Source organism: Streptomyces sp. NPDC003042 (genome assembly GCF_053591315.1).
Window position 1 is genome coordinate 57,672 of sequence record NZ_JBSFTP010000015.1, and the last position, 56,088, is coordinate 113,759.

At 73.7% G+C, this 56,088-nt stretch carries 50 protein-coding genes, 1 tRNA gene and 2 pseudogenes (1 of these 53 cut by a window edge); 27 read left to right on the forward strand and 26 right to left on the reverse strand.

Translation table 11 applies throughout. The features are described 5' to 3' along the window. The 3 genes in view from ACWDYJ_RS11365 to ACWDYJ_RS11375 are tightly spaced (at most 5 nt apart) and all read left to right on the forward strand, a layout consistent with a single transcriptional unit that may run on beyond the window. Nucleotides 1-293, forward strand: partial view of an ABC transporter ATP-binding protein gene (locus ACWDYJ_RS11365; RefSeq protein ID WP_451565266.1) — the final stretch only. It extends 508 nt beyond the left edge of the window; only the last 293 of its 801 coding nucleotides appear in the window; the start codon falls outside the window, past its left edge; its stop codon occupies nt 291-293. After that, nucleotides 280-1,182, forward strand: coding sequence for an ABC transporter permease (locus ACWDYJ_RS11370; protein ID WP_451565267.1), 903 nt, complete (start codon nt 280-282; stop codon nt 1,180-1,182). Before ACWDYJ_RS11365 ends, ACWDYJ_RS11370 begins: the two co-directional genes overlap by 14 nt. Nucleotides 1,183-1,187: 5 nt before the next feature. Then, entirely contained in the window at nt 1,188-1,943 is a 756-nt protein-coding gene (locus ACWDYJ_RS11375) for a sirohydrochlorin chelatase (RefSeq protein WP_451565268.1), read from the forward strand. A 128-nt stretch (nt 1,944-2,071) separates the two neighbouring features. Here ACWDYJ_RS11375 and ACWDYJ_RS11380 read toward each other — a convergent pair whose 3' ends face one another. From ACWDYJ_RS11380 to mgt, 3 genes and pseudogenes are all read right to left on the reverse strand, one after another. Continuing rightward, nucleotides 2,072-3,073, reverse strand: a complete 1,002-nt coding sequence (locus ACWDYJ_RS11380) for a ketopantoate reductase family protein (protein WP_451565269.1) — start codon at nt 3,071-3,073, stop codon at nt 2,072-2,074. Between the two features lie 61 nt (nt 3,074-3,134). Next, nucleotides 3,135-3,698, reverse strand: coding sequence for a DUF1697 domain-containing protein (locus tag ACWDYJ_RS11385; protein ID WP_451565270.1), 564 nt, complete (start codon nt 3,696-3,698; stop codon nt 3,135-3,137). 20 nt (nt 3,699-3,718) lie between these two features. Then, nucleotides 3,719-4,995 (reverse strand): annotated as a pseudogene (gene mgt, locus ACWDYJ_RS11390) (macrolide-inactivating glycosyltransferase). Between the two features lie 305 nt (nt 4,996-5,300). Here mgt and ACWDYJ_RS11395 point away from each other — a divergent pair. Beyond that, nucleotides 5,301-6,152, forward strand: coding sequence for a phosphotransferase enzyme family protein (locus tag ACWDYJ_RS11395; RefSeq protein ID WP_451565271.1), 852 nt, complete (start codon nt 5,301-5,303; stop codon nt 6,150-6,152). A gap of 20 nt (nt 6,153-6,172) precedes the next feature. Next, entirely contained in the window at nt 6,173-6,796 is a 624-nt protein-coding gene (locus ACWDYJ_RS11400) for a hypothetical protein (protein ID WP_451565272.1), read from the forward strand. A gap of 14 nt (nt 6,797-6,810) precedes the next feature. On the opposite strand, the gene ACWDYJ_RS11405 is transcribed toward ACWDYJ_RS11400, so the two are convergent. Both ACWDYJ_RS11405 and ACWDYJ_RS11410 read right to left on the reverse strand, forming a co-directional pair. Beyond that, nucleotides 6,811-7,527, reverse strand: coding sequence for an exonuclease domain-containing protein (locus ACWDYJ_RS11405; protein WP_451565314.1), 717 nt, complete (start codon nt 7,525-7,527; stop codon nt 6,811-6,813). Nucleotides 7,528-7,637: 110 nt separating this feature from the next. Continuing rightward, complete coding sequence (locus tag ACWDYJ_RS11410) at nt 7,638-8,912, reverse strand: SAV2148 family HEPN domain-containing protein (protein WP_451565273.1); 1,275 nt, start codon at nt 8,910-8,912, stop codon at nt 7,638-7,640. Between the two features lie 286 nt (nt 8,913-9,198). Between ACWDYJ_RS11410 and glgX the strand changes: the two genes are divergently transcribed. After that, entirely contained in the window at nt 9,199-11,313 is a 2,115-nt protein-coding gene (gene glgX, locus ACWDYJ_RS11415; protein ID WP_451565274.1) for a glycogen debranching protein GlgX, read from the forward strand. On the opposite strand, the gene ACWDYJ_RS11420 is transcribed toward glgX, so the two are convergent. Further along, nucleotides 11,298-12,587, reverse strand: coding sequence for an MFS transporter (locus tag ACWDYJ_RS11420; protein ID WP_451565275.1), 1,290 nt, complete (start codon nt 12,585-12,587; stop codon nt 11,298-11,300). The two genes, glgX and ACWDYJ_RS11420, sit on opposite strands and share 16 nt — an antisense overlap. 82 nt (nt 12,588-12,669) lie before the next feature. Here ACWDYJ_RS11420 and treY point away from each other — a divergent pair, with 82 nt between their 5' ends. Beyond that, a complete protein-coding gene (treY, locus tag ACWDYJ_RS11425; protein ID WP_451565276.1) occupies nt 12,670-14,961 on the forward strand; it encodes a malto-oligosyltrehalose synthase in 2,292 nt (763 codons plus the stop codon). Nucleotides 14,962-14,991: 30 nt separating this feature from the next. Continuing rightward, a complete protein-coding gene (locus ACWDYJ_RS11430; protein ID WP_451565315.1) occupies nt 14,992-16,284 on the forward strand; it encodes a M14 family zinc carboxypeptidase in 1,293 nt (430 codons plus the stop codon). A gap of 59 nt (nt 16,285-16,343) precedes the next feature. Here the strand turns inward: ACWDYJ_RS11430 and ACWDYJ_RS11435 are convergent, their stop codons facing one another. Further along, on the reverse strand, nt 16,344-16,802 hold the full coding sequence (locus ACWDYJ_RS11435) for an N-acetyltransferase family protein (RefSeq protein ID WP_451565277.1): 459 nt from the start codon (nt 16,800-16,802) through the stop codon (nt 16,344-16,346). Nucleotides 16,803-16,871: 69 nt separating this feature from the next. Next, nucleotides 16,872-17,435: an FHA domain-containing protein gene (locus tag ACWDYJ_RS11440; RefSeq protein WP_451565278.1), complete on the reverse strand. Its 564-nt coding sequence runs from the start codon at nt 17,433-17,435 to the stop codon at nt 16,872-16,874. 110 nt (nt 17,436-17,545) lie between these two features. On the opposite strand from ACWDYJ_RS11440, the gene treZ reads away from it, so the two are divergent. Beyond that, a complete protein-coding gene (gene treZ, locus ACWDYJ_RS11445) occupies nt 17,546-19,297 on the forward strand; it encodes a malto-oligosyltrehalose trehalohydrolase (RefSeq protein ID WP_451565279.1) in 1,752 nt (583 codons plus the stop codon). 17 nt (nt 19,298-19,314) lie between these two features. Here treZ and ACWDYJ_RS11450 read toward each other — a convergent pair whose 3' ends face one another. Continuing rightward, on the reverse strand, nt 19,315-20,475 hold the full coding sequence (locus tag ACWDYJ_RS11450) for an aminopeptidase P family protein (RefSeq protein ID WP_451565280.1): 1,161 nt from the start codon (nt 20,473-20,475) through the stop codon (nt 19,315-19,317). Beyond that, nucleotides 20,465-21,315 (reverse strand): annotated as a pseudogene (locus ACWDYJ_RS11455) (LysR family transcriptional regulator). The gene ACWDYJ_RS11450 and the pseudogene ACWDYJ_RS11455 overlap by 11 nt, the downstream one beginning before the upstream one ends. 93 nt (nt 21,316-21,408) lie before the next feature. Between ACWDYJ_RS11455 and ACWDYJ_RS11460 the strand changes: the two are divergent. Beyond that, nucleotides 21,409-22,158, forward strand: coding sequence for a CTP synthase C-terminal region-related (seleno)protein (locus ACWDYJ_RS11460; RefSeq protein WP_451565281.1), 750 nt, complete (start codon nt 21,409-21,411; stop codon nt 22,156-22,158). A 74-nt stretch (nt 22,159-22,232) separates the two neighbouring features. Further along, nucleotides 22,233-22,305, forward strand: a tRNA-His gene (locus ACWDYJ_RS11465). A 78-nt stretch (nt 22,306-22,383) separates the two neighbouring features. Here ACWDYJ_RS11465 and ACWDYJ_RS11470 read toward each other — a convergent pair. Further along, complete coding sequence (locus ACWDYJ_RS11470; protein ID WP_451565282.1) at nt 22,384-23,139, reverse strand: alpha/beta fold hydrolase; 756 nt, start codon at nt 23,137-23,139, stop codon at nt 22,384-22,386. A 189-nt stretch (nt 23,140-23,328) separates the two neighbouring features. Beyond that, the gene (locus ACWDYJ_RS11475; RefSeq protein WP_451565283.1) at nt 23,329-25,392 is read right to left on the reverse strand and encodes a phosphocholine-specific phospholipase C; all 2,064 of its coding nucleotides are present in this window, start codon (nt 25,390-25,392) and stop codon (nt 23,329-23,331) included. Nucleotides 25,393-26,037: 645 nt separating this feature from the next. Between ACWDYJ_RS11475 and ACWDYJ_RS11480 the strand changes: the two genes are divergently transcribed. The 5 genes from ACWDYJ_RS11480 to ACWDYJ_RS11500 are packed head-to-tail and all read left to right on the forward strand — an operon-like array spanning nt 26,038 to nt 31,445. Beyond that, on the forward strand, nt 26,038-27,060 hold the full coding sequence (locus tag ACWDYJ_RS11480; RefSeq protein WP_451565284.1) for a 3-oxoacyl-ACP synthase III family protein: 1,023 nt from the start codon (nt 26,038-26,040) through the stop codon (nt 27,058-27,060). After that, a complete protein-coding gene (locus ACWDYJ_RS11485; RefSeq protein ID WP_451565285.1) occupies nt 27,057-27,806 on the forward strand; it encodes a glycosyltransferase family A protein in 750 nt (249 codons plus the stop codon). The genes ACWDYJ_RS11480 and ACWDYJ_RS11485 overlap by 4 nt, the downstream gene beginning before the upstream one ends. Next, nucleotides 27,806-29,338, forward strand: a complete 1,533-nt coding sequence (locus tag ACWDYJ_RS11490; RefSeq protein ID WP_451565286.1) for a class I adenylate-forming enzyme family protein — start codon at nt 27,806-27,808, stop codon at nt 29,336-29,338. Before ACWDYJ_RS11485 ends, ACWDYJ_RS11490 begins: the two co-directional genes overlap by 1 nt. Continuing rightward, complete coding sequence (locus ACWDYJ_RS11495; protein ID WP_451565287.1) at nt 29,335-30,504, forward strand: cytochrome P450; 1,170 nt, start codon at nt 29,335-29,337, stop codon at nt 30,502-30,504. Before ACWDYJ_RS11490 ends, ACWDYJ_RS11495 begins: the two co-directional genes overlap by 4 nt. Beyond that, the gene (locus ACWDYJ_RS11500) at nt 30,501-31,445 is read left to right on the forward strand and encodes an NAD-dependent epimerase/dehydratase family protein (RefSeq protein ID WP_451565288.1); all 945 of its coding nucleotides are present in this window, start codon (nt 30,501-30,503) and stop codon (nt 31,443-31,445) included. The genes ACWDYJ_RS11495 and ACWDYJ_RS11500 overlap by 4 nt, the downstream gene beginning before the upstream one ends. Here ACWDYJ_RS11500 and ACWDYJ_RS11505 read toward each other — a convergent pair. The 8 genes from ACWDYJ_RS11505 to ACWDYJ_RS11540 all read right to left on the reverse strand — a co-directional run bounded on the left by ACWDYJ_RS11505 (nt 31,399) and on the right by ACWDYJ_RS11540 (nt 38,714). Next, a complete protein-coding gene (locus ACWDYJ_RS11505) occupies nt 31,399-32,004 on the reverse strand; it encodes a GTP-binding protein (protein ID WP_451565289.1) in 606 nt (201 codons plus the stop codon). The genes ACWDYJ_RS11500 and ACWDYJ_RS11505 overlap by 47 nt on opposite strands. Beyond that, entirely contained in the window at nt 31,991-32,359 is a 369-nt protein-coding gene (locus ACWDYJ_RS11510; RefSeq protein WP_451565290.1) for a DUF742 domain-containing protein, read from the reverse strand. Before ACWDYJ_RS11510 ends, ACWDYJ_RS11505 begins: the two co-directional genes overlap by 14 nt. Further along, complete coding sequence (locus ACWDYJ_RS11515) at nt 32,359-32,772, reverse strand: roadblock/LC7 domain-containing protein (protein WP_451565291.1); 414 nt, start codon at nt 32,770-32,772, stop codon at nt 32,359-32,361. The genes ACWDYJ_RS11510 and ACWDYJ_RS11515 overlap by 1 nt, the downstream gene beginning before the upstream one ends. Next, nucleotides 32,769-35,012, reverse strand: a complete 2,244-nt coding sequence (locus ACWDYJ_RS11520; protein ID WP_451565292.1) for a sensor histidine kinase — start codon at nt 35,010-35,012, stop codon at nt 32,769-32,771. Before ACWDYJ_RS11520 ends, ACWDYJ_RS11515 begins: the two co-directional genes overlap by 4 nt. 410 nt (nt 35,013-35,422) lie before the next feature. Further along, the gene (msrB, locus tag ACWDYJ_RS11525) at nt 35,423-35,854 is read right to left on the reverse strand and encodes a peptide-methionine (R)-S-oxide reductase MsrB (protein WP_451565293.1); all 432 of its coding nucleotides are present in this window, start codon (nt 35,852-35,854) and stop codon (nt 35,423-35,425) included. 15 nt (nt 35,855-35,869) lie between these two features. After that, complete coding sequence (murC, locus tag ACWDYJ_RS11530) at nt 35,870-37,264, reverse strand: UDP-N-acetylmuramate--L-alanine ligase (RefSeq protein WP_451565294.1); 1,395 nt, start codon at nt 37,262-37,264, stop codon at nt 35,870-35,872. 51 nt (nt 37,265-37,315) lie between these two features. After that, entirely contained in the window at nt 37,316-37,783 is a 468-nt protein-coding gene (locus tag ACWDYJ_RS11535; protein WP_451565295.1) for an indole-3-glycerol phosphate synthase, read from the reverse strand. A 148-nt stretch (nt 37,784-37,931) separates the two neighbouring features. After that, nucleotides 37,932-38,714: a pyrimidine reductase family protein gene (locus tag ACWDYJ_RS11540; RefSeq protein ID WP_451565296.1), complete on the reverse strand. Its 783-nt coding sequence runs from the start codon at nt 38,712-38,714 to the stop codon at nt 37,932-37,934. A gap of 36 nt (nt 38,715-38,750) precedes the next feature. Here ACWDYJ_RS11540 and zapE point away from each other — a divergent pair, with 36 nt between their 5' ends. The 5 genes from zapE to ACWDYJ_RS11565 all read left to right on the forward strand — a co-directional run bounded on the left by zapE (nt 38,751) and on the right by ACWDYJ_RS11565 (nt 43,729). Continuing rightward, entirely contained in the window at nt 38,751-39,854 is a 1,104-nt protein-coding gene (zapE, locus tag ACWDYJ_RS11545) for a cell division protein ZapE (RefSeq protein ID WP_451565297.1), read from the forward strand. 61 nt (nt 39,855-39,915) lie between these two features. Then, nucleotides 39,916-40,344, forward strand: a complete 429-nt coding sequence (locus tag ACWDYJ_RS11550) for an OsmC family peroxiredoxin (RefSeq protein ID WP_451565298.1) — start codon at nt 39,916-39,918, stop codon at nt 40,342-40,344. Nucleotides 40,345-40,486: 142 nt separating this feature from the next. Further along, nucleotides 40,487-41,833, forward strand: coding sequence for an alkaline phosphatase PhoX (locus ACWDYJ_RS11555; protein WP_451565299.1), 1,347 nt, complete (start codon nt 40,487-40,489; stop codon nt 41,831-41,833). 58 nt (nt 41,834-41,891) lie between these two features. Then, complete coding sequence (locus tag ACWDYJ_RS11560; RefSeq protein ID WP_451565300.1) at nt 41,892-42,818, forward strand: PPK2 family polyphosphate kinase; 927 nt, start codon at nt 41,892-41,894, stop codon at nt 42,816-42,818. Nucleotides 42,819-42,856: 38 nt separating this feature from the next. Then, on the forward strand, nt 42,857-43,729 hold the full coding sequence (locus tag ACWDYJ_RS11565; RefSeq protein ID WP_451565316.1) for a polysaccharide deacetylase family protein: 873 nt from the start codon (nt 42,857-42,859) through the stop codon (nt 43,727-43,729). Between the two features lie 28 nt (nt 43,730-43,757). Here ACWDYJ_RS11565 and ACWDYJ_RS11570 read toward each other — a convergent pair whose 3' ends face one another. From ACWDYJ_RS11570 to ACWDYJ_RS11585, 4 genes are read right to left on the reverse strand one after another with little or no spacing between them, the layout of a single operon-like run. Then, nucleotides 43,758-43,961, reverse strand: a complete 204-nt coding sequence (locus ACWDYJ_RS11570) for a hypothetical protein (RefSeq protein ID WP_451565301.1) — start codon at nt 43,959-43,961, stop codon at nt 43,758-43,760. A gap of 14 nt (nt 43,962-43,975) precedes the next feature. After that, nucleotides 43,976-44,626: an ABC transporter gene (locus tag ACWDYJ_RS11575; protein WP_451565302.1), complete on the reverse strand. Its 651-nt coding sequence runs from the start codon at nt 44,624-44,626 to the stop codon at nt 43,976-43,978. Continuing rightward, nucleotides 44,623-45,432 (reverse strand): ATP-binding cassette domain-containing protein, encoded by an 810-nt coding sequence (locus ACWDYJ_RS11580; protein WP_451565317.1) that lies wholly within the window; start codon nt 45,430-45,432, stop codon nt 44,623-44,625. Before ACWDYJ_RS11580 ends, ACWDYJ_RS11575 begins: the two co-directional genes overlap by 4 nt. Then, nucleotides 45,429-46,103 carry an AIM24 family protein gene (locus tag ACWDYJ_RS11585; RefSeq protein ID WP_451565303.1) on the reverse strand — a complete coding sequence of 225 codons (675 nt, stop codon included), beginning with the start codon at nt 46,101-46,103 and terminating at the stop codon, nt 45,429-45,431. The genes ACWDYJ_RS11580 and ACWDYJ_RS11585 overlap by 4 nt, the downstream gene beginning before the upstream one ends. Nucleotides 46,104-46,172: 69 nt before the next feature. Between ACWDYJ_RS11585 and ACWDYJ_RS11590 the strand changes: the two genes are divergently transcribed. The 4 genes from ACWDYJ_RS11590 (at nt 46,173) to ACWDYJ_RS11605 (ending at nt 51,121) form a co-directional block, all read left to right on the forward strand. Next, entirely contained in the window at nt 46,173-46,922 is a 750-nt protein-coding gene (locus tag ACWDYJ_RS11590; RefSeq protein WP_451565304.1) for an aminoacyl-tRNA hydrolase, read from the forward strand. A gap of 121 nt (nt 46,923-47,043) precedes the next feature. Beyond that, a complete protein-coding gene (locus ACWDYJ_RS11595; protein ID WP_451565318.1) occupies nt 47,044-48,360 on the forward strand; it encodes a DUF692 domain-containing protein in 1,317 nt (438 codons plus the stop codon). Continuing rightward, nucleotides 48,357-49,340 (forward strand): TIGR04222 domain-containing membrane protein, encoded by a 984-nt coding sequence (locus ACWDYJ_RS11600; protein ID WP_451565305.1) that lies wholly within the window; start codon nt 48,357-48,359, stop codon nt 49,338-49,340. Before ACWDYJ_RS11595 ends, ACWDYJ_RS11600 begins: the two co-directional genes overlap by 4 nt. Nucleotides 49,341-49,447: 107 nt before the next feature. Then, nucleotides 49,448-51,121, forward strand: coding sequence for an alpha/beta fold hydrolase (locus ACWDYJ_RS11605; protein WP_451565306.1), 1,674 nt, complete (start codon nt 49,448-49,450; stop codon nt 51,119-51,121). 111 nt (nt 51,122-51,232) lie between these two features. Here the strand turns inward: ACWDYJ_RS11605 and hemQ are convergent, their stop codons facing one another. Together hemQ and hemG are read right to left on the reverse strand one after the other, a co-directional pair. Further along, nucleotides 51,233-51,946 carry a hydrogen peroxide-dependent heme synthase gene (gene hemQ, locus ACWDYJ_RS11610; protein ID WP_451565307.1) on the reverse strand — a complete coding sequence of 238 codons (714 nt, stop codon included), beginning with the start codon at nt 51,944-51,946 and terminating at the stop codon, nt 51,233-51,235. 23 nt (nt 51,947-51,969) lie between these two features. Beyond that, nucleotides 51,970-53,436, reverse strand: coding sequence for a protoporphyrinogen oxidase (gene hemG / locus ACWDYJ_RS11615; RefSeq protein ID WP_451565308.1), 1,467 nt, complete (start codon nt 53,434-53,436; stop codon nt 51,970-51,972). A 138-nt stretch (nt 53,437-53,574) separates the two neighbouring features. Between hemG and ACWDYJ_RS11620 the strand changes: the two genes are divergently transcribed. Beyond that, nucleotides 53,575-54,600, forward strand: coding sequence for a DUF4349 domain-containing protein (locus ACWDYJ_RS11620; protein ID WP_451565309.1), 1,026 nt, complete (start codon nt 53,575-53,577; stop codon nt 54,598-54,600). A gap of 62 nt (nt 54,601-54,662) precedes the next feature. Next, nucleotides 54,663-56,063, forward strand: a complete 1,401-nt coding sequence (locus ACWDYJ_RS11625; RefSeq protein ID WP_451565310.1) for an FAD-dependent oxidoreductase — start codon at nt 54,663-54,665, stop codon at nt 56,061-56,063. Nucleotides 56,064-56,088 lie beyond the last annotated feature (25 nt).

Sequence of the window (56,088 nt, forward strand, 5' to 3'; positions counted from 1 at the left end):
ACGAGCCGTTCGCGGCGCTGGACGCCATCACACGTGACGTGCTGCACGGCGAGCTCACCCGCATCTGGGAGGAGACGAGGCTGTCGGTCATCTTCGTCACGCACAACGTCCGCGAGGCCGTCCGCCTCGCCCAGCGCGTGGTGCTGCTCTCCTCCCGCCCCGGCCGGGTCGCGAAGGAATGGACCGTGGGCATCCCGCAGCCGCGCCGCATCGAGGACGCGGACGTCGCGGAGCTGTCCCTTGAGATCACTGAACACCTGCGTGGGGAGATCCGCCGCCATGGCCAGCACTGACACCACCGCGAAGGTCGCGGCCAAGGGCAAGACGGACGACCTGGCGGGCCTGGAGGCCGGCCTGGACGCACTCGACGCGGTCCAGACCCACCGCACCCCGGTCCGCGAGGTCCTGGTCAAGAAGGTCCTGCCCCCGCTCGTGGCCGTCGGCCTCGTGCTCCTGGTGTGGCAGATCCTCGTCTCGGCGAAGGTCACCGACGCGACCAAGCTGCCCGCGCCGTCCGACGTGTGGGGCGGCTTGTCCGACATGTGGCTGAAGGGGACGCTGCTGGAGGTCGTCTGGACCAGCGTCTCGCGCGGTCTGCTCGGCTTCCTGCTAGCCCTGGCCATCGGTACCCCGCTCGGCCTGCTGGTCGCCCGCGTGAAGTTCATCCGCGCCGCCATCGGCCCGATCCTGTCCGGACTGCAGTCCCTGCCGTCGGTGGCCTGGGTGCCGCCGGCCGTCATCTGGCTCGGCCTGAACGACTCGATGATGTACGCCGTCATCCTGCTCGGCGCGGTCCCCTCCATCGCCAACGGCCTCGTCTCCGGCGTCGACCAGGTCCCGCCGCTCTTCCTGCGGGCCGGGCGCACCATGGGCGCCACCGGGCTGCGGGGCACCTGGCACGTGGTCATGCCGGCCGCGCTGCCCGGCTACCTCGCCGGCCTGAAGCAGGGCTGGGCCTTCTCCTGGCGCTCCCTGATGGCCGCCGAGATCATCGCCAGCTCCCCCGAACTGGGCCTGGGACTCGGCCAGCTGCTGGAGAACGGCCGCAACAACATCGACATGCCCGGCGTGTTCCTCGCGATCCTCCTGATCCTGTTCGTCGGCATCGCCATCGACCTCCTGATCTTCAGCCCCGTCGAGCGGTGGGTGCTGCGCACCCGCGGCCTGATGGCCAAGAGCTGAGTCCCATGTCCCGCGCACTTCTGGTCATAGCCCACGGCAGCCGCGACCCGCGGCACGCGGCGACCGTGCACGCCCTGGTCGGGCGCGCGCGGGCGCTGCGGCCCGGGCTGCGGGTGGAGACGGCCTTCCTGGACTTCAACACCCCGACCGTCTCGCAGGCCCTCGCCACGCTCTACCTGTCCGGCGTACGGGAGGTCGTGGCCCTGCCGCTCCTGCTGACCCGGGCCTTCCACGCCAAGGCGGACATCCCGGCCGTGCTGGCGGAGGCCACGACCCGCCTGCCCGGCCTCTCGGTCCGGGTCGCGGACGTCCTCGGCCCGTCGCCGCTGCTCGTGGCGGCCCTGGAGCGCCGGCTCGCCGAGGCCGGCCTCACCCCGGCGGACCGCGCCACCACCGGCGTGGTGCTCGCGTCCGCCGGATCATCGGACCCGGAGGCGATCGCAGTGATCGCTGAAATCGCGCGGGAGTGGCGGCACACCGGTTGGTGCGCCGTGCGGCCTGCGTTCGCCTCCGCTGCCTTTCCCCGCACCGAGGACGCCGTACGGGCCCTGCGCGCCGAGGGCGTGCGCCGGGTGGCGGTTGCCCCGTACGTCATCGCGCCGGGCCGCCTCCCGGACCGCATCGCCGCCGGCGCCGAAGCCGCGGGCGCGGACGTGGTGGCCGACGTCCTGGGCGCGGCCCCGGAACTGGCCCGCCTCCTGCTGCGCCGCTACGACACCGCCGCCGCCACCCCGGCCCGGATCCCGGCCCTGACGGCGTAGACCGCAGCCCTGCCCAGTTGCGAGCGCGGCTCAGCCAGAACCAGCCCCGCCAGGGCGTATCCCCGCACGGAGTCTGGGGGGTTGAGGCGCGGGATCCGGGGCGGAGCCCCGGCAACGGCTCCGCGGGGCTACGCGCGGGCGGCGGCCTCGTCGGCCAGGGCCGTCAGGTCCGCGATCGACATCGCGCCCGGCGGGAGCCCTTCCCGCGCGAAGATGTTGGCGGCGTGCCGCAGGACGTCGTTCACCGGGGTCGGGACGGCGTGCAGCCGCCCCAGCAGGCAGATCTCCCCGTTGAGATAGTCGGCCTCCACCGACCCCGTCCCCCGCGCCAGGCTCTGCCATGACGATCCGCCCCGGACCCCGGCCGGCGGCTCGGCCTTGCCGTCGCGGGCCGCCGCCTCTTCGGCCTGCGAGGCGTACACGATGCCCGCCGCCTCGAAGGCGGCCCTGCCCTCACGGATCGCCCGCAGCAGCAGCGCCGCCTTCGCCGGGTCGGGTTCGGGGCCGGTCGTCGCCTGGATCGCGTTGCCGAGGTTCCCGAGGAGCTTCGCGTACTTCCACCGCATCACGTCCTCGACGACCGGCGCCTCGAAGCCCGCCCCCGCGAGGTCGGCCGCGATCGCCCGGATCCGCTGGTCCGCGCCCCCGGCCGCCCGGCCCATGTGCAGGATTCCGGTCAGCGGGGCGCACAGCGCCGAGACCACGCCGGGCTCCAGGAACGTCGCGGGCAGCCATACGCACACCCCGTACACGCGCGCGAAGCGCCGTAGGGCCAGCCGTTCGCTCTCCACGCCGTTCTGCGCGCACAGCAGCGGCAGCCGCTGCGCCGCCGTGCCGCCGCCCGCGACCTCCGCGTCTCCCCACGCGTCGAGCGCCGCGATGGCGTCCTGGGTCTTGACCGTCAGCAGCAGTACGTCGTCCGGCCGCAGTTCGCCGAGTTCGGCCGGTCCGCCGGCCACCGGCAGCCGGTGCACCCGTTCGCCGTCGGCGGTCGTGAGCCTCAGCCCGTTCTCGCGCAGCGCCTCGGCGTGCGCGCCGCGCGCGACGAGGACGACGTCGCGGCCGGCTTCCGCGAGCCGTCCGCCGATGGTCGCGCCGATCGCCCCGGCGCCGATGATGATGTAACGCATCCCCAGAGCCTGGCACACCGCCCGCCCCGGGTGACGGTCGGCCCGTGCGCGGGGGCCCGGGTCAGGTCCGGGTGAGTTCCACGAGCTTGCGGACGGTGTTCCAGTTGCGGCTGGTCACGCCCTGGCCCTTGAAGACGGCGGGCCTGGCGAGGGTCTCGCCCAGTTTGGAGCGGCCCAGGCCGTTCGGGGCGTAGAGGTACAGGACGCGGTCGCCGATCCGGTACTCCTCGGGGAGGTACGCCGCCGGGTCGATCGCTGCGAAGCGTTCGGGGTCCGGCCGCTCGGACAGGAAGAACACGTGGAGCTGCTTGCCCTCCAGTTCGGCGGCCGGGAAGGGGCAGGCGTCCGCGACGGCGCTCAGGTAGTCGCCGTCCACGACCAGGCACGGCACCCGGAAGCCGAAGTGGGCCTCGATGGCTGCCTCCAGCTCCCGGGCGAGTGCGGCCGGGTCCGGCTTCTCGCTGCTGAAGACGGCGTTGCCGCTCTGCAGGTACGTCTGTACGTCGCCGTGGCCGAGGCTCTCCAATACGGTGCGCAGCCGCGCCATCGGGACCTTCTTGGCCCCACCGACATTGATGCCGCGCAGCAGGGCCGCGTACGTCTTCCTGACAGGCTTCTTCGTCATGGGCGCACCCTATGACTCCCCTACGACAGTTCGGCCTCGATGAGGTCGGCCGCCTGCCGGGTGCCGCCTTCGGTGGCCATCTGAGCGCGGACGGCTTCGGCGCGGGCCGCGACCTCGGGATCGGCGAGCAGCGCGAGGACGGCTTCGCGCAGGGTCGTGGCGTCGGCCTCCTCCATCGGGACGTGCCGGGCCACGCCGAGCGAGGCCAGCATGTCGGCGTTGCCGAACTGGTCGACGGCCTGTGGGACGGCGACCATCGGGGTGCCGGTGGCGAGGCCTTCCTGGCTGCCGCCCGCGCCCGCGTGGGTGATGAAGGCGTCGGCCTGGCGCAGGATGTCCAGCTGGGGAACCCAGCGGTGGATCTCGGCGTTGGACGGGATCGTCCCGAGCTCGGCCTCGTCGGTGAACTTGCCGATCTGCAGGACGACGTGCCAGTCGGGTAGGTCTCCGAAGGCCTCCAGGCAGGCGCGGTAGAAGGCGGGCTGCTTGGTGAAGGTGGAGCCGAGGGAGACCAGCAGCACTTTCTTGCCCTCGGCGGACGCCGGCCGCCGCCAGCTGCCCTGGGTGGCGCTGCGGTCACCCTGGCAGGCGCCGACGAAGGTGTAGACGGACTCGTCGACCCGGTCGGCGTGGGGCTGGAGCGCCCTGGGGATCAGGACGAGGCTGCGGCGCGGGCGGCTCTGGAAGCGGTCGACCTGGTCGCCGAGTCCGTTCTCGCCGAGCCACGCCGCGAACTTGGCGTAGTACGCCTTGCCGCGCTCCGACGCCTTCAGCTCCGCGAACATCGGCTCGGCGACCTCCTCCTCGTATCCGTCCCAGGCGACCAGATTCGGGGAGAGGGAGACGGCGGGGACGCCCCAGCGGTGGGCGAGGACGGGCGCCGGGTAGGCGGTGATGTCGTGGATGACGAGGTCCGGCTCGTCGCCCTCGAAGGCGGTGGCGAGCTGCGGCAGGACCTGGACGGCGTCGTTCAGGAAGGGTTCGAGGTTGTCGATGAGTTCGGTGCCCCAGGCCTCGGGGTCCTCGTCGGTGGGGAGGGTGGAGGTGTAGACCACCGGGGTGGCGCCGGTCTCCGCGATCTTCTCGGCGAAGGAGGCGGGGATGGCGTAGCTGACGCGGTGGCCCCGGGCGACGAGTTCCCGGATCACTTCGATGCTCGGGTTCACGTGCCCGGCGGCGGCGATCGAGAACATGGCGATGTGCGCGGGCTTGGCTGAGGTCATGACATGACTATAACGAGACGAGACGTCTCGTGCCACTCGAATACTCCCGTCCCCCCACTTCTGGCAGCGGGCAAGCACCCGCCTCCCGTCCCCCACCAGGTGTTTCTCCAGCTCGGCCGGGCCGGTCGCACCGCTGTAGCAGGATCGGGATGAGCGCGGGCAGGACCAGGAACCAGGCGCCGTGATTGGGGCGGCGGCGTGCGGAGACGGCCGGCGTCGCGGCGATTCACCCCCTTGCGGGTGGATCATCCTGATCCGCCCCGGCCATCGTGCGAAGCCCCTGTCGGCGCGTCAAGGCACCGGACACCGGGATGCGAGACTTGGCGGATTCACGCTGGCCGAGCGACGGCCGAGACACGGTGGAGGGCGGAGGGCGGGCATGGACGAGGCACGGGCCAGGGACGTACTGACGCAGGCCGGTCTCACGGGGCGGGCCGAGCTCCTCGCCTTCGGCGAGAACGCCGTCTTCGCGGTCGGCGACCTGGTGGTGAAGGTGGGCCGGGAAGCGGAGCTCCTGGAGCGGGCCGAACGGGAACTGGCCGTGGCCGGCTGGTTCGCCGACGCCGGGATCCCGGCGGTCCGTGCGGCCGAGCCGAAGCCCCGGCTGGTGGGCGGGCATCCGCTGACGCTGTGGCACCGGCTCGCGGCGGCGGTCCGCCCGGCGGGCCCGGAGGACCTCGCGGCGCTGCTGCGGCAGCTCCACGCGCTGCCGGCTCCGCCGTTCGCCCTGCCGGCGCGGGAGCTGCTGGGCGGGGTGGAACGCTGGCTGCGGCTGGCCGGTGAGGCCGTCGACCCGGCGGACGCGGCGTACCTGCGGGCGCGGCGCGACGCCTACGCGGACGAGGTGGCCGCGCTCACCCCGCACCTGCCGCCGGGCCCCGTCCACGGCGACGCCCTGCCCCGCAACGTCCACGTGGGCCCGGACGGGCCGGTCCTGGTGGACCTGGAGACCGTCTCGGTCGACCTGCGGGAACACGACCTGGTGGTGATGGACCTGTCCCGCGACCGGTACGGCCTGCCCGCCGCCGCGTACGAGGCGTTCGTGACGGCGTACGGCTGGGACGTCCGCGACTGGGAGGGCTGCGCGGTCCTGCGCGGCGCCCGCGAAACGGCGAGCTGCGCCTGGGTCTCCCAGCACGCCCCGGCCGACCCGGGGGCACGGGCCGAATTCCGCCGCCGGGTAGCCTCCCTGCGCGAGGGCGACCGGGAAATGCGCTGGCGCGCCTTCTGAGCAGGAAGTACGAACAGACCATGAAGATCCCCGTCACGATCCACCGGCCCCGGCTCGGCCCGCAGGAGTTCAGAGTCATCCGCCCGGCCCGCCCGCCGGAGCATGCCGTTCTCGTCGACGGCGACTGGGGCCTGAACGCCTGCCTCGACCAGGCCGGCGCACAGCTCATCGCCGGACTGTGGGCGCTGGCCGCCTCGTCGCCGCGCTCGCTGATCCACCTTCCGCTGCGCCGCGCGGCCGCGCGGGGCGGGGGTCCGCGGGAGCTGGATCTGGTGCTGCTGCACCACTCGCTCCAGTTCCCGCCCTCCCGCTGGAAGGAACTACGGGCTCGCCTCGGCCCGGGCCGGCCCGAGACGGTGACGGTCCTGCCGCCCACGACGGAACCGGAGATCGACCACGCGGCCCAGTACCACGCCGAGAACCGGGACCTGTTCCACCAACGCGTCCACGCCGAGACGCTGTTCATGACGGGCAGCGCGAAGGTGTTCCGGGAGACGGCCGGCCTCTTCCGCGACATCGCCCAACACGGCCCGGGCCACGGCCGTTCCCTGTCGCCCCACGGGCACTACTGCGCGCGGCTGGACTCCGGCGACGCCGGCGCGCGGGAGATCCACATCGAGTACAGCGACCAGTGGGACGCCTGACTCTCCTTCCGAGGTCAGGCCGGTACGAGCCCCCGCAGCGGCCACGCCGTGTCGATCACCGCGTCCGGCGTGCCCTGCTTGCGCAGGTACGACTGGAAGTCACGGGCCCAGCGGGCGTGCCAGGTGCCCTGCCGGTCGTGCAGGTCCGCCGGTGTGAGGGCGGCCACCTGCGGGTGCCGGACGGCTATCGCCCGGGCCACCTGTACCGCGGCCAGCGCGTCGGCCCCCGCGTCGTGCGCGTCGTCGAGGGTGACTCCGTACACCCCGCACACCGCCTCCAGCGTCCGCTTGCCCCGCCGGTAGCGGTCCACGGCCCGGTCGATGGTCAGCGGGTCGACCACCGGCCCGGTCTCGGCCCCGTCCAACCGGTCGGCCAGCGAGGGCAGTCGGTGGCGGGCCAGCTCCGCCGTGAGCAGCGTCAGGTCGAACGCCGCGTTGTACGCCACCACCACCGCGCCCTGCCTCCAGTGCCCGACGAGCGCCGACGCGATCTCGTCCGCGACCTCCCGCACCGGGCGACCCTCGGCGACGGCCCGCTGCGTGCTGATCCCGTGGATCGCCGCGGCCTCTTCCGGGATCGGTATCCCCGGGTCCGCGAGCCAGCCGCGCCGGCGGTGCACCTCGCCGCCCCGTACCTCGACCACCGCCGCCGTCACGATCCGGGATTCGCCCGGCTCCGTACCGGTCGTCTCCAGGTCGAATCCGACCAGTGCTCCCCCGTGCCACGCCACCATGACGCGCCCCTCCCCCGTATGTCCTGCTTCGGTCACTCGCTGTCAGCCTGCCACGGGGCACTGACAGCCAGGCCGCCGGGGCGGCGCCCCGGCAAGGGCCGCCCATGTCACGACACCGGCCGGGAATCCTCCCACACCGATTCGAATTCCTCCCGGTACGTGGTGAACAGCCCGTGGTCGGAGTCCTTGGGGACGCCACGACCGCCCCCGCGCAGGACGAGGACAGGGGCTTCCATGCCGCGGGCCCGCCGCAGGTAGGACTGGACGACCGCGATGCCCGAGGACTCCCCCTCCACCAGATAGGCGGTGAAGCGCGGGGTCTCGTCGAAGACGTGGATCTCGAAGCGCGACGCGTCGCGCAGCCCCGCCCGCACCCTGCGCACGTGCAGGATGTTCATCTCCACCGAGCGGCTCAGCTCGCCCTTGCGCAGCCCCAGCTCCCGCTCGCGCCGCTTGACCGCGCTGCTGGCCGGGTTCAGGAACAGCAGCCGCACGCGGCAGCCCGACTCCGTGAGCCGGACGAGTCTTCGGCCCGAGAAGTTCTGCACCAGCAGGTTGAGGCCTATCCCGATGGCGTCCAGCCGCCGGGCGCCGCCGAACAGGTCCTCCGCCGGGAGCTGCCGCTGGAGCCGTACCCGGTCCGGGTGGACGGAGATGACGTCGGCGTAGCGGTCCCCTACCAGGTCCTCGACGGCGTCGATCGGCAGCCGGTCCGCCGCCGGGCTGCCCGCGCCCGCGCCGAGCACCTCCAGCAGCCGCGCCGAGGCGCGCTCCGCCTGCTCCAGCACCGCCCGCGAGAGGGCCCGGTTGCGGGAGACGACGTTGCGCGTGACCTCCAGCTCGTCGAGGGCCAGCTCGATCTCGCGCCGGTCGTCGAAGTACGGCTCGAAGCAGGGCCAGTGCTGGACCATCAGCTCGCGCAGCTGGGGGAGCGTCAGGAAACTCAGCACGTTGTCGTCGGCGGTGTCGAGGAGGTAGCCCTTGCGCCGGCTCACCTCGCGCACGGCCACGGCCCGCTGCACCCACTCCTGCCCGGCGGGCCCGGCGGCCGCGACGACCCAGTCGTCCCCGCCGTGCACCGGCTCGTAGACGGGCCGCAGGACCGCGCCGACCACCGACCGCAGCCGCTGTTCGACCAGGTTCAGCCAGATGTACGCGCGACCCGCGCGCTGGGCCCGCGTACGGACCTCGCTCCACGCCTCCGGGCTCCAGTCCAGTTCGGCCCCGGCGCGTACGTTCCCGGCGCGTGCCTCGCCGGCCGCCGACGGGGCCAGCGAAACCGCCCCGGCCGCCATCCCGCCGGGCGCACCTCCTGGGGCGTCCGCCGGGCCACCCTCGTGACCGCTGTCACCAGGGGGCAGCTCCAGACCTCCCGAGCTCACCCGTGCACCGCCTTCTGCGTCTGGACGCCCGTCTCCAGTGATCACGGAAGGGTACTCCGCGCGCGCGGCCCGACGCAGCCCGATGCGGCCCGACGGCCCCTGCTCCGACTGTCCGTTGACCCATTATGTGATGCACCGACAGTCCACTGACCCGCATATCAGCTCTCCGGGTCACCCGGTAGGCGCATCCCAAGTCCCCGCGTGAAGGCCCTCTTTCGGGGAAGATCTGGCAGTGACGTGATCCACGCCGGATCAGACCGGACCAGGATGGGAAGAGTCGTTATCTATGCAGGTCTGGCCGGGACAGGCGTACCCGCTGGGCGCCACGTACGACGGCGCCGGAACCAACTTCGCGGTCTACTCCGAGGCCGCCCGACGCATCGAGCTGTGTCTGCTGCACGACGACGGCTCGGAGACCGCCGTCGAGCTGCGCGAGACGGATGCCTTCGTCCGGCACGCCTATCTGCCCGGGATCATGCCGGGCCAGCGCTACGGGCTGCGTGTCCACGGACCGTACGAGCCCGAGCGCGGGCACCGCTGCAACGCGGCGAAGCTGCTGCTGGACCCGTACGCGCGGGCCATCAGCGGCGGTATCGGCTGGGGCGAGGAGGTGTACGGGTACCACTTCGGCCGGCCGGACTCGCGCAACGATCTGGACTCGGCGCCGCACACGATGAGTTCGGTCGTGGTGAACCCGTACTTCGACTGGGCGAACGACCGCCCGCCGCGCCACGAGTACCACCACACCGTGCTCTACGAGGCGCACGTCAAGGGCCTGACCATGCGTCATCCCGATCTACCCGAGGAGCTGCGGGGGACCTACGGGGCGCTCGCGCACCCGGCGGTGATCGGGCATCTGACGAAGCTCGGGGTGACGGCGCTGGAGCTGATGCCCGTACACCAGTACGTGAACGACCACCGCCTCGCGAACGACGGGCTGAGCAACTACTGGGGCTACAACACCATCGGGTTCTTCGCCCCGCACAACGGCTACGCCTCCGGGGACCGCGGTCAGCAGGTGCTGGAGTTCAAGTCGGCGGTCCGGGCCCTGCACGAGGCGGGGATCGAGGTGATCCTGGACGTGGTCTACAACCACACCGCCGAGGGCAACCATCTGGGCCCGACGCTGTCCTTCCGCGGGCTGGACAATGCGTCGTACTACCGGCTGTCGGATGACATGCGCCATTACACCGACACCACCGGCACGGGGAACTCACTCCTCATGCGCTCCCCGCACGTGCTCCAGCTGATCATGGACTCGCTGCGCTACTGGGTGACCGAGATGCACGTGGACGGCTTCCGCTTCGACCTGGCGGCGACGCTCGCCCGGCAGTTCCACGAGGTGGACCGGCTCTCCTCGTTCTTCGACCTGGTGCAGCAGGACCCGGTGGTGAGCCAGGTGAAGCTGATCGCGGAGCCCTGGGACCTGGGCGAGGGCGGCTACCAGGTGGGCAACTTCCCACCACTGTGGACCGAGTGGAACGGCAAGTACCGGGACACCGTACGGGACTTGTGGCGCGGGCAGCCGCGCACGCTGGCGGAGTTCGCCGGGCGGCTGACCGGCTCCTCCGACCTCTACCAGGACGACGGGCGGCGCCCGCTGGCGTCCATCAACTTCACCACGTGCCATGACGGTTTCACACTGCACGATCTCGTGGCCTACAACGAGAAGCACAACGAGGCGAACCGGGAGGGCAACCGGGATGGCGAGACCCACAACCGCTCCTGGAACTGCGGCGTCGAGGGGCCGACCGATGATCCCGAGATCCTGGAGCTGCGCGAGCGCCAGATGCGCAACTTCATCGCCACCCTGATGCTGTCGCAGGGCGTGCCGATGCTCAGCCACGGCGACGAGTTCGCCCGCACCCAGGACGGCAACAACAACGCCTACTGCCAGGACAACGAGCTGTCGTGGGTGACGTGGCCGGAGCCGGGCAAACCGGCGCCCGCGCTGCTCGAGTTCACCCGGCGGATGGTCTGGCTGCGGCGCGACCACCCGGTGTTCCGGCGGCGCCGGTTCTTCCACGGCCGGCCGGTGGAGGGCACGCACGACGAGCTCTCCGACATCGCCTGGTTCACCCCGCACGGCGAGGAGATGCGGGCCCGGGACTGGCAGGCGCAGCACGCCCGGGCGCTGACGGTGTTCCTCAACGGGGAGGCGATCTCCGAACCCGGCTCGCGCGGGGAGCGGATCACCGACGATTCGTTCCTGCTGATGTTCAACGCGGGCGCCGATCCCCAGGACTTCACCGTGCCCGCCGGGCACGGCGCGCGGTGGCGGCTCGTGGTGGACACGGCTCGGGCGGGCGTGCTGCCACCCGACACCGGGCCGCAGTACGCGGCCGGGGACCGGGTGGCACTGACCGGACGGTGTGTGGTGGTGCTTCAGCGCCCGGCGTAGGTGGTGGTCTCACCGACGGCCGGTGAGGCGGTCCGCCGGGCCGGGACGAAGGTGGTGACGCCGGTACGGGTGGAGGGCACGCGGGTGACGAGCGCGAGGGTCAGGCTCAGCGCGGCCGCCCCCACGGCCACGGCGAAGGCCCCGGCGGGCCCGTACCACTCGGCGAGCCGCCCGGAGACGGGCAGCGCGACGGCCTGCCCGGCGACGAGCGAGCTGGCGGCGAAGGCCGTCGACTCGCCGAGCCGGGCGGGATCCACGACCCGCTCGGTGAGCGCGAAGGCGGTGATCAGGTGGGGCGCGTACGCGGCACCGAGCACGGTGACGACGGCGTACAGCGGCCACAGGGCGTCGGTGAACAGCAGGGGCACCGAGAGCACCAGCGCGGCGCCGGTGGCCACCCGCCAGCGCAGCCGCAGTCCGAAGCGGGCGGGCAGCGCGCCGAGCGCGAGGCCCACGGCGGCGCTGACGACTCCCATGGCGGCGTACACGACGGCGGCCTGGCCGGGGACGCCCAGTCGGGCGGTGAGTGCGGCGATCCCGGCCTGGCAGGCGCCGAACATGGCCCCCTGGAGGGCGAGCGAGCCGCGGACGGCGTACACCACGCCCGGCTGGCGGACCCTGCGGCGACGCTCCTTGTCGCGGGCCCGCGCCGCGGGCGTCCCGGCCGTGACGGCGGCGGTCGGGTGCAGCGCGTAGGCGGTACCGAAGACGGCGACGAGTCCGGCCGCGCCGCCGAGGGCGATGGCCGGGTGCGCGAGGAGCGCGGCGATCCCGACGAGGGCGGGGCCGAAGACGAAGGAGATCTCGTCGAGGGTGCCTTCGAGCGAGTGGACGGCGCCCACCACCTTCTCGTCCGACTCGGCGCGGTGCGCGAGGGCCACGGAACGGGTCCGGGCGAGCGGCCCGATCAGCGGTACGGACGCGCCGGTGAGGGCGCCGATCGCGGCGAGCGGCACGGTCGCGAGGCCGCCGAGGGCTCCGGCGACCAGGGCGGCGGTGGCGACGGCGTTGACCGCGGCGGCGGCCAGTACGACGGTCCGCTGCCCGTGGCGGTCGGCGAGCCGGCCCAGGACGGGCCCGAAGACCACCTGGCCGGCCGAGAGGGTGCCACCGACGATGCCGGCCGTGGCAAGGGAGCCGCTGGTCTGGGCGACCAGCAGGAAACTTCCGAACTGGGACATCGCGACGGGCAGTCGGGCGAAGAACGAGACGAGCGGCAGTAGGGGCCCGGTCAGGGCGATGACTTTTCGATAGGTGTTGACGGTTCCAGCCACCTGATCGACACTAACCACCCGCAGTCACCCGTATGCATGGGGTAATGGCACGGAATCCGGCAGGCTGGGTACGTACGTTCTCATGAGCCAGCCGCAGTCACCCAGCCGCCCGGTATCCGACGTTCCGGCACCTTTCGCCCCGGCGTCGACGTACCGCCTCCAACTGCGCCCGGAATTCCCCTTCGCGGCGGCCGAGGCGGCCGTACCGCACCTCGCCTCGCTCGGCGTGTCGCACCTGCACCTCTCCCCCGTGCTGGAGGCGGTGCCCGGCTCGGCGCACGGGTACGACGTCACCGATCACTCTCGGGTGCGCACGGAGCTGGGCGGCGAGCCGGGCCTGCGGGCGCTCGCCGCGGCCGCTCGCCGCCGCGGGCTCGGCCTGGTGCTCGACATCGTGCCGAACCACATGGCGGTGCCGGCGCCGCTGTGGCTCAACCACCCCCTGTGGGAGGTACTGCGGGAGGGGCCGCACTCCCCGTACGCGCGCTGGTTCGACATCGACTGGGAGGCGGGCGGCGGGCAGGTGCTGATGCCGGTGCTCGGCGAGCCCGCCGAGTCCTGCGCCGTCGAGGCGCGCGGCGACGTACTGCGGTACGGGGAGCGGGAGTTCCCGCTGCGGGCCGGGACGGGCGGTCTGCCGCTGCCGGAGCTGCTGGCCGCGCAGTGGTACCGGCCGGCGTGGTGGCGCGAGGCCCGCACCGCCCTCAACTACCGGCGGTTCTTCACCATCTCGGACCTGATCGGGGTGCGGGTGGAGGACCCGGCCGTCTTCGCCGCCACGCACGCCAAGGTGCTGGAGCTGGTGCGGGACGGGGTGCTGGACGGCCTGCGGATCGACCACGTGGACGGGCTGGCGGATCCGGAGGGGTACCTGCGGCGGCTGCGGGCGGCCGTGGGCGGCGACTGCTGGATGGTGGTCGAGAAGATCCTGGCCCGCGACGAGCGGCTGCCCGCTGGATGGCCGGTGGCGGGCACGACCGGGTACGACGCGCTGCACCGGGTGGACGGGCTGTTCACGGATCCGGCGGGCGCGGCGGAACTGGCCCGCATGTACGAGCGCTCCACGGCCCTGCCGTCCTGGGAGGAGACCGCCTCGGCGTGCGCGCGGGAGGTGCTGACCGTCGACCTCGCCGCCGAGCTGGCGACGCTGGAGCGGCAAGCGGGGCCGGAACTGGCGCCCGCCGTACGGGAGTTGCTCATCGCCTATCCGGTCTACCGGCCGTACCCCGGCGAAGCCGGCCTGGCGCCGAAGGCCGTGGAGCGGGCGGCCCGGCAGGCGGGCGCCGGCGCGGTGGACGGCGTACAGGGCCTCGTGCTGCGGGATCCGGCCTTCGCGGCGCGCTTCGCGCAGACCTCGGCGGCCCTGCGCGCCAAGTCCCTGGAGGACCGGGCCTTCTACCGCTGGGCCCCGCTGCTGTCGGCCACCGAGGTCGGCGGGGAGCCGGGGGCCCCGACGGTGGGGGTCGCGGAGTTCCACGCGTACTGCGCGGAGCTGGAACGGGACTGGCCCGCCTCGGGGACGGCGCTGTCCACGCACGACACCAAGCGCAGCGCCGACGTCCGGGCCCGGATCGCGGTGCTCTCGCAGGCCCCGGAACTGATGGCCGGGCAGCGCGGGCCCGATCCACAGCTCGCCTGGGTGGCCCGACAGAGCGCGCTGGGCCTCGGTGAGGCCCCCGAGCGGGCGGCCCGGCTGGCGGCGGCCCTGCTGAAGGCCGCGCGGGAGGCGGGGCTGCGTACGTCGTGGACCGACCCCGACGAGGCGTACGAGGCGCGGATCGCCGAATTCGTCCCCTCGGAGGCGGCCGGGCTGCCGCCGGAACTGGACGAGGCGGCCCGGGCGAACGTGCTCGGCATGACCCTGCTGCACCTGGCGATGCCGGGCGTCCCGGAGGTCTACCAGGGCGCGGAGAGCGAGTACCGGGCGCTGGTAGACCCGGACAACCGCCGCCCGGCCGTCTTCGCGCGGGAGGCACTGGCCGCGCTGGACGGGGGCGCGCGTCCGGACGGCGTGGCGGGGGAGAAGCTCGCGCTGACGGCGGCCCTGCTGCGGCTGCGCCGTGACCGGCCCGCCCTTTTCACCGGGTACGCCGCGCTGGCGGCCCGGGGGCCGGCGGCGGAGCACTGTGTCGCCTTCGCCCGCTCGGCCGGCCTCGTCGCGGTGGCCACCCGTCTCTCGCACCGGCTGGCCGTCTCGGGCGGCTGGCGGGGCACCACCCTGCCGCTCCCCGCGGGCCGCTGGACGGCGCTCACACGGCCGGGACCGGCGTACGAGGGCCAGGTGGAGCTGGGCACCCTGCTGGCCGCGGCTCCGGCGGTGGCCCTGGTCCGGGCGGAGCAGGTTCCGCGAAGTGCGGGGCGGGCGGAGCAGTAGCGGGTACGCCCGGCGGGAATGGCATCACATGTGACCCTCCTCCGTGACATGTGCTATCCCACCCCACACGAACTCGCCCTGGCCGCCCGCGCGCTGGCGGAGCAGCACCCCGCCCGGGTGCGGCTCCGCCAGGCCGGCACCTCCCGCGCCGGCCGTCCGCTCTGGCTGCTCTCCGTACCCGGCGAGGGCGGCGGCGAAGTCCTCGTCGTCGCGGGCGCCCACGCCAACGAGCCCGTCGGCGGCGCGACCGCCCTCTCGCTCGCCCGGCGGATCGTCCGGGATCCCGGGCGCTCCCGGGCCGGCTGGCACTTCCTGCTCTGCGCCGACCCGGACGGCGCGGAGCTGCACCGCACGCCCCGCCCGCACTCGCTGCTGGACTACCACCGCAACTTCTTCCGGCCCCCCGGTCCCGAACAGCCCGAGTGGGCCCCCTCCTTACTGCCCCCGGACCGGCTGCCGCCCGAGACCCTCGCCCTGACCGCCCTCATCGACGAGCTGCGGCCCGTCCTCCAGGTCTCCCTGCACGGTACGGATCTCGGCGGGTCCTGGGTGCAGCTCACCCGGGACATACCGGGCCTCGCCGAACCGTTCGCCGCATCGGCGGCCGAGCTGCGGATCCCGGTGGAGACGGGAGCCTCGGACGCGGCCGGCTGGGCCTCCCCCGGGCCCGGGATCTTCGTGATGCCGCAGCCGGGCACCGACACCGCCGGAGCCTTCCACCCCGAGGACACCCGGCTCAGCACCTGGTACCACGCCCACCGCCACTACGGCACCACCGCGGTCGTCGAAGTCCCCATGTGGGCCTCCGACCTGGTCGACGACCCCGCCCCGCACCCGGACCCGCGGCGCGCCCTGCGGATGCTCGCCGAGCGGCTCACCGCGGACGCAGCGCGGGTGTCCGGCCTGCGGGAAGGCCTGCGGGACGGCCTGCGCGTAGGCCTGCCGGACGGGATCCGGAGCCCGGACCCGGCCGCCGCCGCGCTGCTGCGCGCGGTGGACTGGACGCTGGCTCTGATCCCCCGGGTCACCGCCGAGTGGACGGGCCCCCGTGCCCCCGCCGAGGCGACCGCGGCCTCCATCGGCAGCATCGACGCCTTCGGGCGGCGATTGTCGCTGCGCGCCGCCGCGATGCTCCTACGGGTGCTACGGGCCCTGACCCATCCGGCGGCGCCCGCTCTGGACAGCCTCGTGACGGGCTGGTGCGAGGAGTTCGCGGCCCGCTTCCAGGCCCGCTGGATCCCGGTGGCCACCCAGGTGGAACACCAGTCGCGCACGGTCCTGGCCACCCACGACCGCCTCCTGGCGGCCTCCTTGGCGCCGTAACCGCGCGGCGCCGTAGCGCCGTAGCCCCGTAGCCCCGTAGCGCCGTAGCCCCGTAGCGCCTACACCGGCCAGGCGTAGCGGCGCTTGGGCGAGCCGGTCGCGCCGAGGCGGTCGTAGAAACGGATCGCGCCCTCGTTCCAGTCGGGGGTCTGCCACTGCACGTGGTCGAGGCCGAGGTCGCGGCCGAGGGCCGCGACGCCGTCCATCAGGGCGGCGCCGAGGCCGTGTCCGCGTGCGTCCTCGGTGAGGTAGAGGCAGTCCATGTGCAGGTAGTACCGGGCGTCCCAGAACGCGAACTCCGCTGAGCAGGCCGCGTATCCGACGACCGCGCCCCCGGGCGTCTCGGCCAGCAGCGCCCACAGCCGGGGCTCCTGCGCGAACAGTTGCGGGCCGAGCCGGTCGGCGAGGCCCGGCGGGCGGGGCGCGGAGCGCTCGTACGCGATGTGCTCGTGGATCAGTTCGACGAGGCGGGGCAGATCCCCGGGGCGCGCCGGGCGCACCACAGACGTGTGTTCCATGCGGTCATCCTGCGCCACGCCCGTCCCGCGCCCCGCACGGCCCCCGTACGCCCTTCCGCACTGCCCCGGTCAGCTCGCGGACAGCCGGAAGGTAATCCGTCCGAAGCCGACCTGGTCCCCGTCCCGGACCACGGCCGAGCCGGTCACGCGGCGGCCGTTGACGGTGGTGCCGTTGGTCGATCCGAGGTCCTTGAGCACCCACGTCCCGTCGCGCAGGCGCAGCTCGGCGTGGGCCCGAGAGACGGTTTCGTGGCTGAGCCGCAGCCCGTTGCCGGGATCACGGCCGATGCGCAGCGGCCCGCCGCCCGGGTGCGGCAGGAGCAGTTTGGGCAGCCGTTCCGCCTGCCAGGCACGCCGGACTCCGACCGACAGGGCCGAGGCCCGGCCCACCCAGCCGAAGAGCCGACTGGTCCACCGGCTTTCGGTGCCCTGGCGGGTCTGGAGGTCGGCGGTGAGGACGGCGAGGTCCTCGGATCGGCGGGCGGCCAGCGCGAGTTCCATCCGGCGCAGGAAGGTGTCGTGCGACAGCTTGCCGACGGCGGCACCCTCCCTGAGCTGGCCGAGCACCCGGTCGCGCTCGGCGTCGGAGAGCCGCGGCGCGGGATAGGCGGAGAACTCAAAACTCGACGTCACAGGGTGATTGTCGGCCCGTCGGGGGTGGAGTGTCCAGAACTCCCCCGCCAGGGCCGGAATGATGGGCACGATACGCATGCTGGACACCGCCGGAGACGAGGGGACCGTCCGTGCAGTTCGAGGTGTGGGCACCGCTGACAGGTCAAGTTGCAATGCGACTGAACGACGCCACCTATGACATGGCACCCGATCCGGGACCGGACCGTGACGGCTGGTGGGTCGTCGAGGCCCCGGCCGCCGACGGTGACCGCTACGGGTTCCTGCTCGGCGACGATCCGGCCGTACATCCGGACCCGCGAGGGCGGCGGCTGCCGGACGGACCGGACGGCCTCTCGGCGGTCGTCGACCTCGAGGCCCTCACCCCCCGCGAACCCCCGCCCCGCACGCCGCTCCAGGACGCGGTCCTGTACGAGCTGCACATCGGCACCTTCACCCCCGAGGGCACCTTCGACGCGGCCGCCGCCCGCCTCGGGCACCTCACCGCGCTCGGTGTCACGCACGTCGAGCTGATGCCGGTCTGCCCGTTCCCCGGCCGGCACGGCTGGGGGTACGACGGGGTCGCGCCGTGGGCGGTCCACGAGCCCTACGGCGGCCCCGCCGGACTGGCCCGGTTCGTGGACGCGGCGCACACCGCCGGCCTGGGCGTGGTGCTGGACGTGGTCCACAACCACCTGGGCCCCTCCGGCAACCACCTGCCCGCCTTCGGCCCGTACTTCACCGACACCCACCACACCCCGTGGGGCTCGGCGGTGAACCTGGACGCGCCCGGATCCGACGAGGTCCGCGCGTACCTCATCGGCAGCGCGCTGGCCTGGCTGCGGGACTACCGGATCGACGGGCTGCGGCTCGACGCCGTGCACGCGCTGGCCGACGGGCGGGCGCTGACCTTCGTGGAGGAACTGGCGGCGGCCGTGGACCAGCTGGCGTCGGAAGCCGCGCGGCCGCTGTTCCTCATCGCCGAGTCCGACCAGTGCGACCCACGCCTGACCACGGCGCGGTCCTGCGGAGGCCTCGGCGTGCACGCCCAGTGGAACGACGACTTCCACCACACCCTGCACTGCGCGCTCACCGGTGAGTCCCAGGGGTACTACGCCGACTTCGCCGAGGCCCCGCTCGCCGGCCTCGCCAAGACCCTGACCCGGGCCTTCTTCCACGACGGCACCCGGTCCTCCTTCCGGGGCCGAACCCACGGCCGCCCGGTGGACCGCCGCCGCACGCCCGCGCACCGTTTCGTCGGCTACACCCAGACCCACGACCAGATCGGCAACCGGGCGCTGGGCGACCGGCTCTCGGCCTCCCTCTCCCCCGGGCTGCTGGCCTGCGCGGCGACGGTGGCGCTGACGGGGCCGTTCGTACCGATGCTGTTCATGGGCGAGGAGTGGGGCGCGGGCACGCCCTGGCAGTACTTCACCGACCACCAGGACCCGCGGCTCGCCGAGGCCGTGCGCACGGGCCGCCGCCGGGAGTTCGCGGCGCACGGCTGGAAGGCCGAGGAGATCCCGGACCCGCAGGACCCCGCCACCCGCGACCGCTCCTGTCTGGACTGGGCCGAGCCCGAGCGGGCCCCGCACGCCCGGCTGCTGGCCTGGTACCGGATGCTGGTCTCGCTGCGCCGCACCCATCCGGACCTGCGCGACCCGGACCTCGCGGCGGTCCGGGTCGCCTACGACGAGGAGCGCCGCTGGCTGACCTTCCGGCGGGGCGACGTACGCGTGGCGGTGAACCTGGCCCCCGAGCCGGTGACGATCGCGCTGGGCCGCAACGGGGTACGGGTCCTGGCCGCCTGGGATCTCGTCCACCATCCCGGCGCGGACGGACGGATCCACCTGCCGGGCGAGTCGGCGGTCGTCCTGGGTCCGTGACCGCTCCGGGCCCGTGCCTATTCCACGATCGCCAGCTCACGGGGGGCGTTGTTCAGGCGGCGCCCGCCGTTCTCGGTCACCGTCACGATGTCCTCGATCCGCACGCCGAAGCGGCCGGGCAGGTAAATGCCGGGCTCGACGGAGAAGCACATGCCGGGGACGAGGGGCTGCTCCTCGCCCTCGACCATGTACGGCGGCTCGTGCGTGGTGACGCCGATGCCGTGGCCGGTGCGGTGGATGAAGCGCTCGCCGTAGCCGAACTCGGTGATCACCGCGCGGGCCGCCCGGTCCACCTCCTGGCAGGCGACGCCGGGCCGGACCGCCGCCACCCCGGCCTGCTGGGCCTCGCGGACGATGTCATGGACGCGCTGTTCCTCCGCGGTGGGCTCGCCGACGTGGACGGTGCGGGAGATGTCGGATCCGTAGCCGTGCTTGAGGCCGCCGAAGTCAAGGACGACCATGTCACCGTGCACGATCACACGTGAACCTGCTTCGTGGTGTGGGTTGGCCCCGTTGGGACCGGAGCCGACCACCGTGAAGTCCACCTGGGCGTGGCCGTGCACGCGCAGCAGCCCGGCCAGGTCGGCGGCCACGTCGCTCTCCCGGCGGCCCGCGAAGGGGACGTGCAGGATCTGCGCGTACGCGGCGTCCGCGGCGGCTCCGGCGGCGGCGAGCCGGGCCAGTTCCCGCTCGTCCTTGACCGCGCGGAGCATGGGCAGGGCGTCGGTGAGCGGAGCATAGGTGGTGGCGGGCAACTCCCGCTGGAGGCCGAGCAGATGCAGCGCCCAGGTGTTGTCGCTGACCCCGAAGCGGCCGCTCACGTCCAGGAGCGGCGCGGTGACGCCGTACGGGTTCCTGCCGTCGGTCCAGTCGCGCAGCGTCAGCGCGCCCGCGCCGGGGGCCTTCGCCGCGTCGGGCGCCTCCAGCGCCGGGACGACGAGCACCGGCTCCTGCCCGGCGGCGAGCACGAGCAGGGTCAGCCGCTCGGTCTCGGCGGTGGGGCGGTAGCCGGTGAGGTGTACGAGGTCGGGTCCGGGGGAGATCAGCAGCCCGGCCAGTCCCGCGTCGGCGGCGCTCCGCGCGGCGGCGGCCATCCGGGCGGCGTAGTCGGCGGTCGTGAAGGGAGTGGGGGCGGGCGGCCCGGCGGGGTCGGTGAGCATTGCGGCGTCATATGTCATGGGGGGATCCTGCCGCGAGCCGGGCGGCAAGCGCAGCGGCCGCGCCGGTCGGGGCGCCGGGCGAGAGGAGTTCCGTACGGTGCACCAGGCGCGGCACGGACAGCGGTACGGCGACCCCCGCGCCGGCGGCCTCCGCGACGCGGCGCGGCAGCAGCGCGAGGCCGTGCCCGGCCGCGGCCAGGGCGCAGAGGGCGAGCAGGTCGGTGCCCTCGTAACGCACGGAGCCGCGGGCGGCGGTCAGCGGCAGCCCCACCCCGGGGGCGTCGAGCCAGCGAGCGTCGGCCAGATCGTCCAGCCGGACGCCGGCCCGCCCGGCGAAGGGGTGCCCGGCGGGCAGCAGCACGGCCAGCTCCTCCTCACCGATCCCGGTCACGGTGAGCGGGGCCACGTCCGGCAGCCGCAGGGGGTCGCTGGGCGCGGCCAGGCCGTCGACGAGCCCGAGGTCGCAGCCGCCGGTGGCGACGGCGGCGGGCACCTCGGCCGGGGGCAGCACGCGCAGGGTGACCCCGGTGGCCGGCAGGGCGGCGAGGAGCCGGGGCCCGACGGCGAGCGGGGACGCGGCGAGCGTCACCCGGCCGGGCGGCGCGGCGGCGAGCCGCAGTACGTCGGCGCGCGCCGCGTCGAGCCGGAGCAGCAGCGGCCCGGCATGCTCCAGCAGCCGCACCCCGGCCGGGGTCGGCGCGACGGGCCGGCGGATGAGCAGCTCGGCCCGTAGATCGCCCTCCAGCGCGGCGATCTGCTGCGAGACGGCGGACTGGGTGTACCCGAGCTCGCGGGCGGCGGCCGAGAAGGAGGCGAGCCGGCCACGGCGACGAAGGTGCGCAGGAGGTGCGGGTCCATGGCCCCAGCATGACAGCGGCATCAGCACCGCTTATGGGGGGTGCAGGAACAATCGTTGGCGCTGAAGCCGTGCGCGGTCGCAGGATGATCCGCATGACAACCGCCTCCGTCGCACGGATCGCCCTGGTCGGCGACCGCTCCCCCCACGTGACCTCCCACCACCGGGTCCCGCTCCTCCTCGACGCGCTCGCCTCGCGCGACGGCCTGGTCCTCGACGCCTGCTGGATCCCCACGGGCGACGCCGAGGCCGAGGCCGCCGCGGGGACCCTGTCCCGCTTCGACGGGGTCTGGGTGCTGCCGGGCAGTCCGTACGCCAGCGAGGCCGGGGCACTGGCCGCGATCCGGGTGGCCCGGGAGGAGGGCATCCCCTTCCTCGGCACCTGCGGCGGCTTCCAGCACACCCTGCTGGAGTACGCCCGCTCCGTGTGCGGGCTGAGCGCCGTCGCGCACGCCGAGAACGACCCCGAAGCGCCGGACCGGCTGATCGAACCGCTGGCCTGTTCGCTGGTCGGGCACGAGGGGCTCGTACGGGCCGAGCCCGGCTCGCTCGCCGAGTCGGCGCTCGGCGCCGAGCGGAGCATGGAGCGCTACCACTGCGATTACGGGCCCACGCCCCGCCACCTGCCCGCGCTCGCCGCGCACGGGCTGCGGCTGTCGGGACACGACGAGGACGGGCAGGTGCGCATCGCGGAGCTGCCCGGCCACCCCTTCTTCCTCGCGACGCTCTTCCAGCCGGAGCTCGCCGGGGACGGGACCCGGCCGCACCCCGTCGTGCGGGCCTTCGCGTCGGCGGCGGTCGCGCACGCCGCCGGCGCCGTGGCCGGCCCCCGGTCCGCCGGATAAGGCGTCGCGGGACCACCCCTCTGATCGGCTATGCTGTGCTTGCACATCGAACGGGTGGTCCGCCGCCCTTCGTGGTGGGTGTAGCTCAGTTGGTAGAGCACCTGGTTGTGGTCCAGGTGGCCGCGGGTTCAAGTCCCGTCACTCACCCTGATGACCCTGTGGGGGTACGAGGTTTCCTCGTACCCCCACAGGCGTTTCCCCGCACGACCGCGGTCTAGCCGCGGTCTAGCCGCGCAGGAAGGCCTCCACCTCGGTGGCGAAGGCCACGGGGGTCTCGTGCGGCGGGTAGTGGCCGGCGCCCGGAACCGTGACGATGCGGCAGTTCGGATACCAGAGCGACCAGGTGGCGCGCATCACCTCGGCGGTGAGGGCGAGGTCGTACTCCCCGACGAGGACCAGGACCGGGACGGTGTTGCCCTTCACCGCCGAGGACAGGTCCAGGGGCTGCCAGCTCGCCAGGTAGGCGGCGAAGGCCTCGGGGCGGCAGACGGCGAGGGAGTGCGCGACCATGCGGTCCAGCCAGTGGCGGCTGACGCGGTTGCCGGTGACCAGGTCGAGGATGATCCGGCGCTTGTCCGGGTCCTCGGCGGCGCCGTAGAAGAGCGCGTGGGTCGCGTCGTCCATCGCGTAGGGCGCGGCCGGGACCGGGGTGAGCCCGATCAGCTTCTCGATCCGCTCGGGGGCGCGGACCAGGACCTGCTGGGCGGCCTTGCCGCCCATGGAGTGACCGAGGAGGGAGAAGGTGTCCCAGCCGAGCTGGTCGGCGAGTTCCAGCACGTCGTCGGCGATCTCGGGGAGGCTGTAGCGGCCGGCCACGTCCCGGCGCTCGCCGTAGCCCCGATAGTCGAGGAAGGCGTACGAGAACTCCTCGGGGTCCAGGCAGTCCAGGACCGAACCCCAGTTGGCGGAGGTTCCGAACCAGTCGTGCAGCACGATGACGCGGACGGGTCCGGTGCCGATCCTGCGGTGGGCGATGGCCATGCGTTCTCCCTTGGGTGGCGGGGCGGAAGGAAACCGACGCCGTACGTCCTGCCCACCACGCCCACCGTCACACCGCCGCCCGAGGCGCGGACCTCGGCCATGACTCGGCCATGACTCGGGCCCGCGAGGTCAGCGCGAGCGTTGACCTCGCGGGCCGTGGAGGGGGCGGTTCGCCCGTACGGGATCGCGTCAGGCGGTCCTGATCGCCGGGTCGGAGATGCCCGGGGCGCCGGTTTCGACGTGGCCCGCGAAGCGGCGCAGGAAGGTGGCGTCCGCGTCGGAGACGACCTTGACGTCGTACCAGCGGCCGGTGGCGCGCAGGTCGACCGTGTGGGAGACCGTCGCGCCGGGCAGCACCTTGAAGGTCTGGGCGGCGCCGCCGCCGTAGGCGTTGGTGACCGTGAGGTTCACCGCGGCCGTGCCCGCGTTGGACAGGGTGAGCGCGAGGTTGCCCGTGGCGTCCACGTGGCGGGCCGTGACCTCGGGGCCGGCCTTCTTCGCCGGGCCCTTCCAGGTGCGCAGGAAGCCGTTGGGACCCCAGACGGTGAGGTTGATCTGGTTGCCGGTGGAGCCGCTGGTGCTCCAGGTGTCCGAGAGGGTCTTGCCCGCCTCGACGGTGTAGGGCCAGGGGCCGTCCGTACGGTTGCCCGAGGTGCTGTGGAAGTGGGCGCCGAGGGCGGGACCACTGGCGAAGGTCAGTGTGAACCGGCCGGTGGAGACGATGGCCCTGCCGTCCACGTACGGGCTGTAGCCGAGGGCGCGCGTCGGCTTGGAGCCCGCCTCCTGCGCGGGCAGGGCGCCGGTCGCGGGCGGGGTCGGGACGTAGTCCGGGTGGCGGTTCTTGTCCGCCGGGACGTATCCGGCCGTGGAGGGGAGGGCGGCGGGCGCGGCGTCCGCCCGGGCGAAGTCGAAGGCGGAGGTGAGGTCGCCGCAGACGGCGCGGCGCCACGGGGAGATGTTGGGCTCGTGCACGCCGAAGCGCTGCTCCATGAACCGGACGAGCGAGGTGTGGTCGAAGGTCTCGGAGCAGACGTAGCCGCCCTTGCTCCAGGGCGAGACCACGATCATCGGGACGCGCGGGCCGAGCCCGTAGACGCCGGCCGCGTAACCGCCGCCGCCCTTGTAGAGGTCGCCGGTCACGTCCGCCGTGGACAGGCCCCACGAGGAGGACGCCGGCGGGTACGGCGGGACCACGTGGTCGAAGAAGCCGTCGTTCTCGTCGTAGGTGATGAAGAGGGCGGTCTTCGCCCACACCGCCGGGTTCGAGGTCAGCGCGTCCAGGACCTGGGAGATGTACCAGGCGCCGAAGTTCGACGGCCAGTTGGAGTGCTCGCTGAACGCCTCCGGGGCGGTGATCCAGGAGATCTGGGGCAGTGTGCCGCCCGCCACGTCGGCGCGCAGGCGGTCGAAGTAGCCGTCGCCCGCCTTGACGTTGGTGCCGGTACGGGCCTTCTCGTACAGGGGGCTGCCCGGGGTGGCGTTGCGGAAGGAGTTGAAGTACAGCAGCGAGTTGTCGCCGTAGTTGCCGCGGAAGGCGTCGTTGATCCAGCCCCAGTGGCCGGCGGCGTTCAGGCCGTCGCCGGTGTCCTGGTAGATCTTCCAGGAGACCCCGGCGGACTCCAGGCGCTCGGGGTAGGTCCTCCAGCCGTAACCGGCTTCCTGGTTGCCGAGGACCGGGCCGCCGCCGGTGCCGTCGTTGCCCGTGTAGCCCGACCACATGTAGTAGCGGTTGGGGTCAGTGGCACCGATGAAACTGCAATGGTACGCATCACACACCGTGAAGGCGTCGGCGAGCGCGTAGTGGAACGGGATGTCGTTCCGGTTCAGGTAGGCCATGGTGTTGGCCGTCTTGGCGGGGATCCACTTGTCGTACTTGCCGTTGTTGTACGCCTGGTGGCCGCCGGCCCAGTCGTGGTCGAGGCCTTCGAGGTACTGCATGCCCAGGTCATCGGCCTGCGGGTGGAAGGGGAGGATGTCCTTCGTCCCGTTGGACTGGTGGAAGACGGACTTGCCGTTGTCCTGGAGGACCGGCCGCGGGTCGCCGAAGCCCCGTACGCCCTTCATCGCCCCGAAGTAATGATCGAAGGAACGATTCTCCTGCATCAGGACGACGATGTGCTCGATGTCCTGGATCGTTCCGGTGCTGCCCTGCGCCGAGATGGCGGCGGCCCGAGCGATGCTTTCGTTGAGCATCGCGAGGGCGGCGGTGCCGCCGGCGATCTGCAGGAACCTGCGGCGGTTGAGTTCTGTCATGGCGTGACGACCTCTGCGGGGTGAGGGGGAGTCGAGGGGCGCCCCAAGGACAGCGGTCCCGGGGTACCTCACGGAGATCCCTGTCTGACGTCGCGACGTACAGCGGGCGAACGGCAGTTCCCTGCGGACCCGTCCGGCGTACCGTCCGGCCGGGCGCCCGCTCCGCTGAGGGCACGGTACGGGGACCCGGCCGCGCACAACAGACCTTGCACTCGGGCCACTTGAGCGAACACCGGTATCCCGGCCACCTGGTCGGGGGCGGGCGGCCAGGCCGACCGCCGGCGCGGCGGCGCGGCGGCGAGCGTGGCGCGGCGGCGAGCGTGGCGAGCGTGGCGCGGTCGCTCGGGAACGACCGGTCCCCCGGCTCCGGGCACCGCGCGACCACCTCGTCCCCGGGCCCAGGGCCTCGCGGCGGAGCCCGCTCCACGCCGTCCACATCGGCGCTGACTCGAGGACCACCGGGGCGCCCTCGGCCGGCCCCGGCCTTCTCCCGTGTCGCTCGTTCCATGGAGTCGCACGTAGCAGGGGGAACGGGCGCGCACCCGAGCCGAAGGACAACCTCGGGGCCCTGTACTCAGCGGCCGGGTGCGGGATCTGAGCATCCGTACTCAGGACCGGGCGGAAGCGGCTTGTCATCGTGAGGGCATGCCCATTCAGCCATGTGATCCGCAGCCGCGCGCCGGGATAACCGCCGTCGGCAGCCTGTTGCCCGAGGAAGTCCTGTCCTCCGACAGCCTCCAGCGGGAGGTGACCCGGCGCAGCGGTCTCGCGCTGCCGCCGAGGATGCTGACGCGGGCCACCGGGATCGTCTCCCGCCGGGTCGCGCCCGAGGGGGTGTACGCCTCCACGCTCGCCGTGGGCGCGGCGCGCCGGGCGCTGGCCGCCGCCGGACTCACTCCGCTCGACGTGGACCTGCTGCTCTTCGCCTCCGCGTCCCGGGACATGGTCGAGCCCGCCACCGCGCACATCGTGCAGGCGGAACTCGGCTCCCGGGCCCACGCCTTGGACGTCACCAACGCCTGCAACAGCTTCGTCAACGGCATCGACCTGGCCCGGTCCATGATCCTCGCCGGGCGGGCACGCCGGGCGCTCGTGGTGACCGGGGAGACCCCGAGCCGGGCGGTGCGGACCTCGCCGGCGGACTTCGCCGAACTGCGCGGCGGCTTCGCCGGCTACACCTTCGGCGACGCGGGCGCGGCCGTCCTCGTGGAGGCGGTGGAACGCGGCGGGATCGTGGACGTGGACACCGAGACGCATTCCGAGCACTGGGAGGTCGGGGGCATCCCGGGCGGCGGGTCGCGGCACCCGCGCGGGGACGCGTACACGTACTTCCGCGGTGACGGGCACGAGCTGCGCGGGGTCTTCGAGAAGGTGGGCACCGCGGTCATCGACCGGACGCTGCACCGGACGGGGATGGACTGGGGCGGCTTCGCCAAGGTGCTGGTGCACCAGGTGACGGTGCCGTACCTGGAGCGGTTCGCGGAGCTGACCGGGGTGCCGGCCGGGAAGCTGGTGGTCACCGTGCCCGAGCTGGGCAACGTGGCCAGCGCGAGCATCGGGGTGCAGCTGGACCGGGTGTACGACGAACTGGCGGCCGGGGACCGGGTGCTGTTCGTGGGCCTCGGCGGCGGGATCAGCATCATGACGATGGTCTGGGAGAAGTCATGAACCGGGGCGGGAAGTTGTGGGTGGTGGTGCCCGCGCACGACGAGGAGGCGCGGCTGGCCGGGACGCTGCGGGCGCTGGCCGCCCAGCGCGACCGGGACTTCACGCTGCTGGTCGTCGACAACGCCTCGGGGGACCGTACGGGCGCCCTCGCGCGGGAGTTCGCGGCGGGCGCGCCGTTCCCGGTGGAGGTGATCGAGGAGCCGGAGAAGGGGGTCGGCTCGGCGGTGGACACCGGTTTCCGTTACGCGATCGCGCGGGGTGCGACGCTGCTGGCGCGCACGGACGCGGACTGCCTGCCCCGGCCCGGTTGGACGGGCGCGGCGCGCGGGGCGCTGCTGGGCAGCCCCGGGCTGGTGTGCGGGCGGATCGTGGCGCGGCGCGACGAGCACGGCCCGCTGGGCCGGGCCGTCTTCGCGGGCCTGGTCGCGCTCGCCGCGCTCTTCGGGAGGCTGCGGCCCGAGCACGCGCGGCGCCACGGCTACCGGGCCCCGTACCGGATGCACGCGGGGAACAACATGGCCATCACCGCCGAGCTGTACCTGGCCGTGGGCGGGATGCCCCGGCGCCCCTCGCCGACGGACCGGCTCTTCCTGAACGCCGTACGCCGCCACACCGACAGCATCACGCGCTGCCGGACCATGGTCGTGGAGAACTCGACTCGCAGGCTGAAGGCCTACGGCATCACCGGCACCGCCCGCTGGTACCTCGACCAGGGCAGCGGCGCGCGCGGAACGGACCCGCGCTGATGCTCGACCGACTCGATCACGCCCTGCGCGCCCGGCCCGAGCGGCCCGCCGTGCTGTCCACGACCCGCTCGGGCGCGACCAGGGTGCGCGCCACTCGCGGTGAACTCGCCGATCTGGCCGACGCGTTCGCCGCGGGCCTGCACGCGCGGGGGCTGCGGCCCGGAGACACGGTGGGGGTCGCGGTGCGGCCGGGGCCGCGGGCGCTCGCCGTACTGCTGGCGCTGTGGCGGCTCGGGCTGCGCGGGGCCGTCCTGGATCCCGGGGCGGGCGCCGAGGTGCTGCGGGCCCGGCTCGCGCTGGCCCGGCCCGCGCTGGTGCTGGCCGACGCGGCCGCGCAGGCCGTCGCCGGGTGGGCCCGGCCGCTGGCCCGGCGGGCCCGGCTGGAGCTGCCCGAACTAGCCGGACTGGGACCGGTGGCCACCGTGGGACCCCGGCTGCCGGGGTGCGCGCCCGCACTGGATCTGACGGCTACACGCCTGGGTGTCACAGTGCACGGTGACATGTCAGACGACGGTGACGCCGTGATCGTGTTCACCTCCGGGACCACCTCGCGGCCCCGCGCCGTCGTGCACACCCGGGGCGGGCTGACCGCCGGAATGGAGACGGTGTCCTCGCTCTTCACAGTGTCCTCGCCGGTCGATGGCCGCCCCGACGAGCCGGTGCTCGGCGGCACCTTCTTCGTGCTCGTCCCCTCGCTGACGCGCGGCGCGCCGGTCGCCCTGCCGTCCCGCTCCCCCAGGGTGCTGGCCCGCCAGCTCCGCCGGCTGCGGCCCCAGGACACCTATCTGACCCCGCCCCAGCTGCGCGACGCGCTCCGCGCGGGCGCCCGCTTCGCGGGCCGGGTGTGGACGGGCTCGGCCCCCGCGAGCGCCGGGCTGCTGACCCGGGTGCGGGAGGCGGGCGCGGACCAGGCATGGGGGGTGTACGCGCTGACCGAGCTGTTCCCCGCCGCCGCCGTGGAATCCCGGGACAAGGCCGCGTTCGACGGCGCGGGAGACCTCGTCGGCGCCCCGCTGCCCGGTGTGCGCGCCGCGACGGACGCGGCGGGGCAGCTGCTGCTGTCCGGTCCGGCCGCCCGGGACCGCTATCTCGGGGAGGAACCCGACCCGTGGGTGCGTACGGGGGACCGGGCGCGGCTGGACCGGGCGGGCCGGATCGTCCTCGAAGGACGCTGCAAGGACATGGTGCTGCGGCGGGCGGAGAACATCTACCCGGGCCTGTACGAGCCCGGCCTCCAGGTGCCGGGGGTGGAGCTGGGCGTGCTCGTCGGGGTCCCGGCGGGCGACGGGGACGAGCGCCTCGTGGCCGTCGTCCAGCCACAGCGCGGTGTGGGTGAGGCCGCCCTGCGCGCCGCGCTGTCGGGACCGCTGCGGCGGATGGGCACGGCCCGGCCGGACGCGCTGCTGTTCGCGGACATCCCGCTGTCGGGCCGCTCCCGCAAACCGGACCGGGCGGCGACGTCCGCGCTGGCGGCCCGGCGGCTGCGGCCCGCCTCCCCGTACGTGATCACAGGCAAGGAGACATCGGGATGACCATCGCGTCCCACGCCAAGGCCCGCAGCCGGGACCGCCGGGTCTACCTGCGCAGCCACCCCCTGCTGTTCGGGCTGCTCGCCGCCACGCGCGGACGCCCCGTACGCCGGCTCGGCACCACGCTGCTGGTGCACGACGCGGCGGCGTACCGCGAGGCGCTGACCCGGCTGCCGCTGGACCGTACGGCGGCCGGCACCACCGGCGCCGCGGCGCGGGCCGCGCTGCCGGGCGCCGGGGGTGTGCTGTTCGACCAGGAGGGCAGCGGGCACCGCGCGGACCGGCGCGCCCTGGCCGAGAGCCTCGGCGCGGCGGGGGTGGAGCGGTTGCGCTCGGGATGGCAGCCGCTGCTCGTACGGCGGCTCGCGCCGCTGGCCCGGGGCGCGGAGGTGGACCTCGTGGCGCTGGCCCGGGAGCTGGCCGGGTCGGTGGTCTGCGCCCTGCTGCCGGGCGCCGCCGGAGCGTTGGAGATCGCGGACGCCGCCGCCGAGGCGGCCGCCGCCTCGGTACGCGGCCACCTGCCGGGCCCGCGCCGCCCCGGGGCGCGGGCCGCCGCCGCGCGCGGCGCGGAACGGCTGCGGCGGCTGCTGGGCGCCACCCACCGCGCCGACTCCGCCCACTCCGCCGAACCCGGCGAGTCCAGCCACTGCGCCGACTCCGACGAGGCGCTGCGCGCGATGGTGGCGGTGGCCACGGTGAACACCACCGTGGCGGCGCTCCCCCGGGCCGTGGCCTGGTGCGCGGACGCCGGGCTGTGGGACCAGGCCGCCGACCCGGAGCTGCGGCCCCGGCTGGCGCGGGAGCTGCTGCGGGTCACCGCGGCCTCGCCCGTCCTGCCCCGGGTGGCGGCGGCCGCCGGCACGGTCGGCGGCTGCCCGGTGCGCGGCGGTGACCGGTTGCTGCTGGTGGCCCGGCATGCCGCCGACGCGCACCGGCGTGATCCGGACGCCCGGGATCCGGTCGCGCCGGGCGTGGCGGGTCTGGTGTTCGGGGCGGGGCCGCACACCTGCCCCGGGGCGCGGCTGGCCGGCGTCCAACTGGCCGACGTACTGGGGGCGCTGGCCCCGTACCGGCCGGTGGTGACGCGCGCCCGGGTGGACCGGCGGGCCGCGCTGCCGGGGTGGCGCTCGCTGACGGTGCGGGCGGCGGCGGGGAGGGCGGGCGCGTGAGCGTACGTATCGCGGTGACGGGGGCGAGCGGCTTCTGCGGCGGGCAGGTGGCTCGGGCGGCCGCCGCGAGCGGGGCCTCGGTGGTGTGCCTGGGCCGCAGGCCGGGCCCGGTGGGGGAACACCGCTCGTGGGACGCGGCCCGCGAGGAACCGGACCTGGCGGGCGCGGACTTCGTCGTGCACTGCGCGGCGGCCGTGGGCGACCCGGTCCCGGGCTCGGGGGCGGAGGCCGAGATGCGCGCGGTCAACGTGGACGGCACCGCACGGCTGCTGCGGGCGGCGGCGGGCCGGCCGGTGGTGTGGATGAGCAGTGCCAGCGTCTACGACCCGCGCCTGGACCGGGACCCCGTCGGTGAGGACCACCCGCGCGCGGGCCATCTGAACGCCTACGGCCGCACCAAGGCGGCGGGCGAGGCCCTCGCCCTGGCCGCGGGCGCGGTGGTGTTGCGGCCCCGGGCGGTCTACGGCCCGGGCGACACCCAGCTGTTGCCCCGGCTGCTGTCCCGCGTCCGGGCCGGGACGGTGCTGCTCCCGGGGCCGGACGTGCGCCTCAGCCTCACGGCGGTGGAGAACCTCGCCGACGCCGCTCTCGCCGCGGCGGGCTGGGTCCCGGGCGCGTACAACGTGGCGGACGCGGAGCCGTACGGCCGCGACGCGGCCGTCGGCGCGGTGCTCCGGGCCCACGGGGTGCGGGCCCGGATCCGGCATCTGCCGCTCGCGGTCGCCCGTACGGCTGCCCGCGCGGCCGAGGCCCTCGCGCGCCGCACCGGCGCCGAGCCGGCCCTCAGCCGGTACGCCCTGGACCAGCTGGCCCACCCGGTGGTGCTGGACCTGAGCCGGGCGCGGGCCCAGGGCTGGGCCCCGCGCCGGACTCTGACGGACCACCTGGACTCGGTCAGGCGCGTACGCTCGCGGCCGCCGGGGCCTCCGCCTTCACGATGAGCACGTCGAGGAGCGCGAGCAGGGAGGCGCTCACGTCCGCGCGGGAGCGGGCGTCGAGCATGAGGACGGGCGTGTTCGGGTCGCGCAGGTGCAGCGCGGCTCCGATCTCCTCGGCGGTGTAGGGCTGTTCGCCGTGGAAGCAGTTCGCTCCGACGACGAACGGCAGTCCCCGGCTCTCGAAGAAGTCGACGGCCGGGAAGCTGCGGTCGAGGCGTCGCGTGTCGACCAGCACGATGGCCCCGAGGGCCCCGTTCAGCAGGTCGTCCCACATGAACCAGAAGCGCTCCTGGCCGGGCGTACCGAACAGGTAGAGGACGACTCCGGCGTCGGTGAGGGTGATCCGGCCGAAGTCCATCGCCACGGTGGTGACGGTTTTGGACTCGATGCCGTCCAGGTCGTCGACGCCGACCCCGGCGGCCGTGAGCCGCTCCTCCGTGCGCAACGGCTCGATCTCGGAGATCGTCTCGACCAGGGTCGTCTTGCCGACTCCGAATCCCCCGGCGATCAGGATCTTGACGGGTGCCGCTTCCTGGCGGACGGGGATGTCATATCCGGGCAAGGTTGTCCCTGATTCTCATGAGCAGGTGGACATTGGTGGTCGCGGCCCCCTCCAGGGGCGGCCGGTGGTGGATCAGGCCGCGGTCCGCGAGTTCCCCGAGGAGCAGCGTCATCGGGGTGAGGCGGATGTGCATCCGCGCCGCTATCTCGGCGACCGCCCGGCCGCCCGGGGCCGCGCACATGGCCAGGATGGCCTGCCACTCGCTGGGCAGGCCGCCATGGGCCTCCTCGGAGACCGCCGCCGTGATGGTGGTGTCCATGGTGAGGACGGTGTGCGGCACGGCGGTACGGCCGTCGGTCAAGGCGTACAGCCGCGTCCGTCGGCGTCTTACGGGCTGCGGCTCGTCTTCCGGCATTACGACGTCGGCGCCTGGGCGCGCTCAGGCGTGCTCAGCCACTCGCCGAGCGCCTGGGCCGTCCGTACGGCCTCGCCGCCCAGTTCCCCGAGCCGTGCCTTGCGGGAGGTCACCACGATGAGCGTGCTGCCCTCCCCGCACCCGACGATGCAGAGGTACCGGTCGTCCATCTCGACCAGCTGGCGGATGACCCGTCCACCGTCGACCTCCCTCGATATCGCCTTCATCGTGGCGGCGATGCCGGAGGCCGCGGCGGCCATGCGCTCCGCCTGGGGCTCGTCCAGCAGGTAGGCGCTGAGCTTGATGCCGTCGTTGGACAGGAGCACGGCACCCTGGATGCCGGCGATTCTGCTCAGGTTGTTGTCCAGAACGCTGTAGATCACGCTGTTGGATGCCGCGGTGTTGTTCGTCATGGCCGATCCTGTCGGAGCTCTGCTTCCACTGACTGTGTCCCATGTTCATAGTCCGCCCAGGCGTCGGCCACCTCTTCGGGGGTCGAATCGTCCTGGACGACGTCTGGTTGCGGTGTGCTCGGCGCACGGAGCGGTTCGGCGATGTGGGTCTGCGGGACACGCTCGGGCAGGGCCGGGCGCGCGCCCCCGTCCCGCTCCCGCGTCTCGGGGATCCGCCGGTTCGGCAGCGAGGAGCCCGTGTGCAGGACCAGCTCGGGCTTGCGTTCCGCGGCCTCGGTCCTGGCCTCGGCCTCGGCCTCGACCAGGCTGCCGGTCACGGGTGCGGCGGGCCGGACCGGCTCGCGCGGTGTCTCCGGTTCGCTGCTCACCAGCAGCTCCTGGGGAATGATCACCACGGCCGACGTCCCTCCGTAGACGGAGCGGCGCAGCGTGACCGTGGCCTGGAGCTGGTCGGCGAGGTGGCCGACGACGAAGAGGCCGAGGCGGTGCGCGTTCTGCGCCAGGACGGAGTACGGCGGGGCGGAGTGCAGGCGCCCGTTCATCTCCTCGTAGCTCGCGGGGGTCACGCGCGGTCCGCGGTCCTCGATCTCGACCGACAGCCCGTCCGCCACCAGCTCGGCGCGGATGACCACCTTCGACCTCGGCGGGGAGAACCGGGTGGCGTTGTCGAGCAGCTCCGCCAGCAGGTGGCTGATCTGGCTGATCACGCGCGGTTCCACGCTCGCCTCGTCCAGGGCCTGCCGCTCGATGCGCCGGAAGTCCTCGACTTCCGCGGCGGCTTCGCGCAGCAGGTCGGCGACGCGCATGGGGTCGGTGTGCGGGTCGGGGACCTCGCCGCCCGAGAGGATGAGCAGGTTCTCGATCTGTCGCCGCATCCCCACCGTCAACTGGTCGGCTCGCATCAGCTGGGCGAGCAGTGCTTCGTCGTGCCCGAAGGCGTCCTGGAGGTCCTCGGTGAGGCTGAGCTGGCGGCTGACCAGGTTTCCGGTGCGCGAGGCGATGCCCGAGGCGAACATGCCGAAACCGTGGCGCTCGGCCGCGAGCTGCCGGTGCCCGTCGACGGATACGGCGACGACGCGGGCGAAGGCGTCGCTGATGCGTCCGACCTCGTCCTGGTCGCCGTTCACCCTCGGCAGTGCCCCGGCGTCGAGGGACTGTCCGCGCTGGAGCCGGCTCACCACGTCCGGCAGCACGTCCTCGGCGACCGTCACCGTACGTTCGTGCAGTGCGCGCAGGCGGCGGAGCACCGAGCGCGTGGTGAGCACGACGACGACTACGACGGCCAGCAGGGCGCCGCCGCTTCCAGCGATCAGCCAGGCGACGTCGGTCTCCAGCTGTGCGGCCTTGGCGTCGCCGCGCGCGAGCACACCGCGCGACCGCTCGACGTTGAGCGTGCCCAGCTGCGCCGCGAACTTCTCGTGCGCGGCCCGCCAGCCGCCGACCTCGGGCGGCAGCTTGACGCCCGAGTCGATGTCCTTGTGGTCGGACACGATCGAGTTCTCGATGCGGATCTTCGTCTGCCACTCGGGCGAGGCGACGATCTGCTCGTAGAACTGCTTCTCCGCGGCGGGCAGGTACGGCACGACCCAGGTGTCGTACAGGTACCGGTGGGCTCCGACGGCGCTGATGAACTCGTCGAACCCCGACGAGGTCAGTTCCCTGGACGGCCCGGACAGCGCGATGACGGTGTCCTCGCGCGCCACCATCTCGGACGCCGAGAGCATCGCGACGACCGGCCGGCTCTCCTGGGTGAGTTCGGCGTCTTCCGCGTGGCTGAACTCCTCCTGGTACACGCGGATCACGTCGCCGATCACGCCGGAGTAGTAGCCGACCGCGCCCTCGGCGCTGCCGCTGTGGGCGTCCGCGCGCTCGCGGTTCGCGGCCAGGCCGTCGAGGCGGCGGGTCACGGCCTCGAGGTGGCGGTCGGCCTCCGCGGACCCCGCCGAACCGGCCGCCAGCCGACGGAACTCGGCCGCGGCCAGGTCCGTGGCCGTGCGCCGCTCGCGCAGCTCGTCCTCGGACACGGAGGTACCCGCCCACCGCGCGGCGGTCGTCGCCCGCTCGGCCTGCATCTCGGTCATGAGGGTGTACAGGGGACCACCGAGCCGCTCACCGGCCGCGACGTCGGCCCGCAGGTGGCGCGACTGGGCGAGCAACCGTTCCGCGGTCACCCCTACTTGGGCGGTCATCGCCACGGTGGGGAGCACCGCGAGCCAGATGAGCAGGGTACGCAGGCGCACGGTTCGCCGCCGACGAGTCGTCGACTGCCCTCGTGCGCCTTCGGGTTCTATGGGAGACATCAGTCCTCGGGAGCGGGGAGGAAGGCAGGGAGCTAGGCAGGGAGCAAGGCAGTGCAGGACCAACAGCCGGACCTGGTACGGCCCTGGGGAAGGGCCGGGGGACAACCGGTCGGACTTCGAAAGGGGATGTGGGGTGCCGATCATAACCAGCCACGCGGAAGAAGCGGATAGGTGTCTTCCGTGGAGGAAACGTGATATCGGCGGCGCCCCCGCGCAGGCTGGAGACCGTATCGGAACCCAACCGCGATGTCCCCGACACCATGCCCCGCGGCCCGGCCGGCGGACAAGGAGCGGGACACAAAAAAAGTGACCCTGCCCGAAGGCAGGGTCACCCGGTCCCGGGCGGCGGATCAGGCGGACCTCGCCTCGTCCGGTATCAGCCGCAGGGAGATGCTGTTGATGCAGTACCGCTGGTCGGTCGGGGTGGGGTAGCCCTCGCCCTCGAAGACGTGGCCGAGGTGGGAGCCACAGCGCGCGCAGCGGACCTCGGTACGGACCATGCCGTGCGAGGTGTCGGCGATCAGCTCGACCGCGTCGGTGTCCTTCGGGTCGAAGAAGGACGGCCAGCCGCAGTGCGACTCGAACTTCTCGCTGGAGCGGAACAGCTCGGCACCGCAGCCCCGACAGGAGTAGACGCCTTCCGTCTTCGTGTCGGTGTACTCACCGCGGAAAGCCGGCTCGGTTCCCGCGAGGCGCAGCACCTGGTACTCGGACGGGGTCAGCTCCGCCTGCCACTGCTCGTCCGTCTTCTGGACCTCGTACTTCTGGGCCTCGTACGCCATGACGTTCCCGCTCCCTCAGTTCGACAGCCGGGCAAGGATGCGCGGGCCCAGGTCCGTGACGTCGCCCGCGCCCATGGTGAGAACGAGATCGCCGGGCTTGGCCATTCCCGCGATGACGTCGGCGACGGCGCCCTTGTCGTGTTCGGCGGTGACGTCGGCGCCCGCGGCGCGCGCGGCGGCGATGATCACCTCGCTGGTGACCCCCGGGATCGGGTCCTCACGGGCCGGGTAGATGTCGAGGACCACGGAGGCGTCGGCCAGGGCCAGGGCAGCGCCCATCTCCTTGCCGAGTTCCTGGGTGCGGGAGAAGAGGTGCGGCTGGAAGACGACCAGGATGCGGGAGTCCCCGGCGGCCCCGCGGATGGCCTCCAGGTCGGCGGTCATCTCGGTCGGGTGGTGCGCGTAGGAGTCGATGACCTGGACTCCGGCCGCCTCGCCCTTGAGCTGGAGGCGGCGCTTGACCCCGGTGTACTTGCCGAGGGCGGAGGCGAGGTTGTGCGCCGGGATGCCGAGGGCGACACCGGCGGCGAGGGCCGCGACGGCGTTGTGCGCGTAGTGGCGTCCGGGGACGGACACGGTGAAGGTGAGCATCCGGCCGCCGATGAGGACGGTGACCTCGCTGGTCAGGCCGCGCGGGGTGATCTTGGTGATCCGTACGTCGGCGGCCTCCTCCTCGCCGTACGTGACGACCGTGAGGCCGTCGTTGCCGGCGACCCGGGCGGCGATCTCGGCGGCGCCGGCCTGGCCGTGGGCGACCACCAGCGTGCCGCCGGGCACGATCTTGGAGACGAAGGTCTCGAAGGACTCGTAGATCTCCTCCATCGACGCGTAGTTCGCGTGGTGGTCGAGTTCCGCGTTGAGGATGATCGCGACCTGCGGCGCGTACTTGTGGAAGCTGCGGTCGCTCTCGTCCGCCTCGGCGACGAAGATGTCGCCCTCGCCGTGGTGGGCGTTGGAACCGGGGGCGTCCAGGTCGCCGCCGATGGCGTACGAGGGGTCGAGGCCCAGCGCAGACAGGGAGACCGCCAGCATCGAGGTGGTGGTGGTCTTGCCGTGGGTGCCGGCGACGGCGATGGCGCGCAGGTCGTCCATCAGGGCGGCGAGGGCGTCGGAGCGGTGCACGACGGGGATGGCGAGCTCGGCGGCGCGTGCCAGCTCGGGATTGTCGGCGCGGATCGCGCTGGAGACGACCACGCAGGTGGAGTCGGCGGCGAGGTGGCCGGCGGCGTGCCCGATGTGGACCGTGGCGCCTTCGGCGCGCAGTGCCTGGGCGGTCTCGGAGTCACGGGAATCGCTGCCGGCCACCTGAGCCCCGCGCTGGGCGAGGATCTTCGCGATGCCGGACATTCCGGCGCCGCCGATGCCGATGAAGTGGGGCCGTTCCATCGCGGTCGGCAGGCCGGGCTTCATTCAGTTCGCTCCAGGATCGATAGCGCGGGTTCGAGGTGTGACCGCCCCAGCCTATTCGTTGTGGGCGAAGAGCTTGAGCACCGGAACCCCGACCTTGTGCCGTGCCCGGGAGGCCCAGTCCCGGTGGAAGAACTCCTCGACGAAGTGCGGGGCGGTCAGCACGATCACCTCGTCGGCTCCCGTCTCCTCCACCACGGCCTTGAGTTTGTCGAGGGGGTGGTCCTCGATGATCTGGCCGACGGCCTTGGCCCCCTTCTTGCGCAGGGCCTCCAGGGAGTGTTCCAGAGCTTGCGCGGCGGGTCCGCGGGCCGCCTCGCCCGCCGGCAGCTCCACCTCGCGGAGGGCTTCGGGGAGCTCACCGAGCGCTACGTCGTCGATGGCGCGGAGCAGTCGGTCCTGGTCGCCCCGCGGTTGCATGAGGACGATGAAGGAGACCTGGTCGTCTCCGTGCAGGGTGCTGACGAAGTCCACGTCCACCGTGGTCAGCGGCTGCTCGATCATCAATACGCTCGTGAACACGGACGCCCTCTCCTTCATGGGCCGAGGCCGGTCGGCCGGCCCCTGCGGAAACCATCCTGCCCCGCTGTCGCGCGGAGCCTTGCGCGGATATGTCTGCCCAGTTATGTGCCCAGCGGAAGCTAAGCGGAACGACAAATTCCGCCCCTTGTCAGATCCGACGGTAGCTCGTGAAGAGGAACCCGGCCTCTTCCAGCACACAGGCGGGCGCGAGCCGGTGCGGAACCGTGACGGAGGGGCCCCCGGCGACCCGCTGGGCGTCCCCCGCCGTGAGCATCGGGGAGATCGTCAGGCACAGCTCGTCCAGCACGTCCGCGGCCACGAGCTGGCCCAGCAGCCGGGGGCCGCCCTCGGTGAGCTGGCGGCGCAGCCCGCGGGCGGCCAGCTCCCGCACGGCACGGGCGAGGTCCACGGCGGCCCCGTCGCCCGCCACCACGACCTCGACCCCGGCCTTGACCGCGTCGGCCACCCGGTCGGCGCGCGCGGTGGCTCCGGTGACCAGCAGGGTCGGCACCAGGGGGGAGGTGAACAGGGGCAGGCCGAAGTCCAGGTCCAGGCCGGCACTGACGACCGCGATGGCGGGGGCGGGGCCCTGTCCGGCGGCCTCCCGGCGGGCGGCGAAGGCCTCGCGGGCGCGGGCCGGACGGTAGCCCTCCTGGCGAACCGTTTCCGCACCGACGATCACCACATCGGCCAGCGCCCTCAGGGTGCCGAAGATCCGCATGTCGCTCTCGCCGGAGATGGGCTTCGAGTGCCCGTCGTGCTGGGCTGCCCCGTCCAGAGTGGAGACCATGTTCGCCCGCAGCCAGTGCCCGCCGGGGGCGAGCTCTGGGTAGGCGTAGGCGTCCGCGAGCTCGTCCAGCGACCACTCGCGGTCGGCCAGGTCCTGGGACAGGGTTGATGTCTGATCGGTCACAGGGAACAGGCGTCGCATCGGTGCAGTGTGACACGACCCGTAGAGTTGAGAGCTGTGTCAACATCACTCTCCACCTCCGGTTCTGCCCCCGGGCAGCCCCCGACAGCCGACGCGGGCCCGCTGGCCCTGTGCGCCCGCGAACCGCGTGTGCCCGCCGAACGGCTGGTGGCCGAGATGGTGCCGCCGCCGCGTTTCGACTCGGTGCGCTTCGATACGTACGACCCCGACCCGGCCCAGCCGAGCCAGGCCGAGGCCGTCACCGTGCTGAGCGGTTTCGCGGCCGGACTCGGCGGGGCGCACGCGAGCGGCGCCGGCAAGCGCCGCTGGTTCGCCAAGAAGCCCGCCCAGCCCACCGGCCCGCGCGGGGTCTACCTCGACGGCGGCTACGGCGTCGGCAAGACCCACCTGCTCGCCTCCCTGTGGCATGCCACCCCGGCCGAACCCGCGCTCAAGGCCTTCGGCACCTTCGTGGAGCTGACCAACCTGGTCGGCGCGCTCGGCTTCCAGCAGACCGTGCGGACCCTGGGCGGACACCGGCTGCTGTGCATCGACGAGTTCGAGCTGGACGACCCCGGTGACACCGTGCTGGTCTCGAGCCTGCTCAGCCGGCTCGTCGAACAGGGCGTGGCGCTGGCCGCCACCTCCAACACGCTGCCCGGCAAGCTCGGTGAGGGCCGCTTCGCCTCCGTCGACTTCCTGCGGGAGATCCAGGGGCTGTCCGCGCACTTCCGGCCCCTGCGGATCGACGGCCAGGACTACCGCCACCGCGGCCTGCCCGAGGCCCCGGCGCCGTTCTCGGACGAGCAGGTGGCCAAGGCCGCGTACGCGACCCCGGGCGCGAGCCTCGACGACTTCCCGGGCCTGCTGGAGCACCTGGCGAAGGTCCACCCGAGCCGTTACGGCGCGCTGACGGACGGGATAGCGGCGGTCTGCCTGACCGATGTCGGACCGGTACCGGACCAGTCGACGGCGCTGCGCCTGGTGGTGCTCGCCGACCGGCTGTACGACCGCGAGGTCCCGGTCCTGGCCTCCGGAATCGCCTTCGACAAGCTGTTCAGCGCGGAAATGCTCGGCGGCGGCTATCGGAAGAAGTACTTCCGAGCCATATCGAGGCTCACCGCGCTCGCGCGCGACGCGAAGCCCCTGGTATCCCAGTAGGTTTGGCCGTGGCCGGGCAATGATGCGGCCCGGGCTTTCCACTTCTGCGAAGGGAACCACCTTGACCGCCACACGCAACGCACACGCCGTCTGGGAAGGCGATCTGCTCAAGGGCAAGGGCGTCGTCACCCTCGACTCCTCCGGCCTCGGCAGCTACCCCGTTTCCTGGCCGGCGCGGACCGACGAGGCGGCGAACGGGCGGACCAGCCCCGAAGAGCTCATCGCCGCCGCGCACTCCAGCTGCTACAACATGGCCTTCTCGAACATCCTGGCGAAGGCGGGCAGCGCGCCGACCAAGCTGACCACCTCGGCCGCCGTCACCTTCGTACCCGGCCAGGGCATCACCGGCATCCACCTCACGGTGGAGGGCGAGGTCCCGGGCATGGACAGCGAGGCCTTCGCCGCCGCGGCCGACGACGCCAAGAAGAACTGCCCCGTCAGCCAGGCGCTGACCGGCACGACGATCACGCTGAGCGCCAAGCTCGTCTGACGAAACCGCGCGCGCGGGTGCAACGTGACATGTGACGGAACACCGTCACATGTCACCTTGCACTGCGGCGAGTCACATCGCACCCGGCGGACCGGCGTGGTACCACGGGCCCTCACCCCCGTTCCGCCGCCCGGAGCCGCCGATGTCCGTCACCCGACGCAGCCTGCTCGCCGCCGGCGGGGTCGCCTTCAGCGGGACGTTCGGCGCCCTCTTCGCCGGGAGCGCCGTCGCCGCCCGGCCGACCCGCGGATACGGCCCGCTCCTGCCCGATCCGCGCGGGCTGCTCGATCTGCCCGCCGGTTTCTCGTACCGGGTGCTCTCCCGCGCCGGTGACCCCTTGCGCTCCGGCGAGGGCACGGTACCGGCCAACTGCGACGGCATGGCCGCCTTCGGCGCGCGCGGGGGCGGGCGCGTCCGGCTGGTCCGCAACCACGAGAACCGCACCACCGCCGCCCTGCGCGTCCCGGCCGTCGACGGCCTCACCTACGACCCCGCGGCCCTCGGCGGCTGCACGGTCCTGGAGCTGTCCCCGACCGGCGAGGTGACCGCCGAGCGCGTCGGCCTCGCCGGCACCGCGGTCAACTGCGCGGGCGGCCGGACCCCCTGGCACACCTGGCTGAGCTGCGAGGAGACCGAGGACCGGGCCGGCACCTCCGGTTACACCCGGGACCACGGGTACGTCTTCGAGGTGGACCCCGCCGACCCGCACCGGCTCGGCGCGGTCCCCCTGACGGCGCTGGGCCGCTTCGCCCACGAGGCCGTAGCGGTGGACCCGTACCGGGGTGTCGTCTACGAGACCGAGGACGCCTTCACCGAGCCGTTCGGCCTGTTCTACCGCTTCCTTCCCGCACGGCCCCTCGGCGGACCCGGCTCCCTGCGGGCCGGCGGCACCCTGGAGGCGCTGCGCGTGCCGGGCGTGGCGGACCTGGCCGCGGTGGACGAGCCCGGGGCGCACTTCCCGGTGGAGTGGGCACCCGTACGGGACCCCTCGGCCGCCGGCGTCCCCGTCCGCCTCCAGGACTTCGGCCCGCGCGGGATCACCCACGCGCAGAAGCTGGAGGGCTGCTACTGGGGCGACGGCGGGGTCCACTTCGTCTCCAGCTTCGCCCGCGCCCGCGAGGGGGCCGCCGCCGACCACCACGGGCAGGTCTGGTTCTACGATCCGCTGCGCGCCCGGCTCCGGCTGGACGTGCTCTTCGGCCCGGCGAGCGACATCCGGCTCCCCGGGGAGTCCCCCGACAACATCTGCCCGGCCCCGGACGGCGGCCTGATGGTCTGCGAGGACGGCGGCGGAGCCCAGTACGTCCTCGGCGTGACCGTGGACGGCGAGGTCTACCCGATGGCCCGCAACGCGGACGACATCGGGATGCCCGGGGCCCCGGAGTGGGGGGAGTTCGCGGGCGTCACCTTCTCCCCCGACGGGCGGACGATGTACGTCAACGCCTATCTGCCCGGGACGACGTTCGCGGTGACCGGTCCCTGGCACTGACCTCGGGTCCCCTGCCGTCGGCCGCGTCGCGGTCCCGTTCGATCCGTTGGAGGATCGGATGGAATCGACGGGATCGGAGCGGGCGGCGATGGCCGAGAAGGACAGAGCGTCGCGGCAGGACACGAGCGCCGGGAAGGCCGGCCAGGACGAGCCGCTGCGCCCGCTGCTGCGCGTACCGGTCGGCGAGCGCGTGGACCTCGCCGCCCACCGCACCGACTCCGTACCCGCCGGCCCGTCCGACAAGGCGGCCGGTGTCGCTGCCACCGCCCGGATGGCCGACCGGCTGGCCTCCCTCCAGGAACGGCTGTACGCGGCGAGCACGGCCGGGGACCGGCGCCGGCTCCTGCTGGTCCTCCAGGGCATGGACACCAGCGGCAAGGGTGGCACCGTCAAGCACGTGATCGGCCTGTTCAACCCCTCCGGCTGCCGCATCAAGGCCTTCAAGGCGCCCACGCCCGAGGAGCGCGGCCATCCCTTCCTGTGGCGCGTGGAGAAGGCCCTCCCCCAGCCGGGGGAGATCGGCATCTTCGACCGTTCGCACTACGAGGACGTCCTGGTCGCCCGCGTCCGCGAGCTGGTGTCGCGCAGTCAGCTGGCCCGCCGCTACGCGCAGATCAACCGGTTCGAGAAGTCCCTCGCGGACGACGGGGCGACCGTCGTCAAGGTCTTCCTCCACCTCGGCTACGAGGAGCAGCGCCGACGGCTCCTGGAGCGGCTCGACAACCCGGACAAGCACTGGAAGTTCAGCCCCGGTGACATCGAGGAGCGCGCCGCGTGGCCCGCGTACCAGCAGGCGTACGAGCTGGCGCTGGAGCGCTGCTCCACCGACGCCGCGCCCTGGTACATCGTCCCCGCGGACCGCAAGTGGTACCGCGACTGGGCGGTCAGCACACTGCTGCTGGAGCACCTGGGGGAGATGGATCCGCAGTACCCGCCGGCCGACTTCGACGTGAAGGAGTGCCGCAAACGTCTTATTGCCACATAGTCATATATTTTGCGTGCGTGACCATTTCTGTACGCAAAGTGGCGGCCGTGACCGCACTCAGTGCCGCTCTCGCGGGTTGCGGGGGCGGCACCGGCACGTCGCAGGGCGGCGGCCAGGCCCGTACGGGCACCCCGGCCGCCTCCGCCTCCGGCTCCCCGTCGGGCGGCTCCCCATCGGCGGCCACCTCCCCGCAGGCGGGCGCGCCCCGCAAGGCCCCGACCATCGCCCCCGGCCCGAACGGCCTGACCCCCGTCTTCGAACGGGCGCGGCAACGGACCGACAAGACCGTGGCCCTGACGTTCGACGCCGACATGACCTCGGACCAGGGTCCGCGCGCCGCCTCGGGGGAACGTTTCGACAACCCCGGGCTGATCTCCACCCTGCGCCGGCTCCAGGTGCCGTCGACCGTCTTCATGACGGGCCGCTGGGCCGAGGAGTATCCGGACCAGGCCAAGTCCATCGGCACCGACCCGAACTTCGAGATCGCGAACCACTCGTACAGCCACTACGCCTTCAAGTCGCCCTGCTACGGGCTGCCCGCGCTCGACGGCGCCGCCGCCCGCGCCGATGTCGACCAGGCCTTCGCCGCCTTCCGGAAGGCCGGCGCGGTCAACACCGTGCCGTACTTCCGCTTCCCCGGCGGCTGCTACGACGACCAGGCGCTACGGACCCTGGCCGAGGCCAAGGTCACCGCCGTGCAGTGGGACGTGGTCAGCGGGGACGCCTTCGCGCGGGATCCCGACGCGGTGGCCGAACAGGTGCTGGCCGGGGTGAGGCCCGGTTCGGTGGTGGTCATGCACTGCACGCGCAGCGCCGCCCCGGTCACCGAGCAGGCCATCTTGAAGATCGTCCCGGAGCTGCGCAAGCGCGGGTACCGGTTCGTGAAGGTGTCCGACCTGATCGGCAAGTAGGCCACGCGCCGACCCCCGGCCGGTGCGGTCAGCCGGAGCAGGCGGTGCGCTCCGCGTCCTGCCACTCGCACACCGGGCACAGCACCACGCCACGGGTCGCGACCCCGTACTCGGTGGGCTTTCCGCACTGCACGCAGTCGGCGTACGGCGGCCCGGGCACCGGCTCGGCGGGGGCGGCCGGGGCGGGGCAGTACGACGCGGTCTCGTCCAGCAGGTCCATACGCGGGTCCATACGTACGAGCGTACTCAGTCCCGCCGCGCGCTGACCAGGCACGCCGCCGCACCGGCCGCACCGGCCAGCAGCACCGCCCCCGCCAGGGAGCCGAACGGCAGCTCCACGGTGTTCGTACGCGCCCCCTCGACCAGCGCGGACACCGCGCCGCGGGCCGGGGACACCGCGAGGACCCAGGCCAGCAGCGAGCCGACGCCCCCGGCCAGGTACGCGAGGCCGCGCCCGGGTACGAGCGGCCTGCTGCACAGCGCCCCCACGGCCGCCCCCGTCAGCGCGCACACGGCCACGGCCAGCGCCCCGGCGAGGACGACCTCGGGGAGCGGGTGTCCGGCGGGGTCACCGAGCAGCAGCGCCACCGCGCCGGCCACCGTTCCCGCGAGCAGCGCGCCGCCGAGGGCGGTCAGCAGCGCCGCCGCGTGCAGTCGGGGCGGACCGACGGCGGCGGCCGCGCAGTGGCGGGCCGCCGGGGGCTCGTTGGTCACGCAGATCCGGACCAGCCAGGCCGTCTGCGGCACCAGCCCGGCGGCCACGTAGCCGAGCGAGTCCAGTGCCGGTTCGCCCGCCCGGACGCCGACCGCCACGAAGGCGGCGTAGACGATCAGCGGGGCGAGCCAGCGCTGGGAGCGCAGGAGCAGGGCGCCCTGGTAGCGGAGCAGAACGGTCACGGCAGTTCCTCCACGGCGCGGATGTGCCAGGGCGGGCTCGCGGTGAGCAGCTCGCGCAGCACGGTGTCGGAGCGGGCCGCCTCCACGGTCAGCAGGACTCCCCCGCCGGGGGCGGGCGCGACGGTCAGGCCCGGGGGCGGTGCGCTGCCGGGTGCTCCGGCCGCGTGGATGCGTACGAACGGGCCGTGCGCCCCGGACACTGCTGTCAGCGCGCCGCCCTCGACCCGGTAGTGGGCGTCGGGGGCGTCCGCGAGCCGCAGCGGGTCGTGGTCGACGAAGACCACCGTGCCCCCGGCGGCGGTGCGTTCGGTGACGGCACGGTCCAGCTCGGCGCGGGCGGACGCGTCGAGTCCGGTCCACGCCTCGTCGAGGACGAGCAGGCCCGGCTCGGCGAGCAGTGCCTGGGCGACGGCCACCTTCTGGCTGGTCCCCTTGGACAGCTCGGCGAGCGGGGTGCCGGCGTACGCGGCGGCGCCGAACCGCTCCAGCCGCTCGGCGGCGCGCCGGGCCGCCTCGGCGCGCGGGAGCCCGTGGATCCGGCCCAGGTGGGTCAGGTAGGCGGCGGCGGTGAGCGGCAGGGCCGCCGGGAAGCGTTCGGGGACGTAGGCGGTGCGGGGCGGGCGGGCTGTGACGCTGCCCTCGGTGGGGGTGTCGATGCCTGCGAGGAGGCGCAGGAGGGTGGACTTGCCGCCGCCGTTGCCGCCTTCGACGCGGACCAGGGCGCCGGGCGGCAGTTCCAGGCAGACGCCGCGCAGGATCCAGGGCCGCCGCCTTCCGTAGCGGCGGCCCACGTCGGTGAGCTTCAGTGTGCGGCCGCCGTCTCGGTGAGCTCGCTGGGCCGGACGATGACGAAGCCCTCGCCGCTGAGCCTGAGCTGTACGGCTTCGCCGGAGCCGCCGCGGATCATGGAGCCGACGGACTGGGAGCGGTGCAGACCGGTCTCCAGCCGCGCGCTCCAGCCGACGACGGCGTCGGTGTCGACGAACACGGGCGCCTGGGCGGTGACCGGGATGATGATCGGGTTGGCGTCGCAGACCACCGCGAGCTTGCCGGTGCCGGTGAAGAGGCTGTTGAACAGGCCGCCGCCGGTCATGCCGGCGCCCTTCACCATCTTGATCTCGTAGGAGAGCGTCGGGTCGAAGCACAGGACGTTGCGGCCGTTGACGGTCAGGGCGTCGCCGGGCTCGAACTCGATGATGAAGCAGTGGCCGGCCTCGTGCGCGAACCAGGCCTCGCCCTGCCCGCGTACGGCCATCAGCGCGAGCCCCTCGCCGGTGACGGCGCGCTTGAGGAGGCCGCCGATGCCCTGGCCCTTGCGCTCGAACTGGAGGTTGCCCCGGAAGGCGATCATCGAGCCCTGGCGGGCGAGCATCTCACCGTTGACGGTGTACTTGACGGACTTGCTGTTCTGCAGGGTCATGCCGGGCGCGGCGGGCGGCTGGGCCAGGTTCTCGGAGGCAAAGAGATCGCTCTTCATGACTCGATCCTGGCCCCGGGCGCGCCCCGGGACATCATCCTGGAGGTGGAGCCTGACATCCTTGGGCGGATGAGTACCAAGGACGCACAGGAGACCGCAGACGTACCGGCCGTCGGGGAGGACAGCCCGTTCCGGCAGGGTCACGTCACCCGCGACGAGGCCCCGCAGTTCGTGCTGCCGCTGGTCGTGCGGATCGAGAAGGACGGACCGCCGGCGCGGACGGACGCGCTGGAGACGGCGGCCCGCGCGGTGCTGGTCCTGCTGACGGACGAACGCGCGCACGGCGAGGGCGAATGGGCCGAGGCGGTCCGCGACTGGCAGGACGCCCGGATCCGGAAGGTGGTGCGCCGGGCACGCGGGGCGGAGTGGCGCAAGGCGCAGACACTGCCAGGCGTCACCGTGCACGGTGACATGTCAGAGGTGCGGGTGTTCCCTCCGATCCCGCTCGACGGCTGGCCCAAGGAACTCGCCAAGCTCCAGGTGTCGGGCACCGACCTGGACGACCCGGAGCCGGTCGCTCCGCCCGAGCCCGGGGTCCCGGTGCTCTGGCTCAACCCGGATCTCGACATGTCCGCCGGCAAGGCGATGGCCCAGGCAGGCCACGCGGCACAGCTCGCCTGGTGGGAACTCGGTCCGGCGGAGCGCGAGCGCTGGCAGGCTTCCGGTTTCCGGCTGGCCGTACGCACGGCCCCCCGCGCGCGCTGGGCCGAGCTCAGCGGGAGCGGGCTCCCGGTGGTGCGCGACGCCGGTTTCACCGAGATCGCACCGGGTTCCTGCACGGTGGTCGCGGACCATCCCGCGCTCCGCGCGCGGCTCTGATCCCGCCGCGGGAACCTCAAATGTTGCTCTGAACGTCCCCTCTCCCGGGTTGGCCCGACACCGTCGGGGCCATGACACCGGCACACGGACCGACGAGAGGGGGCGAGGGGACATGAAGCCCATGGCACACCTGGGGGTGGGCATCGGCTGGCGGCCGGAGATCGCGGACGCCGTCGAGCGGCTGCCTGGCCTGGACTGGGTCGAGGTGGTGGCCGAGAACATCTGCCCGGACCACGGCCACCTGCCCGCATCCCTGCTGCGGCTGCGCGAGCGCGGCGTCCGCGTCGTCCCGCACGGGGTCTCGCTGGGGCTCGGCGGCGCCGACCGCCCCGACCCCGCGAAGCTGGCCGCCCTCGCCGAGCGGGCGGTGGCGCTGGGGGCGCCGCTGGTCAGCGAGCACATCGCCTTCGTACGGACCACCTCGCCCCGGCTGGAGGCCGGGCACCTGCTGCCCGTACCGCGCACCCGGGACGCGCTGGACGTGCTGTGCGAGAACGTACGGATCGCCCAGGACGCGCTGCCCGTGCCGCTCGCCCTGGAGAACATCGCCGCGCTCCTCTCCTGGCCCGAGGAGGAACTGACGGAGGGGCAGTTCCTCACGGAGCTGGTCGAGCGGACCGGCGTACGGCTGCTGGTCGACGTGGCCAACCTGCACACGAACCGGGTGAACCGGGGCGAGGACCCGGCCACCGTGCTGGACGCGATTCCGCTGGAGGCGCTGGCGTACGTGCACGTGGCCGGGGGCGTGGAGCGGGACGGCGTCTGGCACGACACCCACGCGCACCCGGTGCCGCCGGTGGTACTCGACGTACTGGCGCGGCTGCGCGAGCGGGTGGACCCGCCGGGGGTGCTGCTGGAGCGCGACGACGACTTCCCGGCGGAGTCGGAGCTGGCGGGTGAACTGGCCCGGATCCGCGACGTGGTGACGATCACCAACCCGGAAGGCCCGGCCCCCGCGCACCGGCTGGACGACGGGCCGGCCCACGCCCACGCCCCGGCTCCCGCCACCGCCCCCGCTCCCGCCACCGAGGCCGCGCGCACCCGCGTAGGCCTCGGGCAGGCGGCCCTGCTGTCGGCCCTGGTCGCCGGGACTCCCGTGCCCGAGGGCTTCGACCGGCAGCGGATCCGGGTCCAGGCCCGGGCGCTGACCGCCAAGCGCGCGTCGGTGGTGGCCAAGCTCGCGCCCGAACTGCCGGGGATCCTCGGCGGGCCGGACGCCTTCCGCACCGCCTTCCTCGGCTACGCCCGCCACCGCCCCATGACGGCCGGCTACCGGCGGGACGCGCTGAACTTCGCCGAGCACCTGCTCATCCGGGACCTGCCGGCCGACCGGGCCGCCCGGCGCCGGCTCACCGCCTGGTGGCAGGACCGGGCCGGGGCCCGGCCGCCCCGCCGGATCGTGCGCTGGGCCCGCGCTCTGGTGGGGAGGGCGGCATGAACCTCCTCGCCGTCGCCGTCTGGATCGGCGTCATCACCTCCACCGTCCTGCTCCTGCGCGCCCTGCGCCGGTCCCAGCCTCCGCCGGCCGGGCCCGCGCCGCGCCTGCACGACCTGTCCGAGGCCGCGTTCCTGGCGGGCGGGCCCGGGGCCGTCGTCGACGCCGCGCTCGTCTCGCTGCTCTGCGACGGCCGGCTGGTGGTGGGCGGCCCGGGCATCATCCACGCGCCCCACGGGGCGTGGGCCGCCGACCCGGCCGAGCGCACGGTGATGCTGGCCCTTCAGCGGGCGCCCTCCGGGTGGCTCTACCAGGTGCGTTACGCCGCCATGCTCGACCCGTCCGTGCAGGAGACCGGCGACGCGCTGGCGGAGCGCGGGCTCGTCTCCCGGCCCGGTTGGGGGCGCCGGTGGCGACGCTGGGGGCTGATCCAGGCCCTGGTGTGCGGGGCACTGGTGCCGCTGTCGCTCCCGCTCAGCTTCCTGGCCTGGACCCTGGACAGCTCCCAGGTGCCGTTCATCGTCAAGGTCGTTCCCGTGCTGCTGGGGGGCCTCGTGATGGGCGCCGTGTGCGCGGCGCGCGCCGGGCGGCGGATCACACCGGCCGGGCAGGCGGCGCTCCGGGAGATGCGGTCGCGCTACGCGGGCGATCCGGCTCCGCAGGTGCGGACGGCGCTGTTCGGCCTGGCCGGTCTGCGCGATCCGTTCCTGCGCGAGCAACTGGTGCCCGCGGCGCGCCAGACCCGGCTCGCGGCGGCCCAGTCCGCTGCCGCCGTTCCTCCCGGGTCGGGGGACTCCTGCGGGTCGTCGGCCGAGATCCCGGAGGTCTGGTGCGCCACCAGCGACGGCGGGGGCGGCTTCGGTTCCTCGGGCAGCGGCTGTGGGGGCGGCAGCGGTTCGAGCTGCTCCAGCGGTTCCGGCGGCTCCAGTTGCTCCAGCGGTTCGTCCGGCTCCAGCTGCGGCGGCGGCAGTAGCAGTTCCTGACGGGCCTACGGCAACCGGGGGTACTGGCCCCCGCTCCCGGCGGTGCGCCTGTACAGGGAGGCGGCCCTGGAATCTCATCGGACCAGCCGATGAGAGGAAGGGTCGCCATGCGGACGACGCTCGCACGCCACGGGGCCGCCGCGGCGGCCCTCTCCCTGACCCTGTGCGCCGCCGGACCGGCCGGTGCGACGCCTGGAGAAACCCCGGCCGACACCTCGGCCGACACATCGGCCGGTGCCTCCGCCGCCGTCCGGGCCGCCGAGGACGCCGGGGCCGACCTGGTGGCCCGCCGAGCCGCCGACGCCCCCGGGCTCGACTTCGCCCCCTGCCCCGCCGTCGAGGCACTGCCCGACCCCGTGCGGTGCGCCACCCTCCGGGTCCCGCTCGACTACGCCCGCCCCGACGGCCCGCGGATCTCCCTCACCGTCAGCCGGGTCCCCGCCACCGGCCACGGCAAGGCCGCGCGCCAGGGCGCGCTTGTGTACAACCCGGGCGGGCCCGGCGCGTCCGGCATGTCCTTCCCGCTCGTCGCGCCCCTCCCCGCCTGGAAGCGCGTCGCCGCGGCCTACGACCTCATCGGCTACGCCCCTCGCGGAGTCGGCCGCTCCGCCCCGCTGTCCTGCCAGGACCCGGCCGCCCGCGCCAAGGGCCCGACCCAGGTCCAGGCCGCCCCCTCCCCCGCGTACAAGAGGGAACGCGTCGCCGCCGCCCAGGCCTACGCCCGCGGCTGCGCGCGGCGGGCCGGCGCGGCCCTGCCGTACTACACGACCCTGAACAACGTCCGGGACCTGCACGTCCTGCGCGCCGCGCTCGGCGAACGCCGGCTGACCTTCATGGGCGCCTCGTACGGCACCTACCTCGGGGCGGTCTACGCGACCCTCTACCCCCGGCACGTGCGCCGCATGGTCTTCGACTCGGCGGTCGATCCCGACCCGCGCCGCATCTGGTACCGCAACAACCTGGACCAGGCCCCGGGGTTCGAACGCCGCTGGTCCGACTTCCGCGCCTGGACCGCCCGTCACCACGCCGCGTACGGCCTCGGCGCCACACCGGAGGCGGTGGGGGCGAGCTACGAACGGGTCCGCGCGGCCGTGGCCAAGGCTCCGGCGGGCGGGGTCGTGGGCACCGGGGAGCTGCACGCGGCGTATCTCCAGGCCGCCTACGACGACGGGCTGTGGGCGGAGCGGGCCGCGGCCCTCGCCGCCTTCCTTCGGGGCGATCCCGGACCGCTGACCGCACAGGCGGGTCCCGATCCGGACAGGGCGGCCGAGGCCGAGAACGCGACGGCCGTCTACACGGCGGTGCTCTGCAACGACGCCCCGTGGCCGGCGGACTGGGAGACCTGGGACCGCGACAACACCGAACTGGCCCGCCGCGCGCCCTTCGAGACCTGGGCCAACGCCTTCCTGAACCTGCCGTGCGCCTACTGGCCGGTGGCCGAGCGGCAGCGGCCGGTGGCGGTCGGGGCGCGGCCGGCCCGGCTGCCCCGGACGCTGATCGTCGCGGCGGACCGGGACGGCGCGACGCCGTACCCGGGGGCGCTGGAACTGCAACGGCGCCTGGGTGCGCGGGCGGCGCTGGTCACGGTGGAGGGGGCGGGCACCCACGGGGTGGCCGGCGGGCGCAACGACTGCGTGGACCGGCACGTGGAGCGGTATTTGCTGACAGGTGACACTGCGGGGTGGCGTGTCACATGTGCGCCGCATCCGGAGCCCGCACCGGTGTCGCTGGACGACCGGGCAGCAAGCGCTCCCAGGGCGCTTCTGCCGCCTGTCGTCTGAACTTCCGGGCGGGATCTCCGGCTGCGTCGATTCGGGGGCATGGCCTCCCGATCACCGGAGGCCACCCCTGTGTCACGAGTAGTCCTCCGGTCCTTCCCCCCAGGGGAGGTATCAGGCGAGCCCGGCGACCAGATCGGCGACGGACTTGCGGCGCCCGGTGTAGAAGGGCACCTCTTCACGGACGTGCATCCGGGCCTCGGAGGCACGCAGGTGACGCATGAGGTCGACGATGCGGTAGAGCTCGTCGGCCTCGAAAGCCAGCATCCACTCGTAGTCGCCCAGCGAGAAGGAGGCGACGGTGTTGGCACGCACGTCCGGGTAGCCGCGGGCCATCTTGCCGTGGTCGGCGAGCATGCGGCGACGGTCCTCGTCGGGCAGCAGGTACCAGTCGTACGAGCGCACGAACGGGTAGACGCTGACGTAGTCGCGGGCTTCCTCGTCGGCCAGGAAGGCCGGGATGTGCGACTTGTTGAACTCGGCCGGGCGGTGCAGGGCCATGTTCGACCACACCGGCTCCAGCGCGCGGCCCAGCTTGGTGCGGCGGAAGAGGTTGTACGCGCTCTGCAGCTCGTCCGCCGTCTCCGCGTGCCACCAGATCATGACGTCGGCGTCGGCGCGCAGGCCGGAGACGTCATAGGTGCCGCGGACGGTGATGTCCTTGGCGGCCAGCTGGTCGAACAGCTCCTGGACCTCGTCGGCGTAGCCGGCGCGGTCTTCCGGGAGGACGTCCTTCAGCTTGAAGACGGACCACAGGGTGTAGCGGATGACCTCGTTGAGGTCCTTCGCCTTCTTCCCCGCGTTGGGAATCTTCTCTGGTGCAGTCATGTGTCCATTGTCCCGTGTGCTGATCAGTGGTCTGTGCCAGGGGTGGCCAACGAGGCGATCACCAGGTCGGCGGCCCGTCCGGCGCTCGCGACGCAGGCCGGAATGCCGACCCCGTCGTACAGGGCGCCGCAGACGGCGAAGCCGGGCAGGTCCGCCACGGCGGCGCGGATGCGGGCCACCCGGCCGAGGTGGCCGACGGGGTACTGCGGCAGCCCGCCGTCCCAGCGGGTGACCGCGGCGGCCACCGGCCGGGCGGCCAGCCCGACGGCCTCGCCGAGGTCGCCGAGCGAGACGTCGACGAGTTCGGCGTCGTCGAGTTTCAGGTCGCCCTCGTCGCCGTACCGGCCGATGGAGGTGCGCAGCAGGAAGAGGTCGGGGTCGGCGCCGGCCCAGGCCCACTTGTTGCTGGAGAAGGTCGAGGCCTTGATCGTGCGGCCGTCCACGGGCGGTACGAGGAACCCGCTGGCTCCGCCGCCGGTGACCGCGTCGGGGAGGTCGGAGCGCCGGAAGGCCATGGTGACCAGGGCCATGGAGGCGTACTCGACCGCGCGCAGCTCGGCGGCCGCCCCGGGGGCGAGGGAGGCGAGGAGCTGGGCGGCGGGCCCGGCCGGGGTGGCCAGCACCACGCCGTCGGCCTCGACGGTCCGCGAGCCGGTGACGACCCGCCAGCCTTCGGCGGTACGCAGGACCTCGCGCACGGGGGCTCCGGTGCGCAGGTCCGCCCCGGCGGCCCGGCAGGCCTCGGCCACGGCCACCGGGAGCCGCCCGATGCCGCCGTCGATGCCGGCGAAGACGGGACCGGCGGCCTGGGGCTGCGCCGCCGCCCGGCGTTGCAGGTCCCGTACGCCCTCGCTCAGCAGCGCGTGGGTACGGGCGGCCTCGAAGAGCTGGGGTACGGCGGCCCGCATCGAGATGCGGTAGGCGTTGCCCGCGTAGACCCCGCCGAGCAGCGGTTCGACCAGCCGGTCGACGACCTCGCGGCCGAGGCGGGCGGCGACGTACTCGCCGACCGCGACGTCCTCGCCGATGTCGGTGGGTGCCAGCTCGCGTTCGGCCTCGATCCGGGCCAGCCCCTCGGCGGAGAGCACCCCGGAGGCGGCGAGCGGGCCCGACTCGGCCGGGACGCCCATGACATGGCCGCGCGGCATCGGCCGCAGCGCGCCCCGGGTCCACAGGTGCGCGGTGGCGGTGGCCGGCGGCTGGAGCGCGTCGCCGAGGCCCACGGCCCGGGCCAGTTCCACCGCTTCGGGGCGGCGGGCGAGGACGGACTCGGCGCCGAGGTCGACGCGGGCGCCCGCGAGTTCGCCGGCGTACAGCTTGCCGCCGAGCCGGGGACCGGCTTCCAGGAGGGTGACGCGGAGTCCGTCGGCGAGCAGCCGGTGGGCGGCGGCGAGTCCGGCGATCCCGCCCCCGATGACGACGACGTGACGGGTGGGGCCGGTGGGGCCGGCGGCTCCCGGCCGATCCGTACGCGTGTCCGCTTCGTGCATGGACACATCGTCTCAGACCGATCAGCGACGCCGGACCGTGACCTCATCGGGATCACCTCGGGACCGCGCGGACGAAACCCGTGGCGGGACTCTGGACGTCGAAGCGGCGACAACAGCCGAACCCCGGGGGTAGTGACGATGCACTCGCTGTACAGAAACCGTTCGGCGGCGGCCCTGGCCGCCCTGTCCCTCGCCGGGGCGCTCGCGCTCACCGGCTGCGCCTCCGGCGCCGATTCGGCCAAGCCGGCGAGCGCCGACCGGGCGGCGGTCGCGCCCCAGGAGGCGGGCGCCGCCCAGGGCAAGCCGGGAGCGGCGGAGGCCGCGCCCCCGGCCGCGGACTCCAAGGGCGTCAAGGATCCGCAGCAGCCGGCGGCGCCCGCCGCGGTCCGCGCGCACATCATCCGTACGGGGAGCCTGGGCATAGAGACGGCCGAACCGCAGAAGGCCCTCGCCGCGGCCCGCACCGCGGCGGAGGGCGCGGGCGGCTACGTCGGCAACGAGTCCACCCAGCGCGGCCCGGACGGCCGGATGACCTCGACGGTGACCCTGCGGGTGCCCGGCGAGCGCTTCGACGCGGTGATCGGCGCCCTGGAGGGCAGCGGGAAGCTTCTGAACCGGAAGGTCGAGGCGCAGGACGTGACCCAGAAGGTCGCGGACGTCGACAGCCGGGTCAAGTCACAGCAGGCCAGCGTGGTTCGGGTGCGGGAGATGATGGACCGGGCCTCGGCGCTCAGTGACGTGGTCATGCTGGAGAGCGAGCTGAGCCGGCGCCAGGCCGACCTGGAGTCGCTGCTGGCCCAGCAGAACGCGCTGAAGGACCAGACGGCGCTGGGCACGATCACGGTGTCGGTCTCCGAGCCGGCCCCGAAGGCGGCGGAGAAGAAGAAGGAGCGGGAGACCGGCTTCGGCGACGCCCTGAGCGGCGGCTGGACCGTGTTCTCCACACTGGTGCGGTACGTGACCCTCGCGGTGGCCGCCGTACTGCCGTTCGCGCTGGCGGTGGCCCTGATCGCGCTCGGGTACCGCGCCTACCGCAAGCTGCGCCCCGCGCGACCGAAGCCGGCGCCGGCGCCGCGGACGACCCCTGCGCCGATCCCCCACCCGGCCCGCGCCGCGTCCGCCCCGGCCGTCCCCACCGGGACTCCGCAGGACGGCGAGGGCTGAGCGAGCCCGCGCCCGTACCGTGTCCCCCGTAGACGACGGCGGGTAGAGGAGCGGTGCGGACGATGGCGACGGAACGACTGGTGGTGATCGGCGGTGACGCGGCGGGCATGTCCGCCGCGTCACAGGCCCGGCGACTGAAGGGCCCGGCGGAGCTGGAGATCACCGCCTTCGAGCGCGGGCACTTCACCTCGTACTCGGCGTGCGGGATCCCGTACTGGATCGGCGGCCAGGTGGCCGGGCGGGACGAACTGATCGCCCGCACCCCCGAGGAGCACCGCGCGCGGGACATCGACCTGCGCACACGGACCGAGGTGGTGGAGCTCGACCTGGCCGGACGCCGGGTCCGTGCCCGGGATCTGGACACCGGCCGCGAATCCTGGACGGGCTTCGACAAGCTCGTCCTGGCCACCGGCGCCCGCCCGGTCCGACCCCGCCTGCCGGGCATCGGCGCGCACGGGGTCCACGGGGTGCAGTCCCTGGACGACGGCCAGCGCCTGATGACGACCTTGGAGCGTACGGAGGCCCAGGAGCGTACGGGCCCGCGCAGGGCGGTCGTCGTCGGCGCGGGCTACATCGGCGTGGAGATGGCCGAGGCCCTGGTCGGCCGGGACTACGAGGTCACCGTCCTGCACCGGGGCGAGCAGCCCATGGCCACGCTCGACCCGGACATGGGCGGCCTGGTGCACAGCGCGATGAACGGCATGGGCATCCGTACGGTCTCCCGCGCCGAGGTGACGCGGATCCTCACCGACGAGGAGGGCCGGGCCCGGGCCGTGGCCACGGCTTCGGGCGAGGAGTATCCGGCGGACGTGGTGGTCCTCGGCATCGGCGTCGAACCCCGTACGGCCCTGGCCCGCGCGGCCGGCCTGCCCCTGGGCGATTCCGGGGGCGTCCTCACGGACCTGTCCATGCGGGTGCGCGGCCACGAGGACATCTGGGCGGGCGGCGACTGCGTGGAGGTCCTGGACCTCGTGGCGGGCCGCATGCGGCACATCCCCCTGGGCACGCACGCCAACAAGCACGGCCAGGTGATCGGCTCGGGCGTGGGCGGCGGCTACGCGACGTTCCCCGGGGTCGTGGGCACGGCGGTGAGCAAGGTGTGCGACCTGGAGATCGCCCGTACCGGCCTGCGCGAACGCGACGCGCGGGAGGCGGGCCTGCGCTTCGTGACGGCCACCATCCGCTCGACGAACACGGCGGGCTACTACCCGGACGCGGCCGAGATGACGGTGAAGATGCTGGCGGAGCGCCGTACGGGCCGCCTTCTGGGCGTCCAGATCGTCGGCGGCGCGGGGTCCGCGAAGCGGGTGGACATCGCGGCCGTCGCCTTGACGGCGGGTATGACGGTGGAACAGGTGGTCGCCCTGGACCTGGGCTACGCCCCGCCGTTCTCTCCCGTGTGGGACCCGGTCCTGGTGGCGGCCCGCAAGGCCGTCTCGGCGGTGCGGGCGGCGGGGGTCTAGGCAGTGTCTGATGGCTCTTGCCCGG

Excerpts from the sequence above, each read along its gene's own strand:
- ACWDYJ_RS11370 (WP_451565267.1), top strand. The coding sequence starts at position 280 with ATGGCCAGCACTGACACCACCGCGAAGGTCGCGGCCAAGGGCAAGACG.
- ACWDYJ_RS11375 (WP_451565268.1), top strand. The coding sequence starts at position 1,188 with ATGTCCCGCGCACTTCTGGTCATAGCCCACGGCAGCCGCGACCCGCGG.
- ACWDYJ_RS11380 (WP_451565269.1), bottom strand. The coding sequence starts at position 3,073 with ATGCGTTACATCATCATCGGCGCCGGGGCGATCGGCGCGACCATCGGC.
- ACWDYJ_RS11385 (WP_451565270.1), bottom strand. The coding sequence starts at position 3,698 with ATGACGAAGAAGCCTGTCAGGAAGACGTACGCGGCCCTGCTGCGCGGC.
- ACWDYJ_RS11395 (WP_451565271.1), top strand. The coding sequence starts at position 5,301 with ATGGACGAGGCACGGGCCAGGGACGTACTGACGCAGGCCGGTCTCACG.
- ACWDYJ_RS11400 (WP_451565272.1), top strand. The coding sequence starts at position 6,173 with ATGAAGATCCCCGTCACGATCCACCGGCCCCGGCTCGGCCCGCAGGAG.
- glgX (WP_451565274.1), top strand. The coding sequence starts at position 9,199 with ATGCAGGTCTGGCCGGGACAGGCGTACCCGCTGGGCGCCACGTACGAC.
- treY (WP_451565276.1), top strand. The coding sequence starts at position 12,670 with ATGAGCCAGCCGCAGTCACCCAGCCGCCCGGTATCCGACGTTCCGGCA.
- ACWDYJ_RS11435 (WP_451565277.1), bottom strand. The coding sequence starts at position 16,802 with ATGGAACACACGTCTGTGGTGCGCCCGGCGCGCCCCGGGGATCTGCCC.
- ACWDYJ_RS11450 (WP_451565280.1), bottom strand. The coding sequence starts at position 20,475 with ATGACATATGACGCCGCAATGCTCACCGACCCCGCCGGGCCGCCCGCC.
- ACWDYJ_RS11460 (WP_451565281.1), top strand. The coding sequence starts at position 21,409 with ATGACAACCGCCTCCGTCGCACGGATCGCCCTGGTCGGCGACCGCTCC.
- ACWDYJ_RS11470 (WP_451565282.1), bottom strand. The coding sequence starts at position 23,139 with ATGGCCATCGCCCACCGCAGGATCGGCACCGGACCCGTCCGCGTCATC.
- ACWDYJ_RS11475 (WP_451565283.1), bottom strand. The coding sequence starts at position 25,392 with ATGACAGAACTCAACCGCCGCAGGTTCCTGCAGATCGCCGGCGGCACC.
- ACWDYJ_RS11480 (WP_451565284.1), top strand. The coding sequence starts at position 26,038 with ATGCCCATTCAGCCATGTGATCCGCAGCCGCGCGCCGGGATAACCGCC.
- ACWDYJ_RS11485 (WP_451565285.1), top strand. The coding sequence starts at position 27,057 with ATGAACCGGGGCGGGAAGTTGTGGGTGGTGGTGCCCGCGCACGACGAG.
- ACWDYJ_RS11490 (WP_451565286.1), top strand. The coding sequence starts at position 27,806 with ATGCTCGACCGACTCGATCACGCCCTGCGCGCCCGGCCCGAGCGGCCC.
- ACWDYJ_RS11495 (WP_451565287.1), top strand. The coding sequence starts at position 29,335 with ATGACCATCGCGTCCCACGCCAAGGCCCGCAGCCGGGACCGCCGGGTC.
- ACWDYJ_RS11510 (WP_451565290.1), bottom strand. The coding sequence starts at position 32,359 with ATGCCGGAAGACGAGCCGCAGCCCGTAAGACGCCGACGGACGCGGCTG.
- ACWDYJ_RS11515 (WP_451565291.1), bottom strand. The coding sequence starts at position 32,772 with ATGACGAACAACACCGCGGCATCCAACAGCGTGATCTACAGCGTTCTG.
- msrB (WP_451565293.1), bottom strand. The coding sequence starts at position 35,854 with ATGGCGTACGAGGCCCAGAAGTACGAGGTCCAGAAGACGGACGAGCAG.
- murC (WP_451565294.1), bottom strand. The coding sequence starts at position 37,264 with ATGAAGCCCGGCCTGCCGACCGCGATGGAACGGCCCCACTTCATCGGC.
- ACWDYJ_RS11540 (WP_451565296.1), bottom strand. The coding sequence starts at position 38,714 with ATGCGACGCCTGTTCCCTGTGACCGATCAGACATCAACCCTGTCCCAG.
- ACWDYJ_RS11555 (WP_451565299.1), top strand. The coding sequence starts at position 40,487 with ATGTCCGTCACCCGACGCAGCCTGCTCGCCGCCGGCGGGGTCGCCTTC.
- ACWDYJ_RS11560 (WP_451565300.1), top strand. The coding sequence starts at position 41,892 with ATGGAATCGACGGGATCGGAGCGGGCGGCGATGGCCGAGAAGGACAGA.
- ACWDYJ_RS11570 (WP_451565301.1), bottom strand. The coding sequence starts at position 43,961 with ATGGACCCGCGTATGGACCTGCTGGACGAGACCGCGTCGTACTGCCCC.
- ACWDYJ_RS11585 (WP_451565303.1), bottom strand. The coding sequence starts at position 46,103 with ATGAAGAGCGATCTCTTTGCCTCCGAGAACCTGGCCCAGCCGCCCGCC.
- ACWDYJ_RS11590 (WP_451565304.1), top strand. The coding sequence starts at position 46,173 with ATGAGTACCAAGGACGCACAGGAGACCGCAGACGTACCGGCCGTCGGG.
- ACWDYJ_RS11595 (WP_451565318.1), top strand. The coding sequence starts at position 47,044 with ATGGCACACCTGGGGGTGGGCATCGGCTGGCGGCCGGAGATCGCGGAC.
- ACWDYJ_RS11600 (WP_451565305.1), top strand. The coding sequence starts at position 48,357 with ATGAACCTCCTCGCCGTCGCCGTCTGGATCGGCGTCATCACCTCCACC.
- ACWDYJ_RS11605 (WP_451565306.1), top strand. The coding sequence starts at position 49,448 with ATGCGGACGACGCTCGCACGCCACGGGGCCGCCGCGGCGGCCCTCTCC.
- hemQ (WP_451565307.1), bottom strand. The coding sequence starts at position 51,946 with ATGACTGCACCAGAGAAGATTCCCAACGCGGGGAAGAAGGCGAAGGAC.
- hemG (WP_451565308.1), bottom strand. The coding sequence starts at position 53,436 with ATGCACGAAGCGGACACGCGTACGGATCGGCCGGGAGCCGCCGGCCCC.
- ACWDYJ_RS11620 (WP_451565309.1), top strand. The coding sequence starts at position 53,575 with ATGCACTCGCTGTACAGAAACCGTTCGGCGGCGGCCCTGGCCGCCCTG.
- ACWDYJ_RS11625 (WP_451565310.1), top strand. The coding sequence starts at position 54,663 with ATGGCGACGGAACGACTGGTGGTGATCGGCGGTGACGCGGCGGGCATG.